52 protein-coding genes and 1 pseudogene are annotated in these 57671 nt (G+C 67.6%); 32 read left to right on the top strand and 21 right to left on the bottom strand.

Translation table 11 applies throughout. The features are described 5' to 3' along the window. The first annotated feature begins 316 nt into the window (after positions 1–316). On the top strand, positions 317–949 hold the full coding sequence (locus NE2_RS02320) for a transglycosylase SLT domain-containing protein (RefSeq protein WP_063023466.1): 633 nt from the start codon (positions 317–319) through the stop codon (positions 947–949). Between the two features lie 104 nt (positions 950–1053). Continuing rightward, the gene (locus NE2_RS02315; RefSeq protein WP_063017008.1) at positions 1054–2202 is read left to right on the top strand and encodes a cystathionine gamma-synthase; all 1149 of its coding nucleotides are present in this window, start codon (positions 1054–1056) and stop codon (positions 2200–2202) included. A 176-nt stretch (positions 2203–2378) separates the two neighbouring features. On the opposite strand, the gene greA is transcribed toward NE2_RS02315, so the two are convergent. After that, on the bottom strand, positions 2379–2873 hold the full coding sequence (greA, locus tag NE2_RS02310; protein WP_030518168.1) for a transcription elongation factor GreA: 495 nt from the start codon (positions 2871–2873) through the stop codon (positions 2379–2381). 275 nt (positions 2874–3148) lie between these two features. After that, the gene (locus NE2_RS02305) at positions 3149–3646 is read right to left on the bottom strand and encodes a DUF4307 domain-containing protein (RefSeq protein WP_030518167.1); all 498 of its coding nucleotides are present in this window, start codon (positions 3644–3646) and stop codon (positions 3149–3151) included. A 184-nt stretch (positions 3647–3830) separates the two neighbouring features. On the opposite strand from NE2_RS02305, the gene mca reads away from it, so the two are divergent. The 15 genes from mca (at position 3831) to NE2_RS02225 (ending at position 18488) form a co-directional block, all read left to right on the top strand. Continuing rightward, the gene (gene mca / locus NE2_RS02300; protein WP_063023790.1) at positions 3831–4763 is read left to right on the top strand and encodes a mycothiol conjugate amidase Mca; all 933 of its coding nucleotides are present in this window, start codon (positions 3831–3833) and stop codon (positions 4761–4763) included. Then, the gene (locus NE2_RS02295; RefSeq protein ID WP_228817185.1) at positions 4763–5128 is read left to right on the top strand and encodes a hypothetical protein; all 366 of its coding nucleotides are present in this window, start codon (positions 4763–4765) and stop codon (positions 5126–5128) included. The genes mca and NE2_RS02295 overlap by 1 nt, the downstream gene beginning before the upstream one ends. Positions 5129–5452: 324 nt before the next feature. Next, the gene (locus NE2_RS02290; RefSeq protein WP_063023462.1) at positions 5453–10906 is read left to right on the top strand and encodes an ATP-binding protein; all 5454 of its coding nucleotides are present in this window, start codon (positions 5453–5455) and stop codon (positions 10904–10906) included. Between the two features lie 108 nt (positions 10907–11014). Then, entirely contained in the window at positions 11015–11926 is a 912-nt protein-coding gene (locus NE2_RS02285; protein WP_063023460.1) for an alpha/beta hydrolase, read from the top strand. A gap of 898 nt (positions 11927–12824) precedes the next feature. Beyond that, positions 12825–13136, top strand: a complete 312-nt coding sequence (locus NE2_RS02275) for a hypothetical protein (RefSeq protein WP_218018547.1) — start codon at positions 12825–12827, stop codon at positions 13134–13136. 172 nt (positions 13137–13308) lie between these two features. Next, on the top strand, positions 13309–13917 hold the full coding sequence (locus tag NE2_RS02270; protein WP_063909247.1) for a hypothetical protein: 609 nt from the start codon (positions 13309–13311) through the stop codon (positions 13915–13917). 5 nt (positions 13918–13922) lie between these two features. After that, positions 13923–15035 carry an SRPBCC family protein gene (locus tag NE2_RS02265; RefSeq protein WP_063023789.1) on the top strand — a complete coding sequence of 371 codons (1113 nt, stop codon included), beginning with the start codon at positions 13923–13925 and terminating at the stop codon, positions 15033–15035. Continuing rightward, the gene (gvpJ, locus tag NE2_RS02260) at positions 15032–15445 is read left to right on the top strand and encodes a gas vesicle protein GvpJ (RefSeq protein WP_174553898.1); all 414 of its coding nucleotides are present in this window, start codon (positions 15032–15034) and stop codon (positions 15443–15445) included. The genes NE2_RS02265 and gvpJ overlap by 4 nt, the downstream gene beginning before the upstream one ends. Then, on the top strand, positions 15442–16206 hold the full coding sequence (locus tag NE2_RS02255; RefSeq protein ID WP_063023452.1) for a GvpL/GvpF family gas vesicle protein: 765 nt from the start codon (positions 15442–15444) through the stop codon (positions 16204–16206). The genes gvpJ and NE2_RS02255 overlap by 4 nt, the downstream gene beginning before the upstream one ends. Before the next feature lie 3 nt (positions 16207–16209). Next, complete coding sequence (locus NE2_RS02250; RefSeq protein ID WP_063016993.1) at positions 16210–16437, top strand: gas vesicle protein GvpG; 228 nt, start codon at positions 16210–16212, stop codon at positions 16435–16437. 28 nt (positions 16438–16465) lie between these two features. Beyond that, positions 16466–16789, top strand: coding sequence for a gas vesicle protein GvpO (locus NE2_RS02245; RefSeq protein WP_233429628.1), 324 nt, complete (start codon positions 16466–16468; stop codon positions 16787–16789). After that, positions 16786–17181: a gas vesicle protein gene (locus NE2_RS02240; protein WP_063023450.1), complete on the top strand. Its 396-nt coding sequence runs from the start codon at positions 16786–16788 to the stop codon at positions 17179–17181. Before NE2_RS02245 ends, NE2_RS02240 begins: the two co-directional genes overlap by 4 nt. Further along, complete coding sequence (locus NE2_RS02235; protein WP_063023448.1) at positions 17178–17966, top strand: GvpL/GvpF family gas vesicle protein; 789 nt, start codon at positions 17178–17180, stop codon at positions 17964–17966. The genes NE2_RS02240 and NE2_RS02235 overlap by 4 nt, the downstream gene beginning before the upstream one ends. Further along, the gene (locus tag NE2_RS02230; protein ID WP_063023446.1) at positions 17963–18199 is read left to right on the top strand and encodes a gas vesicle protein; all 237 of its coding nucleotides are present in this window, start codon (positions 17963–17965) and stop codon (positions 18197–18199) included. The genes NE2_RS02235 and NE2_RS02230 overlap by 4 nt, the downstream gene beginning before the upstream one ends. Then, positions 18192–18488, top strand: a complete 297-nt coding sequence (locus tag NE2_RS02225) for a gas vesicle protein K (protein ID WP_063023444.1) — start codon at positions 18192–18194, stop codon at positions 18486–18488. Before NE2_RS02230 ends, NE2_RS02225 begins: the two co-directional genes overlap by 8 nt. 244 nt (positions 18489–18732) lie before the next feature. Here NE2_RS02225 and NE2_RS02215 read toward each other — a convergent pair whose 3' ends face one another. Further along, entirely contained in the window at positions 18733–19332 is a 600-nt protein-coding gene (locus tag NE2_RS02215; protein WP_063023440.1) for an Ltp family lipoprotein, read from the bottom strand. A 263-nt stretch (positions 19333–19595) separates the two neighbouring features. Here NE2_RS02215 and NE2_RS02210 point away from each other — a divergent pair, with 263 nt between their 5' ends. After that, a complete protein-coding gene (locus NE2_RS02210; RefSeq protein ID WP_063023438.1) occupies positions 19596–21644 on the top strand; it encodes a hypothetical protein in 2049 nt (682 codons plus the stop codon). Between the two features lie 300 nt (positions 21645–21944). Here NE2_RS02210 and NE2_RS02205 read toward each other — a convergent pair whose 3' ends face one another. Both NE2_RS02205 and NE2_RS02195 read right to left on the bottom strand, forming a co-directional pair. Then, positions 21945–22640: a type I restriction-modification enzyme R subunit C-terminal domain-containing protein gene (locus NE2_RS02205; protein ID WP_084493702.1), complete on the bottom strand. Its 696-nt coding sequence runs from the start codon at positions 22638–22640 to the stop codon at positions 21945–21947. A gap of 247 nt (positions 22641–22887) precedes the next feature. Then, the gene (locus tag NE2_RS02195; protein WP_084493700.1) at positions 22888–23289 is read right to left on the bottom strand and encodes a putative quinol monooxygenase; all 402 of its coding nucleotides are present in this window, start codon (positions 23287–23289) and stop codon (positions 22888–22890) included. Between the two features lie 113 nt (positions 23290–23402). On the opposite strand from NE2_RS02195, the gene NE2_RS02190 reads away from it, so the two are divergent. Next, positions 23403–25481, top strand: a complete 2079-nt coding sequence (locus NE2_RS02190) for a thioredoxin domain-containing protein (RefSeq protein ID WP_063023432.1) — start codon at positions 23403–23405, stop codon at positions 25479–25481. A 33-nt stretch (positions 25482–25514) separates the two neighbouring features. Here the strand turns inward: NE2_RS02190 and NE2_RS02185 are convergent, their stop codons facing one another. Both NE2_RS02185 and trhA read right to left on the bottom strand, forming a co-directional pair. After that, complete coding sequence (locus tag NE2_RS02185) at positions 25515–27026, bottom strand: adenylate/guanylate cyclase domain-containing protein (protein ID WP_063023429.1); 1512 nt, start codon at positions 27024–27026, stop codon at positions 25515–25517. 105 nt (positions 27027–27131) lie between these two features. Further along, positions 27132–27755 carry a PAQR family membrane homeostasis protein TrhA gene (gene trhA / locus NE2_RS02180; protein WP_063023786.1) on the bottom strand — a complete coding sequence of 208 codons (624 nt, stop codon included), beginning with the start codon at positions 27753–27755 and terminating at the stop codon, positions 27132–27134. 304 nt (positions 27756–28059) lie between these two features. Between trhA and NE2_RS02175 the strand changes: the two genes are divergently transcribed. After that, positions 28060–28854, top strand: coding sequence for an isoprenyl transferase (locus NE2_RS02175; RefSeq protein ID WP_063016981.1), 795 nt, complete (start codon positions 28060–28062; stop codon positions 28852–28854). 93 nt (positions 28855–28947) lie between these two features. Continuing rightward, a complete protein-coding gene (locus tag NE2_RS02170; protein WP_228817187.1) occupies positions 28948–29544 on the top strand; it encodes a hypothetical protein in 597 nt (198 codons plus the stop codon). A 21-nt stretch (positions 29545–29565) separates the two neighbouring features. Here the strand turns inward: NE2_RS02170 and coaA are convergent, their stop codons facing one another. Next, on the bottom strand, positions 29566–30498 hold the full coding sequence (coaA, locus tag NE2_RS02165; RefSeq protein WP_062964691.1) for a type I pantothenate kinase: 933 nt from the start codon (positions 30496–30498) through the stop codon (positions 29566–29568). Between the two features lie 264 nt (positions 30499–30762). Here coaA and NE2_RS02160 point away from each other — a divergent pair, with 264 nt between their 5' ends. Both NE2_RS02160 and glyA read left to right on the top strand, forming a co-directional pair. Beyond that, positions 30763–31959, top strand: coding sequence for a hypothetical protein (locus NE2_RS02160; protein WP_063023427.1), 1197 nt, complete (start codon positions 30763–30765; stop codon positions 31957–31959). A gap of 558 nt (positions 31960–32517) precedes the next feature. Continuing rightward, positions 32518–33816, top strand: coding sequence for a serine hydroxymethyltransferase (gene glyA / locus NE2_RS02155; protein ID WP_063023782.1), 1299 nt, complete (start codon positions 32518–32520; stop codon positions 33814–33816). Between the two features lie 143 nt (positions 33817–33959). On the opposite strand, the gene NE2_RS02150 is transcribed toward glyA, so the two are convergent. Next, the gene (locus tag NE2_RS02150) at positions 33960–34232 is read right to left on the bottom strand and encodes a hypothetical protein (RefSeq protein WP_063023425.1); all 273 of its coding nucleotides are present in this window, start codon (positions 34230–34232) and stop codon (positions 33960–33962) included. A 302-nt stretch (positions 34233–34534) separates the two neighbouring features. Here NE2_RS02150 and phoH2 point away from each other — a divergent pair, with 302 nt between their 5' ends. The 3 genes from phoH2 (at position 34535) to NE2_RS02135 (ending at position 37657) form a co-directional block, all read left to right on the top strand. Further along, positions 34535–35914 carry an RNA 5'-3' helicase PhoH2 gene (phoH2, locus tag NE2_RS02145; protein WP_030518600.1) on the top strand — a complete coding sequence of 460 codons (1380 nt, stop codon included), beginning with the start codon at positions 34535–34537 and terminating at the stop codon, positions 35912–35914. A 207-nt stretch (positions 35915–36121) separates the two neighbouring features. Beyond that, entirely contained in the window at positions 36122–36679 is a 558-nt protein-coding gene (locus NE2_RS02140) for an LGFP repeat-containing protein (protein WP_063023423.1), read from the top strand. A 120-nt stretch (positions 36680–36799) separates the two neighbouring features. Further along, positions 36800–37657: an acyl-ACP desaturase gene (locus NE2_RS02135; protein ID WP_063023420.1), complete on the top strand. Its 858-nt coding sequence runs from the start codon at positions 36800–36802 to the stop codon at positions 37655–37657. A 100-nt stretch (positions 37658–37757) separates the two neighbouring features. Here the strand turns inward: NE2_RS02135 and NE2_RS02130 are convergent, their stop codons facing one another. Together NE2_RS02130 and NE2_RS02125 are read right to left on the bottom strand one after the other, a co-directional pair. Continuing rightward, complete coding sequence (locus tag NE2_RS02130; RefSeq protein ID WP_036505026.1) at positions 37758–38201, bottom strand: limonene-1,2-epoxide hydrolase family protein; 444 nt, start codon at positions 38199–38201, stop codon at positions 37758–37760. 80 nt (positions 38202–38281) lie between these two features. Continuing rightward, complete coding sequence (locus NE2_RS02125; RefSeq protein WP_063023419.1) at positions 38282–38995, bottom strand: TetR/AcrR family transcriptional regulator; 714 nt, start codon at positions 38993–38995, stop codon at positions 38282–38284. Between the two features lie 96 nt (positions 38996–39091). On the opposite strand from NE2_RS02125, the gene NE2_RS02120 reads away from it, so the two are divergent. Further along, a complete protein-coding gene (locus tag NE2_RS02120) occupies positions 39092–40276 on the top strand; it encodes an FAD-dependent monooxygenase (protein ID WP_063023417.1) in 1185 nt (394 codons plus the stop codon). 61 nt (positions 40277–40337) lie between these two features. On the opposite strand, the gene NE2_RS02115 is transcribed toward NE2_RS02120, so the two are convergent. The 3 genes and pseudogenes from NE2_RS02115 to NE2_RS37585 all read right to left on the bottom strand — a co-directional run. After that, positions 40338–41744 (bottom strand): class II fumarate hydratase, encoded by a 1407-nt coding sequence (locus tag NE2_RS02115; RefSeq protein WP_063016964.1) that lies wholly within the window; start codon positions 41742–41744, stop codon positions 40338–40340. A gap of 153 nt (positions 41745–41897) precedes the next feature. Continuing rightward, on the bottom strand, positions 41898–45368 hold the full coding sequence (locus NE2_RS34655; protein ID WP_233429626.1) for a beta strand repeat-containing protein: 3471 nt from the start codon (positions 45366–45368) through the stop codon (positions 41898–41900). A gap of 75 nt (positions 45369–45443) precedes the next feature. Beyond that, positions 45444–45623: pseudogene (locus NE2_RS37585) on the bottom strand (IPT/TIG domain-containing protein); the annotation flags it as partial. Between the two features lie 561 nt (positions 45624–46184). Between NE2_RS37585 and NE2_RS02105 the strand changes: the two are divergent. Then, complete coding sequence (locus NE2_RS02105; protein ID WP_146165244.1) at positions 46185–47180, top strand: hypothetical protein; 996 nt, start codon at positions 46185–46187, stop codon at positions 47178–47180. 111 nt (positions 47181–47291) lie between these two features. On the opposite strand, the gene glpX is transcribed toward NE2_RS02105, so the two are convergent. Beyond that, positions 47292–48338: a class II fructose-bisphosphatase gene (gene glpX, locus NE2_RS02100; RefSeq protein WP_063023412.1), complete on the bottom strand. Its 1047-nt coding sequence runs from the start codon at positions 48336–48338 to the stop codon at positions 47292–47294. A gap of 184 nt (positions 48339–48522) precedes the next feature. Between glpX and NE2_RS02095 the strand changes: the two genes are divergently transcribed. Next, positions 48523–49086: a DUF4245 domain-containing protein gene (locus tag NE2_RS02095; protein WP_063023780.1), complete on the top strand. Its 564-nt coding sequence runs from the start codon at positions 48523–48525 to the stop codon at positions 49084–49086. Between the two features lie 19 nt (positions 49087–49105). Here NE2_RS02095 and NE2_RS02090 read toward each other — a convergent pair whose 3' ends face one another. The 4 genes from NE2_RS02090 to NE2_RS02075 form a co-directional block, all read right to left on the bottom strand. Continuing rightward, positions 49106–49450: a VOC family protein gene (locus NE2_RS02090; protein WP_063023410.1), complete on the bottom strand. Its 345-nt coding sequence runs from the start codon at positions 49448–49450 to the stop codon at positions 49106–49108. A 2-nt stretch (positions 49451–49452) separates the two neighbouring features. Continuing rightward, entirely contained in the window at positions 49453–49680 is a 228-nt protein-coding gene (locus NE2_RS02085) for an exodeoxyribonuclease VII small subunit (protein WP_030518611.1), read from the bottom strand. Next, complete coding sequence (gene xseA, locus NE2_RS02080; RefSeq protein ID WP_218018549.1) at positions 49677–50924, bottom strand: exodeoxyribonuclease VII large subunit; 1248 nt, start codon at positions 50922–50924, stop codon at positions 49677–49679. The genes NE2_RS02085 and xseA overlap by 4 nt, the downstream gene beginning before the upstream one ends. A gap of 116 nt (positions 50925–51040) precedes the next feature. Continuing rightward, positions 51041–51817, bottom strand: a complete 777-nt coding sequence (locus NE2_RS02075) for a lipid droplet-associated protein (protein WP_063023408.1) — start codon at positions 51815–51817, stop codon at positions 51041–51043. 139 nt (positions 51818–51956) lie between these two features. On the opposite strand from NE2_RS02075, the gene NE2_RS02070 reads away from it, so the two are divergent. Beyond that, positions 51957–52964: a 4-hydroxy-3-methylbut-2-enyl diphosphate reductase gene (locus NE2_RS02070; protein WP_063023406.1), complete on the top strand. Its 1008-nt coding sequence runs from the start codon at positions 51957–51959 to the stop codon at positions 52962–52964. 384 nt (positions 52965–53348) lie between these two features. Here NE2_RS02070 and NE2_RS02065 read toward each other — a convergent pair whose 3' ends face one another. Together NE2_RS02065 and NE2_RS02060 are read right to left on the bottom strand one after the other, a co-directional pair. Further along, entirely contained in the window at positions 53349–54236 is an 888-nt protein-coding gene (locus tag NE2_RS02065) for a DUF6542 domain-containing protein (RefSeq protein WP_063023404.1), read from the bottom strand. A 58-nt stretch (positions 54237–54294) separates the two neighbouring features. Continuing rightward, positions 54295–55431 (bottom strand): DNA recombination protein RmuC, encoded by a 1137-nt coding sequence (locus NE2_RS02060; protein ID WP_063023402.1) that lies wholly within the window; start codon positions 55429–55431, stop codon positions 54295–54297. Between the two features lie 120 nt (positions 55432–55551). Here NE2_RS02060 and NE2_RS02055 point away from each other — a divergent pair, with 120 nt between their 5' ends. Then, the gene (locus NE2_RS02055; protein WP_063023400.1) at positions 55552–56724 is read left to right on the top strand and encodes an exonuclease SbcCD subunit D; all 1173 of its coding nucleotides are present in this window, start codon (positions 55552–55554) and stop codon (positions 56722–56724) included. A gap of 22 nt (positions 56725–56746) precedes the next feature. After that, positions 56747–57671 (top strand): AAA family ATPase (locus tag NE2_RS02050; RefSeq protein WP_167356692.1); only part of this gene is annotated, 925 nt, incomplete at its 3' end.

Here is a 57671-nt window from a genome sequence, read left to right as displayed (position 1 = left end):
ACACGCGTTATTTTTCTGTGATGCGCAGCACGTGCCCGTGAGGCATGGATTCCCAGGTCAGCGCTATATAGCAAGACGCAATCGATGCGAAACGCGAGTAGGCGCACCGTCTGTTCATTTCGAGTTCAGTTTACGTTTACCTACCGCAACCATCCTGTGACCTCGTTGGTTGTCAGACGCGAGTCTGAGTCAGTAGCCGGATCGTCATCCGAAAAAAGCATGCAGCACGCGAGGTGAGTCCCACAGGGGCCCGCCCTGGTCCAGTGCTGCCTGCCGCAGGCCACCGAGGCCGACACACAGTAGGGAAGAACATCGAATGTCGAAGACCACGACAAGCAGTAGAGCCAAGGCGGTCGCGCGTACCGCCGGATCAGCCACCCTGGCCCTCGCCGCTTTCGCCGCCATCACCTCCGCCGGTGGCCACAAGACCGACGATGTGAAGCCGGCCGCGTTGGCATCCACGCTGGTCGCCGCCGCCGAGAAGACTCAGCCTACCGCTGCCGCCGAGCCCATCGCCGCGGCCGCCCCGCCGCCGGCCGCACCCGCCGCCGCCATCCCGGCCCCGATGCCGGCTCCCGCGCCCGCCCCCGCGCCGGTTCCGCCGCCGCCCCCGCCGGCTCCGGTCTACCCGGACAACCTGGACGGCTGGATCCACAACGCTCTCGACATCATGGCCGCGCACGGCATCCCGGGCAGCTACGACGGCATCTATCGCAACATCATGCGGGAGTCCTCGGGTAACACCCAGGCCATCAACCTGTACGACTCCAACGCCGCCATGGGGATCCCGTCCAAGGGTCTGCTGCAGGTCATCGACCCGACCTTCGCGGCCTACCACGTCGACGGCACCTCCTGGGACATCTGGGATCCGGTCGCCAACATCGTGGCCGCCTGCAACTACGCAGCGCATCGCTACGGCTCGATGGACAACGTCAACTCGGCGTACTGAACCGCGGCGACCGCTTCCGAGCGGGCATGACCCCGCTCACATCGATCCCCGGCCGGGGGTTCCCGCCTCGAGCGCCGCGACGGCACGGATCTAGGCTGGTCGGCATGACCGACGATCAGCTGGGGTTCTCCACACGAGCCGTGCATGCCGGGTTCGATCCCGACCCGCAGACCGGTGCGGTGAACGTGCCGATCTACGCGAGCTCGACCTTCGCCCAGGATGGCGTGGGCGGGCTGCGTGGCGGCTACGAGTACGCCCGCACCGGTAACCCGACCCGCGCCGCGCTGGAAGCGAATCTGGCCGCGCTGGAATCCGGGAGTTACGGGCGGGCATTCTCCTCGGGGATGGCGGCTACCGACTGTGTGCTGCGGGCGACGCTGCGCCCGGGTGATCACCTGGTGATCCCGAACGACGCCTACGGCGGGACGTTCCGGCTCATCGACAAGGTGTTCACGCAGTGGGGTATCGAATACTCCGTGGCCCCGGTGTCGGATCCGGACGCGGTCGCCAACGCGTTGCGTCCCAACACCAAACTGGTGTGGCTGGAGACGCCGACCAACCCGCTGCTCAACGTCGGCGACATCTCGGCACTGGCCGACGTCGCGCACGGCGGCGGCGCGAAACTGGTGGTGGACAACACCTTCGCCTCGCCGTATCTGCAGCAGCCGCTGCTGCTCGGCGCGGACATCGTGCTGCATTCGACCACCAAATATCTGGGCGGTCATTCCGATGTGGTCGGCGGTGCGCTGATCACGAACGACGCCGAACTCGACGCCGCCTTCGCCTTCCTGCAGAACGGCGCCGGCGCGGTTCCGGGTCCCACCGACGCCTTCCTCACCATGCGCGGCATCAAAACTCTTGCGCTGCGGATGGATCGGCATTGCGACAACGCGGAGACCCTCGCCGGATTCCTCGCCGAGCACTCGGCCATCTCGCAGGTGATCTACCCCGGCCTGCCCGAACATCCCGGAAATCCGGTGGCGCAGAAGCAGATGCGCCGCTTCGGCGGCATGATCTCGGTGCGGCTGCGCGGCGGTAAGCAGGCCGCGCACGACTTCTGCGCGCGGACAAAGATTTTCACCCTCGCCGAATCGCTCGGTGGAGTGGAATCGCTGATCGAACACCCCGGTGCGATGACCCACGCCTCGACCGAGGGCTCCGAACTGGAGGTGCCCGCGGATCTGGTGCGACTGTCGGTCGGTATCGAGGACATCAGCGATCTGCTCGCCGATGTGGAGCGCGCGCTGGGCTGACACAGGGAAACGACGAACGGCCGCACCGGAATCGGTGCGGCCGTTCGTGTAGGTAGAGCTATGTCAGGTATCCGGCCGGGCTGCTGCCGACCCGGCCGAATCTGCCGAGGAGCGCGCGCAGCGCAGCCGCGGTGGTATCACCGCCGCTGCTCGCGTCCATCGACGACACCTTCCCGTCAGCTGTGGTACGGCTCCGCGCTGACCAGGGTCACCTTCATCATGTTGCCGTTGGGCAGGCGGTATTCGCGCGTCTCGCCGACCTTCGCGTCGATCAGGGCGCCGCCGAGCGGGGAGCTCGGCGAGTAGGTCTCCAGGTCCGACCGGCCCAGGCCCTCTTCGCGGGTCGCGATCAGGAAGGTCTCGGTATCGGTTTCGTCGCCGTCGTAGTAGACCTTGACCACCGAGCCCGGAAGCGCCACACCGGATTTGGTCGGCGCGACGCCGACCTTGGCGTTGTTCAGCAGCTCCTGCAGCTGACGGATGCGGGCCTCCTGCTGACCCTGCTCCTCGCGCGCGGCGTGGTAGCCGCCGTTCTCCTTCAGGTCGCCTTCTTCGCGGCGTTCGTTGATCTCGGCCGCGATGACCGGACGGTTGGCAATGAGCGCGTCGAGTTCGCTCTTGAGCCTCTCATGCGACTCCGGTGTGAGCCAGGTCACTTGCGTCTCAGTCATCTCGATCACTCCCTAGTAGTTGTTCCCGGCGTGCCGGGGTCCGTGATACCCGTCGCGCATGCGCGAGCACGTGTCCGCGCACAGCAACAGTCGACGGCTAGAGCGATCCGGGGGGATGTTCCTCGAACCCCGACGGTGCGCGGGCATTGTGTGCCCGGGAACCGGCAGCGCTGGCCGTCAATGCAGCAAACACGGCTCCGAGCGTTCGGAACCGTGTTCGCGCCATTCTAGCACGAATTGGATATGTGCAGGTAGAAGGCTTGAATGTGGGGGTGTCAGCCGGCCTTCAGGTAGGCCGGTACCTGATCGCTGCACCCATAGATATTGCCGTTGGCGGGCCGGGCGGTGGTCCGCACCGTGGTGGTGAGTTCGACGGTTCCGCTGTCCGAGCCGGGGATCAGCACCTCGCGGCGGCCGATCTCGCTGCCCTCGGTGTCCATGCCCCGTACCAGGCACACCACCGGCTGCTCCGGATGCTTGCGGGTCAGCTTGAAGTGCACGGTCAGCGTGGAATCGTCGACGACGTCGTAGCCGAGTTGGTCGGGCTCGATATCCTTGGGGCCGTACTGCCGATAACCCACATAGGCGACGATCAGCCCGAGTATCACCACCACGATGCCGAGTGCGATCGGAACCCAGCGGCGGTTGCGCACAGGACCGGTTCCGTAACGATTCGACACCCGATCGTTGCCCGCTCCCGTCGCCCCGGTCGCGGCGTCGGCGGTGCGCCCGTCCGGATCGGTCCGGTCGGACTGCGGTGCCGCCTCGCTCATGATGTGGTTGCTCCCGTGGTCGATCAGGGGGTAGGTCGGAACAAAAGACCGTCGGATGGAACTATAGGGAATGCAGTTCGGACACCCGCGTGCCGCTCGGGCACGGCGGACGGCTATGAGGTGAAACGGTGAGCAACGAGGTGAACGAGAAGTGAGCGGCAGCTTCGATCGGCCGCTGCGCCTCATGGCGGTGCACGCCCACCCCGACGACGAGTCGAGCAAGGGCGCCGCCACCACCGCGAAATATGCCGCGGAGGGTGACGACGTGCTGGTCGTGAGCCTGACCGGGGGTGAGCGCGGCTCCATCCTCAATCCGGCGATGGATGTGCCGGGCATTCTCGATCGCATCGACGATGTCCGCCGCGAGGAGATGGCGGCCGCCGCGAAGGCGCTGGGCGTGCAGCACCGCTGGCTGGGATTCGTGGATTCCGGTCTGCCCGAAGGAGATCCGCTGCCGCCGCTGCCCGAGGGCAGTTTCGCGCTGGTGCCGCTCGAGGAGGCCACCGAGGCCCTGGTGCGGGTGGTGCGCGAGTTCAGGCCGCACGTGATGACCACCTACGACGAGAACGGTGGCTATCCGCATCCGGACCACATCATGTGCCACAAGGTGTCGATGGCGGCCTTCGAGGCGGCCGGCGACCCCGAGCGCTTCCCCGACGCGGGCGAACCGTGGACGCCGCTGAAGCTCTACTACAACCACGGTTTCAGCCTGCAGCGGCTGGAGACCTTCGCCGACGAGTACGACCGGATCGGGGAGCCGTTCCCGATGCGCGACTGGATGGAACGCATCCGCAAGGCCGCCCAGGAACACGGCGATGTGATGTCGCGGGTGACCACGCAGATCGACTGCGGCAAGTATTTCCCGCAGCGTGACGAGGCCCTGCGCGCGCACGCCACACAGATCGACCCCAACGGCATGTTCTTCGCGATCCCGCTGGAGATGCAGCAGCGGTTGTGGCCGACCGAGGAATTCGAACTGGCCAGGACCCGGGTGCGCACCGCGATTCCGGAGACCGACCTGTTCGCCGGAATCCGGGACGCCGACGATGCGGAGGCAGATGACATGGTCGCCGACGATATGGTCGCCGACCGGGCGGTCGAGGGCACGGTTCGATGATGTCGATGTTGTTTGCGCACACCGCGCTGCTGGCCCAGAACACCACCACGAACCCGACCGGTCCGGAATTCGGCAAGGCGTCGCCGCTGGGTCTGGTGATTATCCTCGTGCTGCTGGCCGGCACGGTGCTGTTGATCCGCTCGATGAACAAGCACATCAAGAAGCTGCCCGCCGATTTCTCCCGCGAACATCCGGAACCGGACCAGGAAGCCGACGAGGGCACCGAACATGGTGTCGCCGGCGAAGGTGACGATGCGGCAGGTGGCGATCGGGCGGAGCAGCCGCGCGACGGCGCCGCCAACGGATCCGGCCGCGGCGATTCGGGTCCGTCCACCCCTCCGCCGGCCTCCGGTAAGGCCTCCTGAGATCCGCTGATTCGCCGCGCCGTCGCCGATTCGCCGCCCAATCGCAATCGGAGGCCGGCCACGGCCGCGGGCGGCGACGTCGATTGATGCTCTGATCTGCTTCGATGTTGCCCGGGTCATACGACCCGGCGCTCGCTCACGCATGTCTCGATACCGCGCTTCAGCGGGAATCGGCCGGACGACTCCTATGGGATCCCACACGATACGTGCGGGTAACCCTGCACGGCGTACACATTCGTGGAATAAAGGTGCACACTACGCGGAGCCGCGATACCTCGAATTCTGCCCATGCACCGGGCCTACGCTGTGGAAAGGAGTCGGCGAGTGTTCAGCCGCATCGCCATCGTGAACCGGGGTGAGGCCGCAATGCGCCTCATCCACGCCGTCCGAGATTTGGCCGCGGCGACCGCGCGACAGATCGAAACCGTCGCTCTGTACACCGATGTCGACCGGAACGCGACGTTCGTGCGCGAGGCCGATATCGCCTACGACCTCGGTCCGGCCTCCGCCCGCCCCTACCTGGACCTGAAGGCGCTGGAGAAGGCGCTGGTGGCGACCAAGGCCGACGCCGCCTGGGTCGGCTGGGGTTTCGTCGCCGAGGATCCCGCCTTCGCGGAACTGTGCGAGCACATCGGTATCACGTTCATCGGTCCGAGCCCGGACGCCATGCGCAAACTCGGCGACAAGATCGGCGCGAAGCTGATCGCCGAAGAGGTCGGGGTGCCGGTGGCGCCTTGGAGCCGCGGTGCGGTCGAGACGCTGGACGCCGCCATCGCGGCGGCCAAGGACATCGGCTATCCGCTGATGTTGAAGGCCACCGCCGGTGGTGGTGGCCGCGGTATCCGTGTCATCACCAACGAAGCCGAACTGGTCGACGCCTACGAGCGCACCAGCCAGGAAGCGGCCCGCGCCTTCGGCAGCGGTGTCGTCTTCCTGGAGCGGCTGGTCACCGGCGCCCGCCACGTCGAGGTTCAGGTGATCGCCGACGGTCAGGGCACCGCGTGGGCGCTGGGCGTGCGCGACTGCTCGGTGCAGCGGCGCAATCAGAAGGTCATCGAGGAGTCCGCCTCGCCGGTGCTGCGGCCCGAGCAGGTCGCCGATCTCAAGGCCTCGGCCGAGCGGCTCGCGGTGGCGGTCGGTTACCGCGGCGCGGCGACCGTCGAATTCCTCTACCACCCCGGAGACGAGCTGTTCGCCTTCCTGGAGGTCAACACCCGCTTGCAGGTCGAGCACCCGATCACCGAGTACACCACCGGGTTCGACCTGGTCCGGGCGCAGTTGCACGTGGCCTCCGGTGGACGGCTCGAGGGTGAGCCGCCGGCCGAACGCGGGCACGCCATCGAGGCCCGCCTCAACGCCGAAGACCCCGACCGCGACTTCGCCCCGGCGCCGGGGCGCATCGCCCTGCTGGATCTGCCGGCCGGCCCGGGTATCCGCGTCGACACCGGTGTCAGCGAGGGCGACACCATCCCCGCCGACTTCGACTCGATGATCGCCAAGATCATCGCCTACGGCCGCGATCGCGAAGAGGCCCTGGGCCGGCTGCGCCGCGCGGTCGGCGAGACCCGCGTGATCATCGAGGGCGGCGCGACCAACAAGAGCTTCGTCCTGGATCTGCTCGACCAGCCCGAGGTCATCGACGCCAGCGCCGACACCGGCTGGATCGACCGGGTGCGCGGCGAGGGCCGGCTGGTGGCCCAGCGGCACACCGCGGTCGCCTTGGCCGCCGCCGCCATCGACGCCTACGAGGAAGAGGAGCGGGCCGAGCGGCATCGGCTGCTGTCCACCGCCGCCGGTGGCCGCCCGCAGGTGCAGCACGAGAGCGGCCGCCCGCTGGATCTGAAGCTGCGTGGCGCGAGCTACCGCCTGCGGGTCGCGCGAGTCGGCGCGCATCGATTCCGGATCGGCATCGAGGCGGCCGGCGAGATCGCCACCGCGGACGTCGATCTCGAGCGTTTCGACCGCCACACCGGTCAGATCGTGGTCAACGGCACCCGGTATCGGCTGGTCACCGGCACGCACGGCCCCACCCACGTGGTGGATGTCGACGGCGTGACGCATCGGGTGAGCCGTGACGAAGGCGGTGTCGTGCGCTCGCCCGCGCCCGCGCTGGTCGTCGCCAAGCCGCTCGAGGTCGGCGACGAGGTCGAGGCGGGCGCGCCCGTGCTGGTCCTCGAGTCGATGAAGATGGAGACCGTGCTGCGGTCGCCGTTCAAGGCGCGCCTCAAGGAGTGCAGCGTCTCGGTCGGCTCACAGGTCGAGGCCGGCGCGCCGCTGCTGCGGCTGGAACCGATCGCCGACGACGATCAGGCCGACGAGGCCGCCGCGGTCGAGTCGGTCGAACTGGACCTGCCCACCGCGCCCACCGAGGTGCTGGCCCACGAGCGCACCGTGCGCGGCCAGGAGGATCTGCGCGGGCTGCTGCTCGGTTTCGACGTCGACCCGCACGACGGCGGCCGTGTCCTGACGGACTACCTGGCTGCGCGCCGCGCGGCGATCGCGGACAACCGCCGCCCGCTCGCCGAGGAACTGGAATTGATCGAGGTCTTCACCGATCTCGCCGAGCTGAGCCAGTTCTGGGGTGAGGACGCCGGTCACGGCCACGTCCACAGCGCCCGCGAATATTTCCACACCTATCTGCAGAGCCTCGACGTCGAGCGGGCCGGACTGCCGGAGTCTTACCGGGCCAAGCTGTCGAAGGCGCTCGCGCACTACGGCGTCACCGACCTGGAGCGCACCCCGGAACTCGAGGCCGCGGTCTTCCGGATCTTCCTCGCCCAGCAGCGCCCGTCCGACACGGTCACCGTCGTCACCACGCTGCTGCGCGAATGGCTGGGCGAGCCGGTGCCGGATCGGGTGCTGCAGGAACCGGTGGGCCTGGCGCTGGAGCGGCTGGTGGCCGCGACCCAGGTGCGCTTCCCGGTGATCGCCGACATCACCCGCGGTGTGGTCTACGCCTGGTACGGCCAGCCGCTGCTGCGCCGCAACCGCGCCCGCGTCTACACCACGGTCCGCAAGCATCTGAGCCATCTGGACGCGCATCCGGACGCCGCCGACCGCGCCGATCGCATCGCCGAGATGGTGCGCAGCACCGAACCGCTGGTTCGGCTGCTGGCCCAGCGGCTGGTGCGGGGCAACCCCGACAACACTGTCATGCTCGAGGTGCTGACCCGGCGGTATTACGGCAACAAGGGCCTGACCGACGTCCGCACCCAGGAGGTGGACGGCTGCACCTTCGTGGTCGCCGAACGCCGCGGTGTGAATCTGGTCTCCGCGGCGGTCAGTTTCGACTCGCTCGACACGGTGCTGAGCGGGCTCACCGAACTGGCCGGCGGCGCCGCCTCCATCGAGGCCGACATCTACCTCGGCTGGGAGAACCAGCCGGAGGACTTCGACGCGATGGCCGCCGCTCTGCAGGAGGTGCTCGGCGCCCGGTCGCTGCCCAACCAGGTGAATCGGATCACGGCCACCGTCGCGGGCAGCAACGGCGCGGTGATGCACCACCACTTCACCTTCCGCCCGTCGGCGACCGGTCTGGCCGAGGAGCGGTTGATCCGCGGCCTGCACCCCTATATCGCCGAGCGGATGCAGATGCGCCGCCTGCGCAAATTCGATCTCACCCGGCTGCCGTCCTCCGACGAGGAGGTCTACCTGTTCCGCGGTGTCGCGAAGGAGAACCCCGCCGACGAGCGGTTGATCGCCTTCGCGCAGGTGCGCGACCTGACCGCGCTGCGTGACCACGAGGGCCGGCTGCTGTCGCTGCCGACCGCCGAGAGCACGGTCGCGACCTGTGTCGACTCGATCCGCCGGGCACAGTCGCGGCGGCCGTCGGCCAAGCGCTTCCACACCAACCGGATCGTGCTCTACATCTGGCCGCCGCTGGATGTGACCCGCGCCGAGCTGGACACCATCGTCGGTCGCGTCGAACCGGCGACCGCGGGCGCCGGGCTGGAGGAGATCCTGCTCATCGCCCGCCAGCCCGACGCGCAGACCGGTGAGCTGGTCAAGCTCGTCGTGCGCATCCGGTTCGATGCCACCGGCGGCACCGAGGTCACCGTCGGCGAGCGCACCGACGATCCGGTCGAACCGCTCGACGAGTACCGCCAGAAGGTGTTGCGGGCCGCCGGCCGCGGCACCGTGTACCCGTACGAATTGACCGGTCTGCTCGGCACTTTCACCGAATACGACCTCGACGCCGAGCACACCCTCGTCCCCGTCGACCGGCCCAAGGGCCGCAACACCGCGGCGATGGTCGCCGGTGTGGTGAACACGCCGACCGACCGGCATCCGCAGGGCATCACGCGGGTGGTGCTGCTCGGCGATCCGACCAAGTCGCTGGGCGCGCTCTCGGAGCCGGAGTGCCGCCGGGTGATCGCGGCGCTGGATCTGGCCGAGCAGATGCAGGTGCCGCTCGAGTGGTACGCGCTGTCCTCCGGCGCCCGGATCTCGATGAAGTCCGGTACCGAGAACATGGACTGGGTGGCGGCGGCGCTCAAGCGCATCGTCGAATTCACGCAGGACGGCGGCGAGATCAACATCGTGGTCTCCGGCATCAACGTCGGCGCGCAGCCGTACTGGAACGCCGAGGCGACGATGCTCATGCACACCAAGGGCATCCTCGTGATGACCCCGGATTCGGCGATGGTGCTGACCGGTAAGCAGGCGCTGGACTTCTCCGGCGGTGTGTCGGCCGAGGACAACTTCGGCATCGGCGGCTACGACCGCGTGATGGGCCCCAACGGTCAGGCGCAGTACTGGGCGCCGAATCTGGCCGGAGCCCGCGATGTGCTGATGTCGCACTACGACCACACCTACATCGCTCCCGGTGAGCAGGGTCCGCGCCGCGCGCAGACCACCGACCCGATCGACCGCGACGTGTGCACGTTCCCGCACAACGTGCCGGACAGCGATTTCACGACCGTCGGCGAGATCTTCTCCGCGACCGCGAACCCGGATCGCAAGAAGCCCTTCGATATTCGCACCGTGATGCGGGCGCTGGCCGATCAGGACCACGCCGTGCTGGAGCGCTGGGCGGGTATGGCCGATGCGGAGACCGCCGTCGTGCAGGACGCGCATGTGGGTGGTATCCCGGTCTGCCTGCTGGGCATCGAATCGCGGGGTGTGCCGCGGCGCGGCTTCCCGTCCACCGACGGACCCGACACCTACACCGCGGGCACGCTGTTCCCGCGGTCGTCGAAGAAGGCGGCCCGCGCGATCAACGCGGCCAGCGGCAACCGCCCGCTGGTGGTGCTGGCGAATCTGTCCGGCTTCGACGGATCGCCGGAGTCGATGCGCAAGCTGCAGCTCGAATACGGTGCCGAAATCGGCCGCGCGATCGTGAACTTCCGCGGGCCCATCGTGTTCTGCGTGATCTCGCGCTACCACGGCGGTGCCTTCGTGGTGTTCTCGAAGGCGCTGAACCCGAATATGACCGTGCTCGCGCTGGAGGGTTCGTTCGCCTCGGTGCTCGGTGGCGCCCCGGCCGCGGCCGTGGTGTTCGCCGGTGACGTCAACACCCGCACCGCCTCGGATTCGCGGGTGCGCGAACTGGAGTCGCGGGTCGCGAACGCGTCGGGAACCGAGCGCGCGGAACTGTCCGCCGAACTCGACGAGGTCCGCTCGCAGGTGCGCGCGGAGAAGCTGGGCGAGGTCGCCGCCGAGTTCGACCGGGTGCACAACATCCACCGCGCCGTCGAGGTCGGCTCGGTCGACGCGGTGATCAGCGCTCGCGAGCTGCGGCCGCGCATCATCGAGGCGATCGAGGCGCGTCTCGGCTGATTTCACGCCCGTGACCGGCCGTCCGCGGCCGGTCACGGGTTCGGCCGCGTTGTGATGATCATGGCGGGGTAGTCCGTTGTCGTGACGGTAATCACGCGACTTCTCGTAATGGTGTGGACGGTCGTTGCCGGGGGTGCTTTCGCGGCGGGTTCGGCCGCGGCGGATCCGGCAGCGCATGTGGTGGGCGAACATCCGCTGGGTCCCGCGGCGGTCGAGATGGACGTCTATTCGCCATCGATGGACCGGGTGATCACGAACCGGGTGATCCGCGCGGCCGGTGGCGGACCGGCGCCCACGCTTTATCTGCTCACCGGCATCGGCGGCGGTGTGGACAACATCTCCTGGTGGGACGACACCGATGTGCGCGCGTTCTTCGCCGACAAGCGCGTCAATGTGGTGATGCCGATCGGCGGGCCCAACAGCATGTACACCGATTGGAACGCCGACGACCCGGTGATGGGCCGCAATCGCTGGCAGGCCTACCTCACCCGGGAACTGCCCGACGTGGTCGACGCCCAGCTGGGGACCACCGGCCGCAATGCGATCGCCGGGGTGTCGATGAGCGGGGCGTCGGCGGTGGACCTCGCGATCCAGGCGCCCGAGCGGTTCGCCGCGGTGGCCTCCTACAGCGGGTGCCCGTGGTCGAACGATCCGGCCGGGATCGCGATGGTGAGTGCCCAGGTCGTGCGGGGTGGTGGCAATCCGGGCAATATGTGGGGCCTGCCGGGAACCGGGGTGTGGCCCGTACACGATGCGTTCGCGCGGGCCGGCGCCCTGGCGGGCAAGGCCATCTATTTGTCGGCGGCGTCCGGCATCCCGGGCGGTATCGACCGGGGACTGCCGTTCCCACCGGTGGAGGCCGTCGCGAGTGCGTGTACCGCTGCTTTCGCCGGTCGGCTCGGACAGCTCGGCGTTCCGGCGGTGTTCGTGGACCGGCCCGAGGGCTCCCACACCTGGGGACTGTTCGAGGCGGACCTCCACGATTCCTGGCCCGTACTGGCCGGTGGTATCGGCGCCTGAGCGAGCGGCGCCGAAACCCGGCCGCGGACGTCTCGTCTCCCGTTGTCAACGGTTCCCATCGGTGGGAACGAACGCCGCCGAGATCAGCCGGTTCACGAGCGCCATACCACTGTCGCGATGAACGTTTTGGTGACGCTGCCCTGACGGAACCGCCCGTCCACTGGCGCCGGGGCTTTCGTAATCGTGTCTGCGGCCCCTGAGGTCCCGGACCACCGCCCTGTGGGTCCGTTCACCTGCGCGAGAACCGCCGTCGCTCGGTCGGGCACGCTGGATACCGCAGCCTGCGTCGAAGCCGAATCGACTTGTGGGAGAGCCGAATCGGCGCGCTCGTAGACGACACTGCTCGTCGAGGGGACGAACTTCAGGGCCAGAGTTCCGGCGACCGAGATCACTACGGCGGAGGCGGCGCTCACCAGGGCCACCCGCCGACGCCTGCGAGTCGGCCGGGACACCGCAGGGGCAGTGCCGGTGCTTTCGCGCGGGTCGTTCATTCCGGAAAGACTGTCGCACTGATCATCTCGCGATCATCCGGAAATACCCTCGAGTTGCGCAGGGTCGACCCTGATGCCCAGGCGGTGTCGACCCTGGGATCGGACGCGGGTGGTCGTGACCTTCGACGATCGGACTGCTCGCCGAAAACCGAACGGCGCGAAGAATTCTCAGACCGCTGCGGGCCGGAACCGCCGGTGGCAGATCTCGCAATCACAATCGAAATAGCCGAGTCCGGCATTGCCGTGGGCGCCACGTCGTTCGGCTTCTTCCAGATCCGCGAACCAAGGCCGCCGCCGCATCGGTACCGGTCGAATCTGCGCGCTGTCGTTCATGGCGACGGAGTACCCATTTCGGACAGTGCGTACGGTCACGGTTTCGGCGCGATGGTGTGGTGATACTGGAGGGGATGGCGAGCACAGATCCCGAACCGATCCGGGAAGCGCGGACGCCGATGGCGGGCGCCGGATGGTCGGCCGCCGACCGCGCGGCCTACCGTCGTTTCGTGCGCAACCAGCACCCCGACGTCGGCGGCGATCCGGCCGCGTTCCGGGAAGGTCTGGCTCGCTACGAGGCCGCCCGCCGGGCCGGTATCTCCGCATCCGAAGTCGACCCGACGGACCGATTCGACGGGCCGGTGCGGTTCGTCGCCACACCGCGTGGCTGGCGGCGGGCAGTGCGCGTGCTGCGTCCGCGCCGGCGTACCCGGCGCCTGCAGTGATCGATATGCCGGAAGTCGCTCCGGCTAATGGCCGACAGCAGCGATAGCTGGGTATACGCTGATGTAAGGCCATTCTGTGATGTGGCTTACTCCAAACATCGGGGTCTCATCGCTCGACCTATCCCGCGGCAGTGCGGTCGCGCCGGCGTGTCGAGCAAACGAGGAGAAGGCCATGAAAGGTGGCACAAGTATCGCGATAGGGGTGGGCATAGGTTACGTGCTGGGGCGCACGCGGAAGATGCGGTTCGCGCTGGGGGTGGCGGGGGCGATGATGGCGAAACGTTCGTCGGACATCCCCGGTGAGTTGCTGGAGCGGGGAACATCGCTGCTCAAATCGTCGGCGGATCTGACGCAGCTCACCGATACCGTTCGCGACGAATTGCTGGGCGCGGCCCGGTCCGCCGCCGTGACCGCCGCGAGCAATCAGCTCGACTCACTCAACACCCGGCTGCAGCAGGGCTCGTCCCTGTTGTCGGGCGACTCCCTATTGTCGGGCAAGGACCGCGAGCGAGCACCGGCAGCCGAGCCGGACGACGAAGGCGAGCCCGAGGTCCTGGACGTGGAGTCCTCCGACGAAGATCTCGAGGAAGTCGATTCCGGCGACCGGGAAGAAGACCGGGAGCCGCCCGCCCCGAGGGCACGCAAGGCGGCAGCCCCCCGCGCGCGGAAGACGACTTCTCGGACTTCCACTCGTAAATCCGCGGAACGCAAACCTGTTTCGGTCAGCCGACGCCGTAGCTCCGATACCGGCGAACCGCCCGTGCGCCGCACGAGGAGGTGAGATCGATGGCGAAAACGGCTCAGCAGGCCGGCCCGCTCCAGCAATCGGTGCAGAACCTCGCGGGGACGCTGGCCGAACGCGCGGTGGAAGGGCTCTCGGCCAGGGTCTCGAAAACCGCCGGCCGGTTGAACGACTATGCGGGTGGTGAAGGAAATCTGCTCGCGGCGGTGACCGGTGTCGACAAGCTTGCCGGCGGATCTTCCCCACTGCAGGCCGTGATGAGCGGAGGTATGAGCAAACTCAAGCACTCGGCCGGGCAGACGTTCGAATCGATCAAGAATTCGCTGACCGGGGGTGGTGGCAAAGGCGGCGGCGGAAAGAAGCTGAAGCTGACCAATATCGTCGAGGAGATCGACGTCGGCGTGCCGATCGATCTGGCCTACGACCAGTGGACGCAATTCGCGGACTTCCCGAAATTCACGAAGAAGCTCGAGCAGGTCGAGCAGGTCTCCGACGAGAAACTCAGCTGGACCGGCAAGGTGTTCTGGTCGAGGCGAACCTGGGAGTCCACGATCATCGAACAGGTTCCGTTCGAGCGCATCATCTGGCGTTCCAAGGGCGCCAAGGGCTATATCGACGGTGCCGTCGGCTTCTACGAGCTCACCCCGAACCTCACTCGCATCCTGGTGGTGCTCGAGTACCACCCGCAGGGAGTGTTCGAGAAGACCGCCAATATGTGGCGCGCCGCCGGGCGCCGATGCCGGTTGGAGCTCAAGCACTTTCAGCGTCATGTCATGACCGATGCGGTCCTGCACAGCGACGACATCGTCGGCTGGCACGGCGAGATCCGCGACGGCGAGGTCGTGGAAGACGACGAGACGGCGCGACAGCGCGAAGAGGAAGAGAACGCCGCCGAGGAAGACCACGCCGAGGAAGACCACGCCGAGGAAGACCATGACGAGGAAGACCACGACGAGGACAACGCCGACGAGGAAGCGTTCGACGACGAAGAACCGGATGAGGCAGAAGAAGACGAGGAAGACGAGCACGACGAGCAGGACCGGGATCGTAGCGATCGGGACGAGGAGGAAGAACCGGAGCCGCCTCGCCGCCGAACGGCCGCCCGCAAGAGCTCGGTCACTCGCCGCCCACGTGTGAGCGGAGGAGCAAGAAGATGACGATCGAACCCGCGGGAGGCGGCGGCGGAGGTGGAGCCGGCACGATGGCCCGGCCGAATTCGTCCAGCCTGGCCGATGTAATCGACACCATTCTCGACAAAGGCCTGGTGATCGACGCGTTCGCCCGGGTGTCGCTGGTGGGCATCGAATTGGTGACCATCGACGCGCGCGTCGTGGTCGCCAGTGTCGACACATATCTGCGGTTCGCCGAAGCGGTGAACCGGCTCGAGATCTCGACCAGTGAGCCGAAGGGCATCACCGACATCGTAGGCGACGTCACCGAAGGCGCGGCCAAGCACAAGACGAAGGGCGCACTCGACGCGGCCGGCCAGAAGGTCGCGGACTTTCTCGGCGACGTGCAGGAGAAGCGGCAGACGGTGCACCGGCCCTCCAAGCGAGAGGAGCGATGATGGCTGCCGATGCCACAGCCGTCTATGTCTACGGCATCGTGCCCGCCGACGTCGAGCCGCAGCCGCATGCCACCGGAGTCGGCGATCCACCGGGTGAGGTCGCGGTCGTGCGGCACGGCGACATCGCCGCGCTGGTCAGTCCGCTCTCCTCCGATCGGCCCCTGGGCACACCTCAGGACCTCACCGCCCACGAGAAACTGCTCGACGGGTCCGCGGTGGTGGCTCCCGTGTTGCCGCTGCGGTTCGGCGCGGTCATGACCGATACCGATGCGGTGGAAAGTGAACTGCTCGAGGCGAACGAGGACGAATTCCACGCGGCCCTGGTGGAACTCGAGGGACGGGTGCAGTTCGTCATCAGAGGCCGTTACGTCGAGGACGCGATTCTGCGCGAACTGCTCGACGAGAATGCCGACGCCGCCCGCCTCCGAGACGAGATCCGTGGGAAATCGGAGGATGCGACCCGCAACGAGCGAATCATGCTGGGCGAGATGATCAACCAAGCCATCGAGACGAAGCGAGCCGAGGACACCCGCACAGTGGCTTCCGAACTCGAGAAACTCGAGGCGATGGTGAACCTGCGCGACCCCACCCACGAAGAGGATGCCGTTCACCTCGCGGCACTGATCGAAACGGCCCGCCAGGACGAGCTGGAGGAGTTGTTGCGCCGGCTCATGTCGGACTGGGACGGCCGGGTGGAGTTGAGTCTGCTCGGGCCGATGGCGGCCTACGACTTCGTGACGAAGCGAGCACCGGAGGGGTGAGGCATGGGTCTGTTCTCTTCGATACTCCTGCTCCCCGCCGCGCCGGTTCGTGGCGTGATCTGGCTGAGTGAATTGATCCAGGAGCAGGTCGAACAGCAAATGCACGATCCCGTGCGGTTGCGGCGCGAGCTCGAGGACATCGACCGTGCCGCGGCCGCCGGCGAGCTGTCCGCGGAGGAGGCCGCGCAAGCGCAGCAAGAGATCCTGAATCGGATGACCGGTCCGAGGTAGGTCCGACCGACCGGAAGAAGTGACTCCCGTGGCCCGCGACACCATTTCCAACGATGCCCAGGCATCGGACGAACAACCGCCCCTGACCGCGGCGCAGGCCGCCGGGGTGGCGGTCGAATGTCTCGCGGAACTGACGTCGCACCCCCTCCAGGGCGTCACGAGCGTGGAGCCGACCGACGACGGCTGGCTGGTGGAGATCGAGGTGCTCGAGGATCGCCGGATCCCCTCGTCGGCGGACATCATGGCGCTCTATCAGGTGGAGATCGATTTCGACGAGAACCTGCTGGCCTACCGCAGAACCAAGCGCTACATCCGCGGCAGCACCGACATCGGCACGAGGGGGCAGCGATGACGGTGGTCGGAGGCGAGTCGTACCCGCCGCAGCCCTACGGGGGCGGGGGTGGGGGAGGGCACTCCACCAATCTCGCCGACATCCTGGAGCGAGTCCTCGACAAGGGGTTGGTGATCGCGGGCGATATCCAGGTGAATCTCCTCGACATCGAATTGCTCACCATCAAGTTGCGGCTGGTGGTCGCGTCCCTGGAGACGGCCAAGGCGGTGGGCATCGACTGGTGGGAGACCGATCCCTGGCTCAGCAGTAAGGCTCATACGCTGGAAAAGCAGGACAGCGACCTGGAAATCGAGAACCGGGAGTTGCGCGAGCGGATCGCCCAATTGGAGGCGGCGAACGAACGCCGGCAGCCTATCGAGCGTGGGCGCGAGTCGAGGAAAGAGCGATCGTGACGGGTCGTTGCCTGGTCTGGCTGTACGCGGTCGCGCCCCACAGCGACGAGGAGGCGGAAACCGCCGCGCCTACCGGAGTCGCGGGGGAGCCGGTGCGGACGATCGTTTCCAGCGATCTCACCGCGATCGTCGGCTCGGTGCCGCTGGACGTGTTCGGCGAGGAGCCGCTGCGCCGGAACTTCGAGGATCTGGACTGGCTGGAGGCGACCGCGCGGGCACACGACGCGGTCGTCTCGGCCGTGGTGCGCCGCGGCCCGGCCGTACCGTTGCGGCTGGCCACCGTCTTTCGCGACGACGAGCGGGTGCGCGAGCTGCTCGACGAACGGCGAGCGGATTTCGTCGCCGCGCTGGAATTGGTGAGCGGGCGCACCGAGTGGGGAGTGCGCGCGTACGGTGACCGCGCCACCCTCACCGCCGCCGTGGCCGAGGCCAAGGCCGACGCCGACGCGATGACGCCAGGCGCGGCGTATCTGGCGCGGCGGCGCGCGCAATTGTCCGCGCAGGAGACCGTCGAACGCGATGCGGCCGAGCGGGCGGCACAGGTGCACGCGCGGTTGCTGCGGCGGGCCGCGGCCGGACGTTGTCAGCCGCTGACCGATCCGGCGGTGAGCGGCCGGCGCGACTGGATGGTGCTCAACGGCACCTACCTCGTCGACGACGACCGGACCGAGGACTTCACGGCGACCGTGAACGCGCTCGGCGCCGAATTTCCCGGTATCCGGCTCGAACTCACCGGCCCGTGGCCACCGTATTCGTTCGCGGGCGTGCAACGCGAGCCGACATGACGCGCGCCGGCACGTCACCGCCCCATAGCGCCGTCGACACCGAGCGGCGTATCGCGCTGGTGGACCTCCTGGACCGGGTGCTGGCAGGCGGTGTCATCATCACCGGCGACATCCGACTCGCCATCGCCGATGTGGATCTGGTGCAGATCTCCCTGCGCGCCCTCATCTCCTCGATCAGCACCCTGTTTCCGCCGGCCTTGTCCGCGTCACCCGACAAGCACGGCGATGACTGAATTCGGCGGTATCCCACCGCGTATCGACACCGACCCGGAATCCGTCGAGCGCGGCTTGGTCACCCTCGTGCTCACTCTGGTGGAGTTGCTGCGTCAGCTGATGGAGCGCCAGGCGCTGCGCCGCGTGGACGCCGGCGACCTCACCGACACCCAGGTCGAACGCATCGGAACCACCCTGATGCTGCTCGAACAGCGCATGGAGGAATTGCGCGAACACTTCGGCCTCACCCCCGAAGACCTCAACATCGACCTCGGCCCACTCGGGCCATTACTGCCCCCGCCGGATTAGCGCCCATGAGCATCTAGCAGGATGAAAGCTCTGTGCCGCAGTGGATTCGGATCGGCGTGCCCTCCAGGGAGCTGGACGCGGGCGCGGGGCCGGTCAGCCGGACGGACAGCAGCGAGACCAGGGTTACCACGTCGACCGGGCACGCTGGGACGCTGGCACAGCCATCGGAGGTGCTGCCGTCCGATCCCCTTGCCGTCTGGCCGGACAGCAAGGTGGTGTGCACGACTATCGTCGTAAGAGTCTGTCAGTAAGCAGCATTGGCTCCGTACTCGGCCTGCTCATGGGTGAATCCGTCGTACACCAGCTGATCGATGAGTCCGGACCGCGAGAACGACGTGTAATCGAGATACTTCTTGGCACACCGCGCGGCCTGCTCGTTCCAGTCCGTGTTCAGGCTGTCCACCGCGAACGTCGCGTCCTCTGTGGAGTAACCGTCGTATTCGAGCTGCTTGATCAGACCGCTGCGGGAGAAGCCCGCGTACTCGAGGTACCGCTTGGCTGCGCGGGTGGCGTTGCGCTGACCGGAACTGGGCTGCTGCTGCTTGGCCGGGGAGAATGCGACCGCGATTGCGTGAGCGGGTGCCGCAGTGGTCACTACGGCAACGTCGGTTGTTGCCGACGCGTTGTCCCATGCAGGTGCGGCAGGCGCGGCGGCGATCGCAACTGTGGAACTACCGTTCGGTGAAGCCGCGCTGGTCTTTTCGATGTTTCCCCCGCCGAAAGCGGCGGCAAGGGCTGGAACCAGAACAATGGCACCGGCCACCCACCGCCACGTCTTCCGCTTCGTCGGCGCGGGCGCGGCCGACGGCAGGGTGGGCTGCTGGGCGGGGAACTGCTCGGTCATTTCGTGCTCCTGTCAAGATGGTGCGTCGTCGCCGACGCGCGTCCCGCGCATGCGAGAGCCATTCAGTATGGCGGGCAGCAACGACAGATTTCGGCCATTCGACCGACAATTGGGCACGTAGGATGATGGCTGCGGCGGGATCGCTACGGGCCGATGAACATCGATCGGTCCGCGTGTGGGTAGTCGGTGCGTCTGATGCCGATCGGCCGTGATTTTTTCGGACATCGCGTGGGTGGGACTTCGAGTCAGGAGACGAGGGCACGATGGCGCTGACAACGTCACTCGCCGGGCGGGTGCGCAATACCAGCCTCCCCAAGAGTCATTCGCTCTTGCCGCTGCTGGAGGCGATAGTGAACGGCTTGCAGGCGATCGATGCTCGCTTCAAGACGGACGTGTCGCGCGGTCGTCTGAGAGTCACGATTCAGCGCAGTGATCAAGGAGAGTTCGATCTTGGGCTGGGTAGTTCGGGGCGTGCGCTGAAGCCGATTGTCGGGTTCGTGGTCGAGGACAACGGCATCGGGTTCACACCGGAGAACGTGGCATCGTTCGAAACGTTGGACAGCGATCACAAGGCGAGTCTCGGTTGCCGCGGTGTCGGTAGGTTGTTGTGGCTCAAGGCTTTCGACAAGGTTTTCGTGCGCAGCACCTATGCGGTTCCGGGGAGCGATCGGACCGAGGATGTGGGATTCCGGTTCTCGGTGGAGCGTGGAGTCGAGCACGACGATGTGCCCATCGGATGTACGGAGGTCGGCAGCCGTGTACACCTCAGCGGGTTCGGAAGGCCCTTCGAACGCAGTGCGCCGAAGACTGTTGCCATCATTGCCCGGGAAGTGTTCGAACACTGCATCTGGTACTATCTACGCCCCGGCGGTGCGCCGGAGGTGTCGATAGCCGACGGTGACGAAACGATTCATCTCCGGGATCTCATGCGCGACTTCGCGCTTTCGGATTACGACCCGGTGCAGATCGAGGTGAAGGGCGAGAAGTTCGACCTGACGAGCCTGTGCCTGAAGTCCCCCAACCGGAATCTGAAACCACGGCTGAACTGGTGTGCGGCGAACCGCGTCGTGTTCGAGGACAACCTGACTGGCAAGGTAGCCGGTCTGCACGGGAGATTGAAGGACGACGCCGGAATCGAATTCACCTATGTCTGCTACCTGACCTCGAATTTCCTGGACAACAATGTGCGCTCCGACCGGACGGCGTTCGACATCGACACAGATCGACCGGACGGCACCCTCGGAGACGACATATGCCTGGACGACATCAGGTCGGCTGTTGTGTCCGAGGTCGAACGGATCCTGGCCGGTCCGCTGGCGACAGCCCACAGTGAAAGCAAGGTCCGGGTCGAGGAGTTCGTGAGCACTCGCGCGCCGCGATACCGGCCGGTCTTGGCGCGGCTACAGGAGCTTGGCGTCACGGTGGACCCCTCGATGAAGGACTCCGAGCTGGAGCAACTGCTGCACCGGAAATTGCAAGAGCTGGAAACGAATACCCTCGCGCAAGGCCAGCGACTCTTCGCGGAAACCGGTTCGACCGTGCCGGAGAACTACGACGAAGAATTGGCCAAGTGCCTGCAGACCATCGATGACATCAACAAGTCCGATCTCGCGGCGTACGTCGCACGCCGCAGGGTCATCCTCGATTTCCTGGACAGGTTCATCAAACTGAATGACGACGGGAAATATGTCCGCGAGGATGCCATCCATTCACTGCTGATGCCGATGCGGACCGACTCGAACGAGATCGGCACCGACGCCGCGAATCTGTGGATCATCGACGAGCGGCTCGCGTTCCACGACTACCTCGCATCCGACAAGACGTTGAAGGCCATGCCGATCACCGGCTCGGAGTCGACGAAGGAGCCGGACATCGTCTCCACCAGACGGATCGGTCCGGACGTCCCGGTACTCACCGCGAGCGGATCGACGATGCCGCTGTCGTCGATCGTTGTCGTCGAGATCAAACGGCCGATGCGCAACGACGCCGCAGAAGGTAAGGACCCGATCCATCAGTCGCTCGACTATGTGAAGCGGATCCGGAAGGGCGGAGTGACGACTGCTGCGGGCCGTCCCATTCCGAATTCGGAGAACTTGCCGGCTTTCTGCTACGTCATCGCCGATCTGACGGCGACGATGAAGGACAGGTGCGACAACGCGGGGCTGCAACCCACGCAGGACGGCATGGGCTACTTCGGTTACAACCCTGCAGCCCGTGCGTACGTCGAAGTCATTTCGTTCGACAAATTGTTGAACGCCGCGACCGAGCGCAACCGGGCCTTCTTCGACAAGCTGGGATTCCCGGCGACCTGACCGCACGAAACGACCGGCGCCATGGCGGTGCCGGTCTGCCCGCACGACCTCGATGGCGCGAACTCGGCTCGTGACGAGGCTGTCGGGGCGGCGGGACTCCGAGAAAGCCAGCTATGAGCAGCTGATCGCGGAGTTACGCGCCCAGATCCTCGCCGCGCAGCAAGCGGGCGCTGGGACGCCCGATACGCACGACTATGACGAGGCGCAGACTAGCCGTGACCTCATCGATCTCGTGCTCCGCAAATCCGGGTGGGCGCTGGATCAGAACGGATCGCCTCGAGCCCGTGACCCGCGAATCGGTCAGGCGGTCTGCGCGTCGAGGGGGATGGCCGTGGCGCGCAGGCGTGTGAGTACCTCCTGCATCGCGTCGAGGTCCTCGTCGGAGAACAACTCCTCGGGGCCGCGTGGGGCGATGCTGCTGAACGGCGAATCGTAGAGCGCGCCGACGTCGACGATGCCGTTTTTCGTAATCACCTTGATCAACAGTTTGATGAAGTCGAGTTGATTCGCGCAGAGGATGCGTCCCTCCTGGAACTTGTCGAAGGCGGCGATGGCGGCTTCTTCGTCGAGACCTGCGATCGCGCGCACGAACAGACCCAGCTGCCCGGCGTGTTCGGACTTGGCCTGCTCCACATCCTCGGCCGTGCCGAAACCCTCTGCGACGAAGATATTTTCCAGAGAAGCGATATCAGCCGTGGTGATCTGACCGTTGCGCCGCAGCTTCTGCACCGCGATCTGATCTGGGTGTTCGGCGAGGTAGGTGCGCACCTTCGCCTCGAACCGCGACTTTCCACGGATCGAAGTCGGTATAGACAGGGCTGCGCCGGGTCGGCTTGATGTTGGCGACCAACGCGCGCAGGCGGCGGCGCAGAGTCTTCGAGCATCGGCAGGGTGACATCCACCCACCAGGCGTCCGAGCACACACCCTCGGAGGAAGTCGTGATATTTCGAGACTGCCGGAATGTTCTGGAGGTCCGGGCTGAGCACGTTGGTCATTCCGGCCGGGACCTCGAAAGAGCGTGCGGGCCATCACTTCATCGACATTTCTCGGGCCTACCTGCTGCACGGCGACCGTCGCCAGGCCTTCGGCGCTCTGCAGAAAGCGAGGGCAATTACCCCGGCCCAAACTCGCTACAACCCGATGGTTCACGAGACGGTGCGGGCACTGGCACGCGCGGAGGCTCGCAGTGTGGACACCGTGCACGGGTTCTCTGTGTGGTGCGGAATTGCTGACCGGCTCTGATCAGTCCGGTAGCCCTTTCGTCGAACCGGGAGCCAGGAACTCGACGCGGAACGACTCGATATATTGACCGCGCTCTTCGAGGAAGTAGCGGGTGTGCGGCTGCTGCTCGTGTTCATCGAATGCCGCACGGTCACGATAGACCTCGTAGAAGACACGCGCCAACGGTTCGTCGGTAACCCTGTGAGTGGCATAAACGAGAGTGCCGGGCTCATGGTCGATGATCGCCGGGACGGTGTCGGCGACCAGCGCATCGAAAGCTGCTGCTTTCGTTTCGTTCTCCAGATTGAATTCACGACCAGCGCGAACGACATCAGGCTTTCTCGAACAGCGCGTGCGGACAGTCCGGAGGATAGCGCGCACGGCCGTGCGGCCCTCATGCCACGAGTAGGGGCCGCTTCCCATCTGGTGGACGATGGCTCGAGTGCGCGGCCCGGACCTGCTAGTCACGGAGCGTGCGGCTCAGCTGCCGCGTCAGCGGGTGTCGCGGTGTGTCGGTGCTGTGGGAGGGTGGAGCCATGAACCGCTTGGCCGACGCGACATCGCCCTACCTGCGCCAGCACGCCGACAACCCGGTCGACTGGCGGGAATGGGGTGCCGAGGCGCTGGCCGAGGCGCGGTCGCGCGATATCCCGATCCTGCTGTCGGTCGGTTACGCCTCGTGTCACTGGTGTCACGTGATGGCGCACGAATCGTTCTCCGATCCGGCCACCGCCGAACTGATGAACGCGAATTTCGTCTGCGTGAAGGTCGATCGCGAGGAACGGCCCGATATCGACGCGGTGTACATGTCCGCGACCGTGGCGATGACCGGGCAGGGCGGATGGCCGATGACGTGTTTCCTCACGCCGGCCGGGGAGCCGTTCTACTGCGGCACCTACTATCCGAAATCGCCGCGCGGCGGTATGCCCTCGTTCACCCAGCTGCTGACCGCGGTCGCCGATACCTGGACCAATCGCCGCGACGAGGTCGACCAGGCCGCCGGTCAGGTGGCGCAGGCGCTGCGGGACCAGGGCGCCGGGCTGCCCGCGAGCGAGTTGACCGTCACGCCCGAGCTGCTCGCGCACGCGGTCGCCACGGTGCTGCGCGATGTCGACGAGCGCTACGCCGGATTCGGCGGGGCACCGAAATTCCCGCCCTCGGCGCTGCTGGAGGGCCTGCTGCGCCATTACGAGCGCACCGGGGAAGACGCTGCGCGACAAGCGGTTTCGGCGACCTGTGCGGCCATGGCGCGCGGGGGGATCTACGATCAGCTGCGCGGTGGCTTCGCGCGTTACTCGGTCGATGCCGCCTGGGTGGTTCCGCATTTCGAGAAGATGCTCTACGACAATGCGCAACTGCTGCGCGCCTACGCGCATCTGGCGCGGCTGGAGGCGAGCGGTGAACCGGGCACGGGCGACTCACTGCCGCAGCGGATCACCGAGGAAATCGCGGCCTTCCTGCTCACCGATCTGCTGACCGCCGAGGGCGGGTTCGCCTCGGCCTTCGACGCCGACACCCATGTGGAACCCGGGGCGCCCGGAATCGAGGGTGCCACCTACGTGTGGACGCCGCAGCAGCTCACGGAAGCCCTCGGTCCCGAGGACGGCCCGTGGGCCGCAACGATTTTCGGCGTGACGCCCGAGGGCACGTTCGAACACGGCACCTCCGTGCTCACCCGGTACACCGATCCCGGCGCCGGACCGGGCGAGGATCCCGCCGACGCCCACCGCTTCGACGACATCCGGCAGCGGCTGCGCGCGGTGCGAGACCGACGGCCGCAACCCGAGCGCGACGACAAGGTGGTCACCGCCTGGAACGGCATCGCGATCACCGCCCTCGCCGAGGCCGGTGCCGCACACGACCGGCCGGAATGGGTCGACGCCGCGGCGCGGTGCGCGCGGTACCTGCTGGATCGGCACCTCGTCGACGGCCGTTTGATGCGCGCCTCACTGGGCGGCGCGACCGGTAACGCGCCCGCCGTCCTCGAGGACTACGCGTGGCTCGCGACCGGCCTACTGGCCCTGCACCAGGCCACCGGCGAACTGTCCTGGCTCGACCGGGCGCAGCAGCTGATCGACGTCGCCACCACCCTTTTCGAGGACCCGGCACAACCGGGCAGTTGGTTCGACACGGCCGTCGACGCCGAGAAACTCGTCGCCCGCCCGCGCGATCCACTCGACGGGGCGACCCCGGCCGGGGCCTCCACCTTCGCCGAAACCCTGCTCACCGCCTCCGCCCTGAGCGCCCCGGACCGCGCGGCCCGCTATCGCACGCTGGCCGATGCCACCCTCGACGCAGGCGCCATCATCCTGGCCCGTGCGCCGCGCTCCGGCGGCCAGTGGCTCAGCGTCGCCGAGGCGGCACTGGCCGGGCCGATCCAGATCGCGATCTCGCAATCGACCGATGCCGCGGCGACGGCCGAATTGCTGCGTACCGCACGCCGATTCGCCCCCGGCGGCGCGGTGGTCGTCGCGGGGCAATCCGATTCGATCCCATTGCTTACGGACCGTCCCGCCCGGGGCGGCGCCCCCGCGGCCTATGTCTGCCGCGGCTCCGTGTGCGATCTACCGGTATCCGAACCGCAACAGGTGCGCACCGCGCTCGTAGGCTCCTGACGCCACCGCGGTGGTCGCTGCCGAGAGCCGCCCTCACTCCTCGACCGGAGCGTTCGCGCCCGGTCCTACCGGTTTGCGATCGGTCCAGCACGCCGTCGGCTCCCGGCGGCCGCGCAGCTGGATCTTGTCGTAGAGCACCCAGCGGGAACGTTCGGATTCGGTCGCCGCGTCGATCACGGCCTGGCTGGCCAGGATCCGGCGGGGGACCTCCTTGGCCTCGGTGGTGAGCCGGGAGGCCTCGTTGACGGCGTCGCCGATCACGGTGAATTCCAGCCGGGTGTCGGTGCCCACGTCGCCGGCGAAGACGCTGCCGCGCGCCAGGCCGATGCCGATATCGAATTCGCCGCCGAGGGCCACCTCGTCGCGGATGCGCCGTGCGGCGCGCAGGGCGGGAGTCGCGTTGTCGCCCAGAGCGATCGGGGCGCCGAAGATGCACAGCGCCGCATCGCCCTCGAATTTGTTCACCAGCCCGCCGTTGTCCTCGGTCGCCGAGACGACCACGGCCAGTAGGCGATTGAGCTGATCGACGAATTCGCGCGGCGCGAGTTCGGTCGACATCTCGACCGATCCGGTCACGTCCACGAACAGCGCGGTCACCACCCGCACATCGCCGGTCAGGTCGACGCCGCCGGCCAGTGCGCGTTCGGCCACCTCGTTGCCGACGTGGCGGCCGAAGACGTCGCGCATGCGTTCGCGTTCGGACAGATTCTCGGCCAGCTCGTTCACCGACAGTTCCAGGCGCCCGATCTCACTGGCGCTGGTGATCGGCACCCGCGCGGACAGTTCGCCGCGCGCGATCCGGTCCAGCGCCCGCCGCAGCGTCCCCAGCGGCGCCGCCACCGACCGGGCCAGCGTGGCGGTGGTCAGCGCCCCGACCAGCAGGCCGACCAGCGACATGTACAGCGCGGTCCGCACCCGATCGGTGGCGTCGGCCACCGGATCGCCGAGGACGGTGATCAACATCAGCAGCGGCATCGCCCCGGCCACCGCCCAGGAGATGACCAGCCGGTTGAGCACCGTGGCACTCCAGTGCGAGGTACCGCCGAGCACCCGCGCGATCACCGGGATCGTCGGCCGGATGAGCCGGTCCACCACCAGGAAGGTGAAACCCGCGGATTCCAGCCCGCCCAGGAAGAACATCGCCCCGATCGCCCACAGGGCCCGCGTGGGCACCACCTGGGCGAACAGTGCCGTTGCGATGGCGACACCCGGTATCCAGATGGCCAGCGCCCGCACGGTGATGGCGATGGGCAATCTCAGTAGTCGCTCGGCCTCCGGCCGGGTGGGCCGGCGGGTCTGATCGATCCAGCTGAAGTAGTACACCCGGTCGCGCACGGCCAGCACGATGCCGGCCAGTGCGCCGAGCACCGGATAGATCGCGGTCTGGGCCACGGCACTGAGCCAGTCCTCGCCGAGGTTGCCGAGAAATCCGCTCAACCACAATTCGACGACGATGACCGCGAGGCCGCCCAGATTGCAGACCATCACCACCGTCGAAAGGCCCCAGCGCGCACGCAGGGCCCAGAGCACGAGTCGACTGGTCATAGCCCCTGGCAGTGGTCTGGTTCGGTATTACCGGTTTCGGACGTATAGCACGAACGAGCATAGAACCCGCCCGTACGGCCGCGGCAGGTTACCGGTGATCTTGCCCTACGAGAATACGACCAACCAGATCGCGACGTAATGACACAGGGCGGCGAGAACCGTTGCCGCATGGAAGAATTCGTGGTGACCGAAGACCTCCGGCCACGGATTCGGCCATTTCACGGCGTAAAGGATCGCCCCGGCGCTGTAGGCGATACCGCCGATGAGTAGCAGCACCATCGGTGTGACGCCCACATTGTGGGTCAGTGTCGCCGCGACCGGCACGATGGCCCAGCCGAGTAACAGATACAGCGGCACCCCGACCCACCGTGGCGCGGTCGGCCACAGCACTTTCAGCGCCACCCCGGCCACGGCCCCGGCCCAGACCACGCTCAGCAGGGTGACCCCGGTGCGGCCGGGCAGTCCCAGCAGGGCGAACGGTGTGTAGCTGCCGGCGATGAACAGGAAGATCATCGAATGGTCGGCGCGCTTCATCCGCGTCCGGGTGCGCACGGACTGCCAGGTCACCCGGTGGTAGATCGCGCTGATGCCGAAGATGCCGCAGACGGTCACGCCGTAGACCAGCGTCGACCAGCCCGCGGTGGCGGACACGGTCGCCGCGGACGCGACCAGCACGGCCACGGCGATCGCTGCGACGGCGACCGCGTAGGTGTGGATCCAGCCGCGCATCCGCGGCTTGACGGCCAGAGTGCGCAGCCCCTCCTTGGCCGGATGCTCGAGCGAGGACACCTCCCCGGGGGCCGGATTTGCCGAGCTCACCGATTCGGTCACTGGTTCCCTCCTGAGTAACCTACGGTTGCGTAGGTTAGTTCTCCAGCCACTGTACCGGCAGTAGGCTCCGCGTGCCGGACGCCGCCGCGATAGGGTCGATCGGAACCGGGGAACTGATTCGTGGTGTCCGCTGCCATCCCTGCGCAGCAGAAATTGGCGGAGAACTCGGGCGGCACGCGAGAGGTGGATAAGGTTGGCAGCCGTGAAGCTTGCTAGTCGGGTGCTCAGCGGTAAGGTGCGCAACCTGCCCTATCGCATCTACGAGGCGCAGCTGTCGAAACAGCTGGCAGGCAAACAGCATCCGCGTCACGTCGCGGTCGTCTGTGACGGAAATCGCCGCTGGGCGCGGGAGAACGGCTTCACCGACGTCACCCACGGCCACCGGGTCGGTGCGCTGAAGATCGCCGAACTGGTCGGCTGGTGCGAGGCCGAGGGCATCGAGATGGTGACGGTGTATCTGCTCTCGACCGAGAATCTCAGCCGCTCCGCCGACGAACTGGAAACCCTGTTCGAGGTGATCACCGATGTGGTCGAGGAACTGTCCGCGCCGGAGAACAACTGGGGTGTGCGCATCGTCGGGTCGCTGAAGGGCCTGCCCGAGGACGTCGCCCGCCGCATGCAGAAGGCGGCCGACGAAACGCACGGTCGCGGCGGTGTGCATGTGAACGTGGCCATCGGCTACGGCGGCCGGCAGGAGATCGCCGACGCGGTGCGCTCGCTGGTGCGGCAGGAGATCGCGGCCGGGGAGACCGGTGAAGATCTGGTGCAGTCGATCACGGTCAACGCCATCGGCCAGCATCTCTACACCTCCGGTCAGCCCGATCCGGACCTGGTCATCCGCACCTCGGGAGAGCAGCGGCTCTCGGGCTTCCTGCTGTGGCAGAGCGCCTACTCCGAGATCTGGTTCACCGAGGCCTACTGGCCGGAGTTCCGCCGCGTCGACTTCCTGCGCGCGCTGCGCGACTACGCGGCGCGGCATCGCCGTTACGGAGTGTGAGCGGGCGGGCCGCAGATAACGGCCCGGCGCAGGATGTATTGCATTGCAAGATCATCCCCCGATCCGGCGCCGCGCACGCGTACCGTCGCGAACATGAGCGAGATGCGCGGCGGTGCGACCGAGGTGGCCGGAACGACGGTGCCCTACGTCACCTATGCCGAATTCGGCCGGCGATTCGTAACCTACGCCGCCTCCGAACAGCGGATTGCCGCTGTTTTCGCCCAATTGGCAGGCAGCGCATTCGATTTCGGCCCGATCGGGGTCGGCCCGGCGCATCTGGCGAAGGCCTCGGCGCAGGTGCAACTCGGTGATCCGGTGTTGAAGCGCTCGGTCGGCGAGGTCGTCGGTTTCGAGCTCGCCATCCCGCTCGATATCGATCTGCTGCTGGATCTCGCCGTCGATCGTCACCGCTTCGAGGTCACCGGTTTCGTCCACGTCCACCTGACGGTCCGCACGGCGGCGCCGCTGCGGATCGTCATCGACATCGCCGAACCGCACCCCGGCGACGTGCGGATCAATGTGGCCACCGCGACCCGGCGCGGCCAACTGCTGCGGCTGCTGGCCAGCGTCGATCACGAGATCCGCCGGTTCGTCGCCCGCTATGTGGCCGGCGAGATTCGTAAACCGCATATCGCGGCTGTCCGCGATATCGATGTCGCCGCCCGGCTCGACGCGGCCTGGCCGGCTTGACGCGTGTAGTGCGAAACCGAATCAGAGCTTGCGCAGCCGGATCCGGTTGATGCTGTGGTCGGAATCCTTGCGCAGCACCAGGGTTGCGCGTGGCCGCGTCGGCAGGATGTTCTCCACCAGATTGGGCCGGTTGGTGGCGTTCCAGATCTCCTGGGCGGCGATGGTCGCCTCGGAATCACTGAACTTCGCGTAGTGGTGGAAATGCGACTGCGGGTCCGCGAACGCCGTTTTCCGAAGGGAGAGAAAGCGATCGACATACCACCGCTCGATATTCTCGATGCGCGCGTCGACGTAGATCGAGAAGTCGAACAGGTCCGAAACCATCAGCCGCGGCCCGGTCTGCAGGACGTTGAGCCCTTCCATGATGAGGATATCGGGCTGGCGCACGCAGTGGAACTGGTCCGGCAGAATGTCGTAGGCGATATGCGAATACATCGGTGCGCACACCTCGGGCGCACCGGATTTGACCTCGGTGACGAAGCGCAGCAGCTTGCGCCGGTCGTAGCTTTCCGGAAAACCCTTGCGGTGCATGATGCCGCGCCGGGTGAGCTCCGCGGTGGGATAGAGGAATCCGTCGGTGGTCACCAGATCGACGCGCGGATGGTGATCCCAGCGCGCCAGCAGCGCCTGCAATACGCGGGCAGTGGTCGATTTACCGACCGCCACACTGCCGGCGATGCCGATGACGAACGGCACCTGATGATCCGGATGCGTTTCCCCGAGGAAGGTCGCGGTGGCGGCGAACAGCCGCTGTCGGGCGGCGACCTGGAGATGGATCAATCGGGCCAGCGGCAGATAGACCTCGGCGACTTCTTCGAGATCGATCTGCTCGCCGAGACCGCGCAGGCCGATCAGTTCTTCCTCGGTGAGGATCAGCGGAGTCGATTTACGCAGGGTGCGCCATTGTTTGCGATCGAATTCGACATACGGACTCGGCTCGCTCATCCGTGCCACCTACGCACACTCCCGGTCCGAAGTTCCCCCGCCGGGCGGGCGCGCCACCACCCGTAACGACGTCACCGATGAACCTGTGCCGTGCCCGGCGCGGTGAAATGCGCTCGACAGTCCTCGCATAGGCGAATTCTCCTCGGGGTGGGCACCGCACCGAACGCGGGGTGCTATTACTCGCCGGTAACCCTGGGTGACATTTCTCTCTCGACCGACGGGTTTCGGTCGCCGACGAGGCCGGGAACGGGGAAGCGGCTATCGTCGGATGTCATGGCTGCGCATCCGCTCGTCACCGAATATCTGCGCCTGGGACTGGCATTCGACCGATTGGAACCCGGCTTCGTCGACGCCTACACCGGCGATCCCGCGTTGCGCCGGGCCGTGGAGTCGGCGCCCGCGCCGCAGCCGCGCGAACTGGCCGACCGGGCAGCGGCCCTGCGCAAGGAACTGCCCGAGGCCGGGCTGAGCGAGCAGCGCACCGAATTCCTGGAGGCGCATCTGCGCGCGCTGGAATGCTCGGGACGCAAGTTCGCCGGCGACGACATCTCCTTCATCGAGGAGGTGCGGTCCTATTTCGACGTCGATATCGCCCTCGGTGACGTCGAGGACTATCGGGAGGCGCACCGGCAGCTCGACGAGGTGCTGGCCGGTGACGGCTCGCTGCTGGATCGGATGACCGCGCATCGGCGCGCCGACGAGATTCCGCCGCACCGCCTCACCGAATGTGTGCAGGCGTTCTCGGGCGCACTGCGCGAGTTGGTGCGCGAACGCTATCCGCTGCCGGATCACGAGCAGGTGGAATACGAGATCGTCGGCGACAAACCGTGGTCGGGATTCAATTACTACCTCGGCAATTTCCGGTCCCGGGTCGCGATCAATTCCGATCTCAAACAACATATGGCGCAGCTGCCGGCGCTGATCGCGCACGAGGCCTATCCCGGTCACCACACCGAACACTGCCGCAAGGAGGCCGGGCTGGTCGCCGCCGGACAGGACGAGCAGACGCTGTTCGTGGTGAACACGCCGCAATGCCTGATGGCCGAGGGGCTGGCGGATCTGGCGCTGAAATCGATCATCGGCCCGGACTGGGGAATCTGGGCGCAGGAGATCTACGCCGACCTCGGCCTGCGATTCGACGGCGAACGCGCACAACGACTGTCGAGCGCCTCGGCGAAACTGCTGGCGGTCCGCCAGGACGCGGCGCTGTTGCTGCACGATCGCGGCCGCAGTGCCGACGAGGTCGCCGAATTCCTGCAGCGCTGGAGTCTGACCACACCCGAGCGCGCGCGGCAGTCCCTGCGTTTTCTGTCCTCGCCGCTGTGGCGGGCCTACATCAGCACCTATGTGGAGGGGTATCGCCTGTTGGGCGGGTGGCTGGATCGCGCGGTCGACACCGACGATCGGGTGGCGCGCTTCGGCCGGCTTCTCGACGAGCCGCTGACGCCGGCGGCGCTACGCAGGATGTGAGGACGCGCCGTAGCGAGAATCGGGGAATATCCGGCCCCGGACATTCGGTGGCGATGTCCGTACGCGGAAATAGTTAGCACCGCAAACAATGGCGACCGTGATCGGTATCGCAATATCCGGTTCGGGGCTATCGAGCAATTCGCCGGAAATCTGATATCGAACACCGACCGGATCCGCGCCCCGACTCGCGAACCCGGCCGAAGGGTGTCGGTGCTACTACGCGCCCCAGCCCGCGCACCCGGCGTTGCCGCCGGAGGAGATGGTGCAGGCGGACTTCAGGATGGCGAAAAGCATGTCCTGAATCGAGTTACCGGTACCCGCGGTGAAAAACAGCATGTGAACCCCTGATGTGATCGAATGAGTCGATGACGCTGTCACAGTCGTCGACAGCGCGGCGAATGTTACGCCTTTTTTACACAGTGGGCAGCCCCATTTTATGGGGCCACAACGGGCTGGTGTGCAGTCGCTATTGCGCCTCGGCGGGTATCGAGGTCGCCGCGCCCGGCACCGGTGCGGGGCACGACGGAGCGGCCGGGGGCCACCACATAGACTGTGCGCGTGACCCAGACGACCGCCCCCTCTGTCAACACCCAGTCGCTCGCCGATCTCGATCCCGAGCTCGCCGCCGCGATGGCGGGCGAACTCGCCCGTGAGCGCGACACCCTCGAGATGATCGCCTCCGAGAACTTCGTGCCGCGCGCGGTGCTGCAGGCGCAGGGCAGCGTGCTGACCAACAAATACGCCGAGGGTTATCCCGGTCGCCGCTACTACGGCGGTTGCGAGCACGTCGACGTGGTGGAGAACCTCGCGCGCGAGCGGGTCAAAGATTTGTTCGGCGCCGAATTCGCCAACGTGCAGCCGCATTCGGGCGCACAGGCCAACGCCGCGGTGCTGATGTCGCTGATGAATCCGGGCGAGAAACTGCTCGGCCTGGATCTGGCGCACGGTGGTCACCTCACCCACGGCATGCGGCTCAACTTCTCCGGCAAGCTCTACGAGGTGCACGCCTACGGGGTGAGCAAGGAAGACCACCGCGTCGACATGGACGAGCTGCGCAAGCAGGCGCGCGAGGTCCGGCCGAAGGTGATCGTGGCCGGCTGGTCGGCCTACCCGCGTCACCTGGACTTCGCGGCGTTCCGCGAGATCGCCGACGAGGTGGGCGCCTACCTCTGGGTCGATATGGCGCATTTCGCCGGTCTGGTCGCCGCCGGTCTGCACCCCTCGCCGGTGCCGCACGCGGATGTGGTGTCCTCGACCGTGCACAAGACCCTGGGTGGACCGCGTTCGGGTCTGATCCTGGCCAAGCAGGAGTACGCGAAGAAGCTCAACAGCGCCGTCTTCCCGGGCCAGCAGGGCGGTCCGCTCATGCACGTGATCGCCGCGAAGGCCGCCGCCTTCAAGATCGCCGGCACCGAGGAGTTCAAGCAGCGCCAGGAACGCACCCTGTCGGGCGCCAAGATCCTGGCCGAGCGTCTGACCGCCGCCGATGTCGCCGGTAACGGCGTCACCGTGCTGACCGGCGGCACCGATGTGCACTTGGTGCTGGTGGATCTGCGCAACTCGCAGATGGACGGCCAACAGGGCGAGGATCTGCTGCACGAGGTCGGAATCACGGTGAACCGCAACGCCGTTCCGTTCGACCCCCGTCCGCCGATGGTCACCTCCGGCCTGCGCATCGGCACCGCCGCGCTGGCCACCCGCGGCTTCGGCGACACCGAATTCGCCGAGGTGTCCGACATCATCGCCACCGCGCTGGCGGGCAATGCCGATCTCGCCGCCCTGCGCGCGCGAGTGTCCAAGCTGGCCCAGGACTTCCCGCTCTACGACGGCCTGGAGGACTGGAAGCTGCTCGGCTGAGCCGTACCGCAGTGCGATCGACCCCGGTAGCCCGGATCGGGCCGCCGGGGTCGATCTGTGAGTGCCCTTGTCCGCCCGGGCATCTCGCTTCCCGACGGCGCACGGCGAGCCTTCGCGACGTGCGCCGGTCGGTCCGGCGGCGCTCAGTCGCGGGTGCTCAGGTATTCGATGTACAAGGGCCGCAAGGCCTCGGCGATCTCGCCCTCACCGGAGTGCATGTAGTCGTCGAGCATCGGCAGCACATACTTGATGTCCGCCTCGCTCTCACCGATGTTCCCGGTGGCGGCCTCCGCCGCCGGAATCTGCTCCAGCAGCCGCCACAGGAACTTGACGTCGCCGTGCCGGACGGCGTGCTTGACCGCTCGGTCGTGCAGTTCCTTCGACGACAGCTTCTCCAGCTCTGCCACATCGCTCATGTAGCGACTCTAGCGGGTTCGGCCGGGTGGCCGGGCAACTCCGTAGCTGACCGATAGCTACCGGTCGGCGTTCACTACCTATTCATCGACACGCCTGTCATCTCGGGAGCCGGAATCGCGAAATCGCAGTACCGTCGAAGTGCGAGCCGCGTCGGTGTGGCTCGTCCGGGAGGTTCTGATCGTGGCTGAGCAACTCAGTACGAGAGGGCCGGTACCCGGCCCTCGGGTCATTTGACCCCAGGGCGGACCGGCCCAGCGAGAACGTCCGTGCGGGTATGGCACGGACAACAAAGGAGCCCACCGTGACTGATGCACGCTCCGTCATCGCTCCCTCGAAAGCCCGCTCCGACAAGAGCGGAGGCTCCGGAAAGGGAGCCGGCACCTCGCCCCGCAAATCCTTCGTGATCGACACCTCCGTGTTGTTGTCCGACCCCTGGGCCATGACGCGTTTCGGTGAACATCACGTGGTGTTACCGCTGGTGGTCATCAGCGAACTGGAGGCCAAACGGCACCATCACGAACTCGGCTGGTTCGCCCGCGAAGCCCTGCGCAATCTCGACGATCTGCGTTTGGAATTCGGCCGGTTGGACCTGCAGGTCCCGATCGGCACCGAGGGCGGCACGCTGCAGGTGGAGTTGAATCACACCGACCCGGAGGTACTTCCGGTCGGGTTCCGCACCGACACCAACGATTCCCGCATCCTCGCCTGCGCGCTCAACCTCGCCGCCGAGGGGCAGCGAGTAGTGCTGGTGTCCAAGGACATTCCGCTGCGGGTGAAGGCGGGCGCGGTGGGCCTGCCCGCCGAGGAATACCACGCCCAGGACGTGGTGATCTCCGGCTGGACCGGAATGACCGAGCTCGAGGTCGGCGCCGAGTGCGTCGACCGGCTCTACGCCGATTCGGTCATCGATCTGGACGAGGCCCGGGACCTGCCCTGCCACACCGGGATTCGGCTGCTCGGCGCCAAGGGCAGCGCGCTGGCGCGGGTGACCGCGGACAAGCGGGTGCAGCTGGTCCGCGGCGATCGGGAGGCCTTCGGCCTGCACGGCCGCTCGGCCGAACAGCGCATCGCCCTCGATCTGCTGCTGGACGAGAGTGTGGGCATCGTCTCGCTGGGCGGTAAGGCCGGCACCGGCAAATCGGCGCTGGCGCTCACAGCGGGCCTGGAAGCGGTGCTGGAACGGCGTTCTCAGCGCAAGGTGGTGGTCTTCCGGCCGCTGTACGCGGTGGGCGGCCAGGAGCTGGGCTATCTGCCCGGCAGTGAGAGCGAGAAGATGGGCCCGTGGGCCCAGGCGGTCTTCGACACCCTCGACGGCCTGGCGAGCCCGGAGGTGATGGAGGAGGTGCTCGCCCGCGGCATGCTGGAGGTCTTGCCGCTCACCCACATTCGCGGCCGGTCGCTGCACGATTCGTTCGTGATCGTGGACGAGGCGCAGTCGCTGGAACGCAATGTGCTGCTCACCGTGCTCAGCCGGTTGGGCAGCGGCTCGCGGGTGGTGCTCACCCACGACGTCGCTCAGCGCGACAACCTGCGGGTGGGCCGCCACGACGGTGTCGCGGCGGTGATCGAAAAGCTCAAGGGCCACCCGCTTTTCGCTCACGTCACGCTGACTCGCAGCGAGCGCTCGCCGATCGCCGCGCTGGTCACCGAGATGCTGGAGGAATACGGGCCCAACGCCTGACGGCGGCCGGCCGAGCGAAAACCCCGAGGCGGTAGCGGACCTGTTCCGCTACCGCCTCGGCGGCAAAAGGTGTGTCCCAGCAAACATTCGGAATATGGTTCAGCTCACACATTGGCGGGTATGTTTCCGCAAGAACCCTGCTCGACGTGATTGTCGATGTTTCAGATAGGTTCGCCGGATCATTGCCGAGCGCCGGCCTGTGGGTCGGTGGCCTTCGCCGGGACGGCGCTGCTGTTCACCGCCGCCTGCAGTAACGACAACAACGACAACAACAGCTCGGGGACCACCACGACCCATGCCGGTGCTGCCGAGACCACCGGCGCGATGGCTACCGGGACCATGGCTTCGGGCACCATGACGCCGGGCGAGACGCCGCCGGGCACTGCCGCGGCCACGGAAACCGAGATCGCGGCCCAGAACGGCCAGGAGATCGCGGTCTCCGGCCACATCCTCACCAAGTACACCGACATGGGCGGTGTGCAGAGCCCGCTCGGCGAGCCCACCGGCGCCTCGGTCCAGGGGCCCAACGGTGGTTCCTGTCAGGAGTTCACCGGCGGTGCGATCTGCTGGAGCGAGCAGACCGACGCCCACGTGGTGTGGGGCGATATCCGCACGGCCTGGGAGAGCAACGGCGGCGTGAACGGCAAGCTCGGCTATCCGACCAGCGACGAGAAGGACAACCCGACCGGTAAGGAGAGCGACTTCACCGGCGGCACGATCACCTGGAACTCCGCCGATCGGCAGACCACGGTAACCACCAAGTAGGCGACTCGCGCGGCGCGGCAGCGACGGATCGTCACGGTCTCGCGGGCCGCGCCGCTGTGTATCGCACGGCGTCCGCGCGTAATTCCCCCGCTCGGCCCGGACAGCCGGTACCTTGTCGGGGTGCAAACTCAGTTGACCGATCGTGAGCTGCTGGAATCGCTCGCGCATGCGGTGGAAGACAATCTCCGGCGCCACACCGAGCTGGCGCAGGTCTGGCAGCCGCACGAGTACGTGCCCTTCAGTGACGGACGCAATTTCGGCTTCCTCGGTGGTGTCGACTGGGATCCGGAACAGGCCACCCTGGGCGAGGTTGCCACGGTTGCGCTCACCGTGAGCGTGCTGATCGCCGACAATTTGCCGTCGTACCATCGCGAGCTCGGCAAGTATCTGCGCACCGGGCCGTGGTGGCGCTGGGTCGGCCGGTGGACGGCCGAGGAGAACCGCCACGAGATCCTCATCCGCAACTATCTGATGGTGACGCGGGCGGTGGATCCGGTCGAACTCGAGCGCGCGCGGATGGAACATATGACCACCGGCTTCCGCCGACCGTCGCTGCATCTGCTCGATGTGCTGGCGCTGTGCGCCTTCGAGGAGTCCGCCTCGGCCGTGCGGCATCGCAATATCGCCGCGCTGCAGGAGAATTCGATGGTGACCGCGATCGCGGACCGGATCGCGCTCGACGACGAATTGCAGTCGGAGTTCTTCGGCAATCTGGTCGCCGCGGCGCTGGACCTGGTGCCGGATCAGACCATGCGGGCGATCGCCGATCGGATCGCCGAGTTCCGGGTTCCCGAACTCACCCTGCGCGACGGCCGCAACAGTACCGACGTCCTGGCCGAGGCCGGCATCTACGAACCGAAGCGCGCCGGCGAGCTGGTTTTCGCGCCCCTGCTGGAACGCTGGAACATCTTCTCGCGCACCGACTTCGGCCCCACCGGTGAGGCGGCGCGGGCGGAGATCGCCCACCTGCGCGGCTGATGTCGCGACGGTCGTGGTGTGCCGGTGCGCGCACCGCGACCTCGGGCACCGGCCGGTGCGGATCCTCGGTCCGTACCGGGCGCTGCTCGGCTGCGCGTGCTCAGCGCCGGCGGACCAGGTTCCAGATCCCCGCCGCGGTCCCGCGCAGGAAGTTCTCCCAGCTGAAGTGGTCGTGCCACAGGGTGATCCGGCCGTCGACGAGTTCGAACGTGCCGCATACCCAGAACCCGATTTCCAGCGGGCCCATGCGCAGGTAGTCGGTGCGCTCGGTCAGCACCGTCTCGCCCTCGACCGCGGGCGCGCCGTCGGTTTCCGCGGCGATGTGGTGCATATCGGCGCGGAAACCGAACGCATCGCGACTGAGCCCACGCAGCACCGCGCCGACCCGATGGATGCCCCGGATATCGGGCAGCGAGGTGTTCTTCCAGACGATGTCGGGATCCAGCAGATCCAGCGCCTCGTTCACCGCGCTCATTTCCATCGCGGCGAAGAACTCGCGCACCGTGGTCACGGCGTTCTGTTGTAGCTCCGGTAATTCGGCCATAGTCCGACTGTAGGCGTGCGAAGGCGCGGACGGGGGATGATCGGGGTCGTTTCGGCTCGTCGTCCGCTGTTCGCCGCGGTTCAGCCGCGCCGCCGGGCGATCAGCGCGGCCACTCCGTCGAGAATGCGCTCGATGCCGTAGCTCAGGGCCGCGTTGCGATCGTCGGCGGGGGTGTCGGCGAACGCCGCCACGACCTCGGGATAGCGGTCCGCATGAGCGGCCAGCACCGCGCCGACCTGCCGGGTCATCTCGCTTTCGGCCTGTTCGGGGCCGGTCGCGGCGGTCTGCTGCACCAGGCTGCGGACGTGGCCGTTGAGCAGCACCACCGTGTCGAGGCGTTCGGAGCCCCGTAGACCGGTTCCCGCCAGCGGGGCCAGTGCGGCCTCCATCCAGCCCAGTTCGTTCGGGCCGAGCGGCCGCGCGCCCGTGGTGAGTTCGATGGTCCACGGATGCGCCCGATAGCGCTCGTACATCGTGTAGGACCACTGCCGCAGCGCCTCGCGCCAGGGTTCGGGGTCGGATTCGGCGGCCTCGACCTGCGGCGGCTGTCCCATACCGTAGTCCAGCATCAACGCGGTGAGCTCGGCTTTTCCCGGCACATAGCGATACAGCGCCATTTTGGCGCAGCCCAGCCGCTCGGCGAGCCGCTGCATCGATACCGCGGCCATCCCGTCGGCATCGGCCAGCGCGATGGCCTCGGCCACGATGCGCTCCAACGACAGCGACGGCTTGGGGCCACGCCGGGGGCGCTGCGAAGTACCCCACAGCAGTTCGTGGGCAGTCGGTCCGGTCATGACGCCATCCTCTCCGAATCCGGGCTTGACGGAAAACTGCGTCCAACATACGCTAATTAGCGTCCGACAGACACAGTCACTGATCGAGGGGTCCTCATGCGGAATACGACAGTTCTCATCTCCGGTGCGAGCATCGCCGGCCCGGCGCTGGCCTACTGGCTGCAGCGCTACGGCTTCGCCGTCACCGTCGTCGAGCGGGCGCCGGAATTGCGGGCCGGTGGTCAGGCCGTCGACTTCAAGGGCGCGACCCACCGCACGGTGCTCGAGCGGATGGGCGTCTGGGAGGAGATCCACCGTCGGCAGACCGGCAAGACCGATATGGTCCTCACCGACGCCGAGGGCCGCGAATTGGCCGTCATGTCAGGCGATTTCACCGGTGGTGATGTCGAGATCCTGCGCGGGGATCTGGCCGAGATCTTCTACGAGCGCACCGCGGACCGCTGCGAATATCTGTTCGGCGATTCCGTCACCGCGCTGCGGGAGACCGCTACCGGCGTCGAGGTGGAATTCGAGAACGCGCCCGCCCGCACCTTCGACCTGGTGGTCGGATGCGACGGTATCCACTCCCGGGTGCGCGCCTTGGCCTTCGGCCCCGAGACCGACTACGTCAAGCACCTCGGCTACTACTACTGCACCGCCGGTGCGGCCGGCTGGGGCCACGATCCGAACGGGCCGCGGCAGCGCAACCGCTCGCTGGCCTACAGCGAACCCGGACGGCTCGCGGTCCGCGGCGGTAACAAGGCCGCGCACATGTACATGTTCGCCGCCGATCGGCTCAGCTACGACCGGCGCGACGAAGCGGCGCAGCGGCGGGTGCTGGCCGAGGCCTTCGCTGGAGCCGGGGGACCGGTCCCGGCGATGATGGCCGAACTGTCCGGACTCGACTCCTTCTACCTGGACTCGATCGGGCAGGTGCGGATGAAGGGCCGCTACACCGCGGGCCGGATCGCGCTGGTCGGCGACTCCGCGTACGGAAATACGCTGGGCGGCTTCGGAACCGGGCTCGCGGTGGTCGGCGCCTATGTGCTCGCCGGTGAGCTGGCGCTGGCCGACGGCGACCACACCGCGGCCTTCGCGCGGTACGACGAACTGATGAAGCGCTACGCCAAGATCGCGGGCAACAGCAACGCCGGCCGCTTCCTCGCGCCGCGCACCGCCCGCGGGATTCGGATGCGCAACTGGTTCCTCGGCTCGCGCATGTTCGACCTGATGCTGAAGTACAGCGACAATGCCGCCAACGACATCGAATTGCGCGACTATCCGGCGCTGGTGGCGGCCTGAAGCGCACTTCCGGATCCGACCTCCCGGCGCGCCCCGGCGGCCGGATCCGGAGACCGTGTGATCAGTCCTGTTCCTCGACCTTCGCCATCGACAGCACGTCCAGCCGGCGATCGAGCTCCTCTTCCGACAGCTTCTCGCCGATCAATCCGCGATCGACGACCGTCTCGCGAATCGTCTTGTTCTCGCGCAGTGCCTGTTTGGCCACGGCGGCCGCTTCCTCGTAGCCGATGGCCGAGTTCAGCGGTGTGACGATGGACGGCGAGGACTCCGCGAGCCGGCGCAACCGTTCGGTATCGGCGGTGAGGCCGGCCACGCACTTGTCGGCGAAGAGGCGAGACACGTTGGCCAGCAACCGAATCGACTCCAGCACGTTGCGGGCCATCATCGGAATGTAGACGTTCAGTTCGAAAGCGCCGTTGCCGCCGCCCCACGCCACCGCGGCATCGTTGCCGATCACCTGGGCGGCGACCTGCGTAACCGCTTCCGGCAGCACCGGATTCACCTTGCCGGGCATGATCGAGGAGCCCGGCTGCAGATCCGGCAGCTGGATCTCCGCGAGCCCGGTGAGCGGTCCGGACCCCATCCAGCGGATATCGTTGGCGATCTTGGTGAGGCTGATGGCGATGGTGCGCAGCGAACCGGAGATCTCGACCAGACCGTCCCGGGCGGCCTGGGCCTCGAAGTGGTTGCGGGCCTCGGACAGTTCGTCCAGCCCGGTCGTCTTGCGCAGTTCCGCAACGACTTTCGCGCCGAAGCCGGCGGGCGCGTTGAGTCCGGTGCCGACGGCGGTGCCGCCGATGGGCAATTCACCGAGCCGCGGCAGCGCGGCGACCAGGCGTTCGGTACCGGCCTCGACCTGGCGGGTGTAGCCGCTGAACTCCTGGCCGAGCGTCACCGGGACGGCGTCCATCAGGTGGGTGCGGCCGGACTTCACCACGGTTCGCCATTCGGTGGCCTTGTCCAGCAGTCGCAGCCGCAGATGATCCAGCGCCGGAAGCAGTTCCTTCACCACGGCCTCGGTGGCGGCCAGATGCGTCGCGGTGGGGAAGGTGTCGTTGGACGACTGGGACATGTTCACGTCGTCGTTGGGGTGCACGGTGATGCCGCGGGCGGCGGCCAGGCTCGCGATCACCTCGTTGGCGTTCATGTTCGAGCTGGTGCCGGAGCCGGTCTGGAAGACGTCGATGGGGAACTGGTCGTCGTGGCGGCCCTCGGCGATCTCGTTCGCGGCGGCGATGATCGCCTCGGCCTTCACACCGTCGAGCAGCCCCAGATCCCGGTTCACCGTCGCACACGCGGCCTTCAGCAGGCCGAGGGCGCGGATCTGAGCGCGTTCGAGGCCGCGGCCGCTGATCGGGAAGTTCTCCACCGCCCGCTGCGTCTGCGCCCGCCACAGCGCGTTCACCGGAACGCGGACCTCGCCCATGGTGTCGTGTTCGATGCGGTACTGCGTCTGGTCGTCGGTCATAACTCGACACTAAGCCGGTTGGCGGAGCGAGTGGGCTGCCACGCCTGAGGCTTTTCGCACAGGAATCGGCGGAATACCGGCGGTTCGGTCGGATCGCGGCGCGGCCGGGCCGCCGGCAGGCAATGCCCGCCGACGGCCCTGCCGCACTCGCTGTCAGATGTAGACGTAGGCGACGCCGTTACTGGTGCCTCCCGGGGTCGTGGCCGTGATCTGCACTGTCCCGGCCGTCCCCGCCGGTGCGACGGCGGTGATCTGAATGGCGGAGTCGACGGTAAACGAGGTAGCCGGTGTGCCGCCGAAATCCACTGCGGTCGTGCCGGTCAGATCCGTCCCCGCGAGAACGACGGTGGTCCCCCCGGCGGCGGGGCCGACGTTGGGTACCGCCGCGAGCAGGGTCGGTACGGCGATATAGGTGTAGGCAGTGCCGTTACTGGTACCTCCCGAGGTGGTGGCGGTGATCTGCACTGTCCCGGCTGTTCCTGCCGGTGCGAGGGCGGTGATCTGGGTGGCGGAGTCGACGGTGAACGAGGTGGCCGGTGTTCCACCGAAATCCACTGCCGTGGCGCCGATGAGGTTGGTTCCGGTGAGGACGACGGTGGTGCCGCCGGTGACCGATCCGACGTTGGGTACCGCCGCGACCAGGGTGGGCACCGCGATGTAAGTGAACGCGACGCCGTTGCTGGTTCCGCCGGCGGTGGTGACGGTGATCTGCACGGTCCCCGCCGTTCCCGCGGGTGCGAGGGCGGTGATCTGGGTGGCGGAGTCGACAGTGAACGAGGTGGCGGGTGTGCCACCGAAGCTCACCGCGGTCGCGCCCGACAGATCCGTCCCGGTCAACACCACCGTGGTTCCGCCGGTCACCGGACCCACGGTGGGTACCGCCGCGATCAGCGTCGGTACCGCGATGTAGGTGTATGCGACACCGTTGCTGGTCCCGCCGGCGGTCGTGACGGTGACCTGCACGGTCCCCGCCGTTCCCGCGGGTGCGACCGCGGTGATCTGAGTGGCGGAGTCGACAGTGAACGAGGTGGCCGGTGTGCCACCGAAACTCACCGCCGTGGCGCCGGTGAGGTTGGTTCCGGTGAGGACGACGGTGGTGCCGCCGGTGACCGATCCGACGTTGGGTACCGCCGCGACCAGGGTGGGCACCGCGATGTAGGTGTATGCGACGCCGTTGCTGGTTCCGCCGGCGGTGGTGACGGTGATCTGCACGGTCCCCGCCGTTCCCGCAGGTGCGAGGGCGGTGATCTGGGTGGCGGAGTCGACGGTGAACGACGTGGCCGGGGTAGCACCGAAGCTCACCGCGGTGGTGCCGGTGAGGTTCGTTCCGGTGAGGACGACGGTGGTCCCGCCCGTCACCGGACCCACGTTGGGTACCGCCGCGACCAGGGTGGGCACCGCGATGTAGGTGTATGCGACGCCGTTGCTGGTTCCGCCGGCGGTGGTAACGGTGATCTGCACGGTCCCCGCCGTTCCCGCGGGTGCGACCGCAGTGATCTGGGTGGCGGAGTCGACAGTGAACGAGGTGGCCGGTGTGCCGCCGAAACTCACTGCCGTCGCGCCGGTGAGGTTGGTTCCGGTGAGGACGACGGTGGTGCCGCCGGTGACCGATCCGACGTTGGGTACCGCCGCGACCAGGGTGGGCACCGCGACATACGTGTAGACGACACCGTTGCTGGTCCCGCCCGCGGTCGTGACGGTGACCTGCACCGCCCCGGCAGCCCCCGCCGGCGCGACCGCGGTGATCTGGGTCGCGGAGTCGACGGTGAACGAGGTAGCCGGTGTCCCACCGAAACTCACTGCCGTGGTGCCAGTGAGGTTGGTCCCGGTGAGGACGACGGTGGTGCCGCCGGTCACCGATCCCGCCGGGGGAGTGATGCCGGCCAGGGTGGGTACCGCGACGTAGGTGAACGCGACGCCGTTGCTCGTGCCGCCCGCGGTGGTGACGGTGATCTGCACGGTCCCGGCCGTTCCTGCCGGTGCGACGGCGGTGATTTGAGTGGCGGAGTCGACGGTGAACGAGGCCGCGGGTGTGCCGCCGAAATTCACTGCCGTGGTACCGGTGAGGTTCGTTCCGGTGAGGACGACGGTGGTTCCGCCGGTTACCGGGCCCACGTTCGGCACAGCTGTGATCAAGGTGGGCACGGCGATGTAGGTGTAGGCGACGCCGTTGCTCGTACCGCCCGGTGTCGTGACGGTGACTTGTACGGTTCCCGCCGCTTCTGCGGGGGCGACGGCGGTGATCTGGGTGGCGGAGTCGACGGTGAACGAGGTGGCCGGTGTGCCACCGAAACTGACACTGGTGGCGCCGGTCAGGTTGGTTCCGGTGAGGACGACGGTGGTTCCGCCGGTCACCGATCCGGCGTTGGGCACGATCGCGGTCAACGTGGGCACCAGGAGATACGTGTAGGCGACGCCGTTGCTGGTTCCGCCTGCGGTGGTGACGGTGACGAGGACCGTGCCGGCCGCGTGGGCGGGGGCGACGGCGGTGATCTGGGTGGCGGAGTCGACGGTGAAGGACGTGGCCGGTGTGCCACCGAAACTGACACTCGTGGCGCCGGTCAGATCGGTCCCGGTGAGAACGACCGTCGTTCCGCCGGCGATCGGCCCCGAACTGGGAGCGATCGTGGTGAGGACCGGTACGGCGACGTAGGTGTAGGCGACGCCGTTGCTGGTTCCGCCTGGGGTGGTGACGGTGACGAGGACCGTGCCGGCCGCGTGGGCGGGGGCGACGGCGGTGATCTGGGTGGCGGAGTTGACGGTGAACGAGGTGGCCGGTGTGCCACCGAAACTGACACTGGTGGCGCCGGTCAGGTTGGTTCCGGTGAGGACGACGGTGGTGCCGCCGGTCACCGATCCGACGTTGGGCACGATCGCGGTCAAGGTGGGCACTGCTACGTAGGTGAACGGGACGCCGTTGCTGGTTCCGCCTGGGGTGGTGACGGTGACGAGGACCGTGCCGGCCGCGTGGGCGGGGGCGACGGCGGTGATCTGGGTGGCGGAGTTGACGGTGAACGAGGTGGCCGGTGTGCCACCGAAACTGACACTGGTGGCGCCGGTCAGGTTGGTTCCGGTCAGGACGACGGTGGTGCCGCCGGTCACCGATCCCGCGGTGGGAGTGACGGTGGTCAGGGTGGGCACTGCGGCGTAGGTGTAGGCGACCCCATTGCTGGTGCCGCCCGAACCGGTGACGGTGACCTGCACCGTGCCGGCCGCATGAGCGGGCGCGACGGCAGTGATCTGCGTTGGCGAATTCACGGTGAAAGTTGTTGCGGTAGTGCCGAACCGGACGGTCAACGGACCGGTGAACCCGGTGCCGGTGATCGTGACGTTGTTCCCACCGGAGGTGGGGCCGGCGGTCGGGGAAATGGAGGTGATGGTCGGAACGACCACATAGACGTAGGTCACCGGGTTGCTGGTGCCGCCCGGCCCGGTAACCGTCACGGAGACGATTCCGGTGCCCGCCGGGGCGACAGCGGTGATCTGAGTGTCGGAATCGACAGTGAACGAGGTCGCCGGAGTAGCACCGAAATTGACTGCCGTGACTCCGGTGAGGCCCGACCCCGTGAGGGTGACCGTCGTGCCGCCCGAGGTCGATCCCTGGCTGGGGCTGATGCTGTTCAACGCGGGAACGGCGAGGTAGGTATACGGCAATCCGTTGCTGGTGCCCGCCGACGTGGTAACGGTGACCTGTACGGTACCGACGGATCCGGAAGGCGCGATCGCGGTGATCTGCGTCGGCGAATCGATCGTGAAAGTCGTTGCGGTAGCGCCGAATCGCACGGTCGTGGGGCCGGTGAACCCGGTACCGGTGATCGTGACGCTGGTTCCTCCGGTCGCAGGCCCGGACGTCGGCGAGAGTGAGGTGATGGTAGGCATGGCATTTGCCTCCTGACTGCTGTGATGGGCAGCGCGGATAGCTGCCCGGGTTGCTCTGCGTTTCCGCTACTTCAATTAACGTCCGTGAAACACGTTGTGGGACGCTCTGCCCGGTTCGTTTTCGTCCGTTTTCGGCCTTTCCGTCCTGTTCCAAGATCAGCAAGCACCTTGTCCCGCAGCGTGTTTCGGCGTCGATGCGGCCGTGCTCCGAGGGGGAGAACGATCGAGGGCCGTGGCAGTTGTGGAAAACGGACGAAAACGGATCGGAGATCCGTTGCTGCCCAACGGTGTTAGGGGGCCTAATGGAAAGCGGGCCACAGATCGAGTAAGGCGACCACCCGGTATGCGGACACGCGGATCATCGCGTTCGCCGTGGCCGGAAAAAGGTCGCGCAGCTCATCGTGGTCGTGATGGGCGGGATCGGTAACGGAATTTCCTGCACCTGTGCCGGCGCTGTACCGGCTTCCAGCCGGTTGCCGCACGCGTCGGCGGCCCCGCGTGAGGTGCGGTCGTCGATCGAGCCGCCGCGGGGGCGGTGGTTTCAGGGGTAAGGGGGTTTCCTTGGCTACCGTTCTGAAGATGCTGCTGGCGCAACAGCATCTCACCAGCCATGCGGATTTCCTGGCCGCGTACGACACCTGCGCCGCGCGCCTCGATCCACCCATTCCTCCCGGGTACGGGCCGGCGAAGACCCAGTACTACCAGTGGCTTTCGGGCAAGATGGTCGGGCTCCCCCGGGACTACCACTGCCGGGTGCTGGCTGAGATGTTTCCCGGCTGGACGGTTCAGAACCTGTTTCGGACGGCAGACGAGGCCGCGCCGACCGGCAGGGGAGTGCTCGAAACCGGTCTTCCCGCCACCGATATCGAACTGGAGTCGTTCCTCGGAAGCGAAATGCTCACCACCGGAATCACTCTCGTCTACCCGGCCCTGGAGCTACCCCTGCGATCGGTGCCGGCGCACCGGGCGGTCGATACGTCCGACCTGTGCGCATTCGAGGGGCAACTCCGCGCGTTCGCGGCGGATCATCGCTCGAATGTGCTGGCGGCATTGCCGGAGCGGGAGGTTCGCGGCCTGCTGTACGTGTTGTCCATGCTCCAGCGCCGGACCGGGCTCTCGGCCGATGTCCGAAGCGACCGGGAGGTTGTCGCGCACGACGACCGGCCCTACATCGCCTTCGGGCTGACCGGAAACGCTTGCACACGGAGGTATCTCGACACCGCCGACCGGCCGCTGTTCACCCTCGACGACAGCCCCGCCGGATCGGAGCAACTGACGTTGACCGACGGAAGCCGATTCGGCCCGAGCGGAGGACACAGCATCGGCATCATCGCGCGAGTGCGGCCGAGCCCGGCGCTGCGCCCCACCCGATACCGGATTTTCTGCGCGGGCTTGGGACCGAGAGGTACCACCGGGGCGAGCTGGTACCTCGCCAACTCGTGGAGTCTTTTGCAGCGCCGAGTAAGTGACCACGAGTTCGTCGCCGTCGTCGACATCGGGGACGACAGCGACGAGACTGCCCGCCTCGAGTATCTGCTGATCGAATCGGCGCAGTGAGGCGCGAGTCGGCACTGCGCTCCCACCCCGGAGCGCGTGTCGAGGCAGATCCCTGTCGACGGGGTTAGGCCAAGAGGCCGAAACCCCGCCGGAGCGAAGCGGAGGCCGATATTACGGCAGCGGCGGGATCGCGGTCTCGTCGCCGACGAAGTCGACCGAGGCGTACTCGTGCAACTTGGTCAGGCGATGGTAGGCGTCGATGATGCGCACGGTGCCGGACTTGGAGCGCATCACGATCGACTGGGTCGAGGCGCCGCCGCTGTAGTACCGCACACCGCGCAGCAGGTCGCCGTCGGTGACGCCGGTGGCGGAGAAGAAGACGTTCTCACCCGAGACCAGGTCCTCGGTGGTCAGGATGCGGTCGAGGTCGTGACCGGCATCGAGCGCCTTCTGCTTCTCGGCGTCGTCGGTGGGGGCCAGCTTGCCCTGCAGCGCACCGCCCATACAGCGCAGCGCGGCCGCGGCGATGATGCCCTCGGGGGTGCCGCCGATGCCGACCAGCATGTCGGTGCCCGAATCGGGACGGGCGCAGGCGATGGCGCCGGCCACATCGCCGTCGGAGATCAGGCGGATGCGCGCGCCCGCGTCACGGACCTCCTGGATGTGGCGAGCGTGGCGGGGCCGGTCCAGCACACAGACGGTGAGGTCGGAAACCAGCGAATTCTTGGCCTTCGCCACCCGGCGCAGATTCTCCGCGATCGGAACGGAGAGATCGATGACGTCGGCCGCCTCCGGGCCGACCGCGATCTTCTCCATGTAGAACACCGCCGAGGGGTCGAACATGGCGCCGCGTTCGGCCACGGCCAGCACCGAGATGGCACCCGGCGAACCCTTGGACATCAGTGTGGTGCCGTCGATCGGGTCGACCGCGAAGTCGACCTCCGGACCGGTCCCGTCGCCCACGGCCTCGCCGTTGTAGAGCATCGGGGCCTCGTCCTTCTCGCCCTCGCCGATCACGACGGTGCCGCGCATGGAGACGGTGGCCACCAGTTGCCGCATCGCGTCGACAGCCGCACCGTCGCCGCCCTCCTTGTCACCGCGGCCGACCCAGCGGCCCGCGGCCATCGCACCGGCCTCGGTCACCCGGACCAACTCCAGTGCGAGGTTGCGGTCCGGGGCCTCGCGGCGGCGACTGGTTGCGGGTGTGGGTGCCGTCATGACGGTGCCTCCTCGAGTTGTGTATTGCTGCATGAATTGTCGCAGAACGGTCGGATCCGCCATTCAGGTACTGCTGTTCCACTTCGTGGGAGGAGCGTCCGCGCCGGTGAAGGCGGCTGTGATGTCGGCCTCGTGGCCGGAGGGCGAGGCTCGGCGGCTTCGGCCGCGTGTGGATACTTGGGACGTGTCGCAGAAACCACGCATCCTCAACGACTACCGGGATCTGATCTGGTCGCTGATCCCGCTGGTACTGATCTGCGTGGTGCTGGCCGCGGTGGCCAGTCAGTGCAGCTTCTCCGCGCACGGGCCCACGCCCGGTCAGGTGCCGAATTTCGATGTCCAGTCGGCATTGCACGACGACGCGAAGGCGCTGCCCTTCCCGATCCGCGACCCCGCGGTTCCGGCGGACTGGAAGGCCAATTCCGGTAGTCGCGACACTGTGACCGGGACCGGTGGCGGCACCGTCAGCACCGTCGGTTTCATCACCTCCAACGGCACCTACCTGCAGCTGAGCCAGAGCAATGCGAGCGAGAGCGCGCTGGCTGCCCACATCGTCGACACCCGCAGTCCTTCCGGGTCCCGGATGGTGGGCAACCAGAAGTGGACCGTCTACCACGTGCAGGGCAGTGAATCGGCCTGGATCTCCGACTTCGGGCAGAGCCGCGTGCTACTCAAGGGCGCCGCGAACGAGACGGCCTATCTGACGCTCGCGCAGGCCGTCGACGCGGCCGCCCCGCTGCAGCCCTGAGGATCGCCGCCCCCGTGGCTCAGCGGTGGCTCACGACGTTGACCACCGTGCCGTCCGGATCGCGGACGAAGAATCGCCGCACACCCCACGGCTCGTCGCGCAGCGCGTAGACCACCTCGGCTCCGGCGGCGACCATCGTCTCGTGCGCGGCGTCCACATCGGCGACCTCGACGCTGATATCCGGCTGCGGCTCATCGGCGTTCGCGCCGATCAGCAGGATCTGCGCGGTCGGATTGCTCGGTGAGGCCAAGCCGACCGCCCAGCCGAGATCCATCACCTCGTCCAGGCCCATCGCCCGATAGAAGGCGCGGGCCCGCGCCATATCGGCGACCCGCAGATCCGGGACGACACGACGGACGTCCATGTTCAGTCCTGCTCTGCGCCGCGCCGCGACAGGGCGTCCTCGACGCGGCGGCGGGCTCCGGCGAGATGTTCCTCGCAGCGGTTGGCCAGCGCCTCACCGCGTTCCCACAGGGCCAGCGAATCGTCGAGGTCCATTCCGCCCTGTTCGAGCATCTTCACGACGTTGACCAGCTCGTCGCGGGCGCGTTCGTAGCCGAAGGTCGCGATTTCGGCGACGTCGCTCTCGGTCATGACGACTCCTCCTGTTCGGATGGCGGTGCCGGCCGGTCCGTAACCCGCTGAGCCGGCAGGGGATTCGCGAGGGTCCGACTGCCCAGGGCCGCGGCGCTGATCGCGCCGTCGGCGACCCGGATACGCAACTGCGTGCCCGGCGGGGAGTCGGCGACGGTGCGCACGACATGGCGTTCGGTACCGGTAACCCGTTGTACGACAGCGTATCCGCGGGCCAGGGTGGCGGCCGGGCCCACCGCGGTGAGCTTGTCGCGCAGATGCCGCGCGGTGGTGGCCTGGGTGGTGAGGCAGTGCTCGACCGCGCGGTGGGCCGCGGTGCGCAGCCGTTCGATCTCGTCGTGGCGCTGCTCCAGAATCCGCAGCGGATCGGCCAGTACCGGGCGCGACCGCAGCTGCTGCAACGCGCGCGCCTCGCGATCGACCCAGCCGCGCAGGGCGGCGGCCGAGCGGGCGCGCAGTTCCCGGACACCGGCGAGTTCGGCCGCGGCGTCGGGGACCAGGGTTTTGGCCGCATCGGTCGGGGTGGCCGCGCGCAGATCCGCGACGTAGTCCGAGAGCGGATTGTCCGGCTCGTGCCCGATCGCGCTGACGATCGGGGTGGTCGCGGAAACGATGGCGCGGCACAGGGTTTCGTCGGAGAACGGCAGCAGATCCTCGACACTGCCACCGCCGCGCGCCAAGACGATCACCTCGACCTCAGGGTGATCGTCGAGCTCGGCCAGCGCGTCGAGTATCTGCGGCACCGCGGTGGGGCCCTGTACGGCGGTGTTGCGGATCTCGAAACGCACCGCGGGCCAGCGCTGCTGGGCCACGGTCACCACATCGTGTTCGGCGGCACTGGCGCGGCCGGTGATCAGGCCGATCACCTTGGGCAGGAACGGCATCGGCCGCTTCAGCCGCGGATCGAACAAACCCTCGGCCGCCAGCAGCGCCTTCAGCCGTTCGATGCGGGCCAGCAGTTCGCCGATACCGACGGGTCGAATCTCGGTGACGCGCAACGAGATCGTGCCCCGGCCGGTGAAGTACGACAGTTTGCCGTAGACCACCACCCGGCTGCCCTCCTGCAGCGGGACGGCCGAGGCGCGCAGCAGTTGCGGATCACAGGTGATCGACAGCGACATGTCGGCGGCGGTATCGCGCAGCACCAGGAATGCGGTGCGGGTTCCGGGCCGCAGATTGATCTGGGTGATCTGTCCCTCCACCCAGACGCTGCCCAGTCGATCGATCCACTGCGCGACCTTCATCGCGATGGTGCGAACCGGCCACGGCTGTTCGGCCGAGTTGGCGGGGCGGGCAGCAGAACGCGCCGGTTCCCCGGAGGCTCGGGCCCCGGCGGCCGGCGCGTCGGCGTGTGAGTCGGTCACTTGGCCTGCACGGTGGCGATCCGGTTCGTCAGCATGGTCACGAACGGCGCCCGGTCGAGGGTCTGCTGCTCGTAGGCCAGCAGGTCGGCCAATTCCTCGACGCTGAGCATGCGCAGCCGGGCCCGCAGCTGAGCCAGCGTCATGTTCGCGTAGTCGTACCGCCCGGCGACCTCTGGTTCGATCACACCGCGCGATTGCGCCGGTGTGGACGCCGCGGCGCCGGCGTTGCCCGTTCCGGTGGTGTCCGTGTCCTCGCCGGTCGCCTCGGTGGCCCCCGCGTCGGCCGCCTCGGCGGCGGTGCTCTCCGCCGCGTCCGTTTCCGCGGCGGCCGCTTCGGTAGTGTCCGATTCCGCAGTGTGAGATGCGGCATAGCCGTTGGTCGCCGAGGGGGTGATCGAGGCCGTCGGTTCCGGGACGCCTTCGGCCGGGTCGGATTCGGCGAACAGATCGAAGCGGCTGAGCCGTGCGGCGAAATCGCTGTCGCTCCGCGCAGCGAAATCGCCGCTGCCGAACGGTTGCTCGTCGTCGAGATCCTCGTCGAAGGTGGCCCATTCCGGCTGCTCCACCGGGCGATTGGCCAATCTGTCGAAGACCTCGTCACCCTTGAGGGCGAGGCTGGTCACGAACTGCTGCAGATGCATCGAGGTCTGCAGCAACTGGCTGATCGCGGTGATCGGCAGATGGATTGCCACAGTGGGTAACCGGCGAGTTTCCTCGAGGGCGTAGACGGCGGCCCCAGCGGCGACCCGGGCCAGGTAGGGAGGTCGGAACATGTCCCTAGCCTGCCCGAAACGGCCGGTGATGCAAAGAACAGAGTTCACGTGTTCCATTCTCGCGCGTCCCGCCACACCGCCGCACCCGCTGCGCGCGGGCGGGACTTTCCCCGTCGGCCGGCGCACGTAAGCTGTGGACATGTCCTCGGCTATCCCCCTGAATGTCGGAATCGCCCGGTCGGCCGATGCGGCCGGCGTCGGCGCGGGCAAGCGGGTGCTGCTCGCGGAACCACGCGGCTACTGCGCGGGTGTGGACCGGGCGGTGGAAACCGTGGAACGCACCCTCGAGAAGCACGGTGCGCCGATCTACGTGCGCAAGGAGATCGTGCACAACCGCCACGTGGTGGAAACCCTGCGCGAGCGCGGCGTGGTCTTCGTCGACGAGACGGACGAGGTGCCCGAGGGTGCGGTGGTGGTCTTCTCCGCGCACGGTGTGTCGCCGGCGGTGCACGAGTCCGCGGCGGCTCGCAACCTGCACACCATCGACGCGACCTGCCCGCTGGTGACGAAGGTGCACCAGGAGGCCAAGCGCTTCGCCCGCGACGACTTCGACATCCTGCTCATCGGCCACGAGGGTCACGAGGAGGTCGAGGGCACCGCCGGTGAGGCGCCCGACCACGTGCAGCTGGTCGACGGCCCCGACGCGGTCGACGGCGTCGAGGTGCGCGACGAGAACAAGGTGATCTGGCTGTCGCAGACCACGCTCTCGGTGGACGAGACCATGGAGACGGTGCAGCGGCTGCGCAAGCGCTTCCCGAATCTGCAGGACCCGCCCAGCGACGACATCTGCTACGCCACCCAGAACCGCCAGGTCGCGGTGAAGGCGATGGCACCGGAATGCGATCTGGTGATCGTCGTCGGCTCCCGCAACTCCTCCAACTCCAAGCGGCTGGTCGAGGTCGCCCTGAACGCGGGCGCCCGCGCGTCCTACCTGGTCGATTTCGCCCGCGAGGTCGACCCGGCCTGGTTCGAGGGCGTGACGACGGTCGGCGTCACCTCCGGTGCCTCGGTGCCCGAGATCCTGGTGCGCGGCGTACTCGACCTGCTCGCCGAACACGGCTACGGCGAGGTCCAGCCCGTCACCACCGCGAACGAAACCCTGGTCTTCGCCCTGCCGCGCGAACTGCGCACCACCGGCCGCCGCTGAGCGAGCGGGGGTCCTCCGAGGCCCTCGGCAACGCCAGGGTCCGTGCCATTGTCCGGCGACGCTCGCGTGTCGGTCGCGATGAGCGATTCGCTCGCGTGTCGGTCGCGATGGCCATTCGCTCGCGTGGTGGTCGCGATGTCGGTTCGCTCGCGGGACGGTCGGCGCCGTCCGACGATACGCCGCCGTTCACGTCCGGGACGTGTCGCTCAGCTGTGCGGGGGCTCGTCGATGCCACTGCTTCCCGACCTCGAACGACGTTGGGAGCGTGCTGTTTTGCGGCATCGGTAACGGCGCGCGCCATCGAGACGATGAGTGGGCGTGGGGAATTCGGGGATGACCGCTGCGGGCGCAGCCGTAACCGGTTCGGCGCCCGCGACGTTCGGCTCAGCGGTCGCGGTAGCGGACGTTCGGCCGAGGATGCGGGGGCACATCACTCGGCGGCTGCGGCCGGCCACGACGGGGCTGCGGTTCGGCGACTCGCGTGCGTTCGGCGGTCCGGGTGCGCTCACCCGTGCGGGGATAGGCCGCGGCGGCGGAGACGCGCGGCGGGCGTTCGGCCACCTTGCCGCCCGCGCGGCGCGCCGCGCGGGCGGGTTCCGGCTCCGCGCTCCGCTTGGCCGCCCCGGACCCGCGAGCGGTCGAATCGCCACGCTTGGGAGTCTTGGCGGCCTTGGTGGCCTCCGCCCCACGCTTCTGACCCCGGGAACTACGCCGCAGGGTGTCCTCGGCGCCGCCGGCTTCGCTCCGCGTGCGACGCGCCCGGCCGGCGGCCGAGCGCGGATTCCAGCTGTCGCTGCCGCGCGTGCGTTCCCGGCCGGGGCGCGCGGTGGTGTCGGCATTGCGGTACAGCCACACTCGCAGGGCGCCCACACCCAGCACCAGGACCGTCGCCAGTGCCATGGTCGGGAATCTGTTCACCAGCGGAATCGCCAGATTCAGCAGAATGTCCTTCACCGAAGTCGAGCTGTGCCCGATCAGCTGCTGATAGGCCAGTGGGACGGCGATGAACAGCAGTAGCGGCGGAGTCACCATGGTGGTGAACAGGCCGCGATAGCGCACCACGCATGCCGCGATCACACATCCGATGATGTAGAACGCGGCGAACACATGGGTCAGCTCCTTGCCGCTGTTTCCGGAGTCGATGAAGAATCCGATGAAAGTGCACGCCACCGCGATCAATACCGCGGCGCCGGCGGGGATGCCGGGCACCGACGGGACGATCGAGAGGTGCGAGGCGGGTACATCGGATCGCTCGCGTTGGGTAGCTGCCACGTGAAGCACACTATCTGCCGCGGCCGGAACGTGTGTCGAGGCCGGGCTGCTGCCGGAGTTACTCGTTGGTGTCCGAGAAGCCTACCGCGCGCGGCCACGACTGGACGGGAGCAATTGCCGGTACGGCGCGATCGCCGATATCGAGTTCGTGCAGCCGGCGCGCGGTGACCATCACGCGGGATTCGATCGAGGCCACTGTGTGGTTGAAAGCGTCGACGGCCTTACCGAGTTGGGTGCCGAGCTTGTCGAGATGGCTGCCCGTGGTGGACAGCCGGTTGTACAGCTCCCGGCCCAATTGCTGAACGGTTGCCATATCTCGGGAAAGTGCTTCCTGCCGCCAGCCGAACGCGACGGTGCGCAGTAATGCGATCAGGGTCGTCGGTGTAGCGAGGATCACGTTGCGGCCGAAGGCGTACTCGAGAAGACCGGCATCGGCGGTCAGCGCGGCGTCGAGGAACGGATCGCCGGGGATGAACAGGACCACGAATTCCGGGCTGGGATCGAAGGCCTCCCAATAGGCCTTGCCGGCCAGCTGGTCGACATGCGCCCGCAGGTGTTTGGCGTGCCGGGCCAGATGCTCGGTGCGCCGACGCGGATCTGTCTCCCCGGTGGCGTCCAGATAGGCCGTCAACGGCACCTTGGCGTCGACCACCAGTTGGCGGTCACCGGCCAGCCGGACCACCAGGTCGGGGCGGATCAGACCGTCGCGGCCGCTCGCGGTGACCTGCGTGTCGAAGTCGCAGTGTTTGGCCATGCCCGCCAGTTCGACGACCCGCTCGAGTTGTATTTCACCCCAGCGCCCGCGCACCTGCGGCGCCCGCAGAGCCGACACCAGCTCACCGGTCTGCGTGGACAACTGCTGGGAGATCCGCTGCATCCCCGCGACCTGTTCGCGCAGCCCGGAGTAGGCGTTGATGCGATTGTGCTCGACCTGCTGGATGTGCTGGTTCAGACTGCCCAGCGCCTCGCGTAGCGGCTCGACCAGCGTGCCGATGGCCTGCGAATTGTGCCGTGCCGCATCGGCGCTCGCGGCGCTGAGCGAGTGCCGCAGCAGCTGTTCGTTCTCCCGCAGCGCCGCGAGTTGAGCTTCGGCCGCGGCCGCCCGCTGTCCCGCCCGGGCGGCATGCCCCAGCCACCCGAGGCCGGCCCCCGCGCAGAACACCAACAACAACGCGAACAGCATCGATGCGGTCATGAGCCCGATAGTGCCCTATCCCACCGACAAGTTCGCGAATCCCGGCAATTCCCCAGCACCACTCGTCGACACGCCGGAGCGATTCAACCTTGTCGGTGAGATGGCTTAGCCTCTTGCCACATGCGGATGCTGCATACCTCGGACTGGCACATCGGGCGCACCTTTCACGGTGTCGACCTGCTGGCCGATCAGGCGCGTGCGCTGGAGGCGGTGGCGGAGCTGGTGACCGCGCAGCAGGTCGACGTGGTCGTGGTACCGGGTGACGTCTACGACCGGTCGATTCCGAGCGCGGACGCGATAGCGGTGTGCAACAAGGGCTTCGAGGCCATTCGCGCCGCGGGGGCGACGATCGTCGCGACCTCGGGTAATCACGATTCGCCGACGCGACTGGGCGCCCTGGGCAGCTTCGCCGCGGCGGGCGGACTGCATCTGCGCACGTCGGTGGCGGAGGTGGACCGGCCGGTGATGCTCGCCGACGAGCACGGACCGATCGCCTGCTACGGCATCCCGTATCTGGAACCCGAAATCACCCGCGCGGAACTGGATGTGCCGCAGGCGCGTTCGCACGCCGAGATCCTGGACGCCGCGCTGGGCCGTATCCGTGCGGACCGGCAACGCCGCGGCGATCCGCGAACCGTGGTGCTGGCACACGCCTTCGTGGTCGGTGCCGAGGCGACCGGTTCGGAACGTTCGATCGCCGTGGGCGGGGTGGAGACCGTGCCGCTCAGCGCGTTCGAGGGCATCGACTACGTGGCGCTGGGTCACCTGCATTCGCCGCAGACGTTGTCGGAGTCGGTCCGATATTCCGGCTCGCCGCTGCCGTATTCGTTCGCGGAGCGTTCGCATCGCAAGGCGGTGTGGATCGTCGATCTGGACGCCGACGGGCTGGCATCGGTGCAGCGGCACGAACTTCCGGTGATACGGGGCCTGCGTCAGCTGACCGGCGTGCTGGACGAGCTGCTGTCCGCGGCCGAATATGCCGAGGCCGAGGACGATTACGTCTCGGCGGTGCTCACCGATCACGCGCGCCCGGTCGATGCGCTGCGCCGGCTACGCGAACGCTTCCCGCATGCGGTGCATGTGGAATGGACCCGCCCGGAGGCGAATTCGCAATTGCGCTACCGCGAGCGGGTACACGGCCGCCGCGACAGCGAGATCGCGCACAGCTTTCTCAGCGATGTGCGCGGTGAACCGACGGCGGGGGAGATGGCGCTGATCGAGCAGGCACTGTCCGCGGCTCGGCGCGAACCGGTCTCCGAAGTGGTGGCGGCCTCGGCGGAGTTGTCGGCATGACCGGCGCCCGGGCGGGTGGCGCATGAGGCTGCATCGGCTGGAGCTCACGGCTTTCGGGCCGTTCGCCGAGACGGCGCGGGTCGACTTCGACGAGCTCGGCGCCGACGGGCTGTTCTTGTTGCACGGTCATACCGGCGCCGGGAAGACGACGGTGCTCGACGCGATCGCCTTCGCGCTCTACGGCCGAGTGCCGGGAGCCCGCGGCGAGAGCAAACGCCTGCATTCCGACCACGCCGATCCGCAGACCGCGCCCCGGGTGGTGCTGGAGGCGACGCTCGGCGGCCGCCGGTTGCGCCTGACCAGGTCGCCGGAGTTCGAGCGGCCGAAGAAGCGCGGCACCGGTATGCGGACCGAACAGGCCGCGGCGACACTGGAGTGGCTCGACGGGCGCGGGCAACATCTGTCGCGCATCCCCGATATCGGCGACGAGGTGAGCCGGCTGCTGGGGATGAGCGCCGATCAGTTCTTCCAGGTCGTGCTGCTTCCGCAGGGCGATTTCGCGCGGTTCCTGCGCTCGGACAACGAAGATCGGGAGAAGCTGCTCGAGCGGCTGTTCGACACCGAACGCTTCGGCACGGCCGAACAATGGCTGGCGCAGCGGCGACGCGAGAGCGCCGCGCAACTGGACAACCACCGCCAGAGCGTCGACCGCCTGATCGCTCAGGTCGCGATCACCGCCGGCCTGGGCGCCACCGAAGCCGTCGGGCCGCTCGAGGCCGTGGAATGGTCACAGCAGCTCCTCGCGCAGGCTCGCGCCGAGGCCGAGCGCTCCGCGACGGATTTGACTCGCTGTCAAGAGGATTCGGCCCAGCGGCACACTGCTGCCGAGGAACACCGCCGGGTCCAGGAGCGTCGCGAACGCGCCGCGATCGCCCGCCGCCAACTCGACGACTACGCCGCCTGCGCGCCTCACCGCGATCGCGTCCAGGCAGATCTGGACCGCGCCC

The organism is Nocardia elegans NBRC 108235, from assembly GCF_001612845.1.
Classification (GTDB): Bacteria; Actinomycetota; Actinomycetes; order Mycobacteriales; family Mycobacteriaceae; genus Nocardia; species Nocardia nova.
This window is presented reverse-complemented; position numbering and strand designations above follow the sequence as displayed.

Excerpts from the sequence above, each read along its gene's own strand:
- NE2_RS02320 (WP_063023466.1), top strand. The coding sequence starts at position 317 with ATGTCGAAGACCACGACAAGCAGTAGAGCCAAGGCGGTCGCGCGTACC.
- NE2_RS02315 (WP_063017008.1), top strand. The coding sequence starts at position 1,054 with ATGACCGACGATCAGCTGGGGTTCTCCACACGAGCCGTGCATGCCGGG.
- greA (WP_030518168.1), bottom strand. The coding sequence starts at position 2,873 with ATGACTGAGACGCAAGTGACCTGGCTCACACCGGAGTCGCATGAGAGG.
- NE2_RS02305 (WP_030518167.1), bottom strand. The coding sequence starts at position 3,646 with ATGAGCGAGGCGGCACCGCAGTCCGACCGGACCGATCCGGACGGGCGC.
- mca (WP_063023790.1), top strand. The coding sequence starts at position 3,831 with ATGGCGGTGCACGCCCACCCCGACGACGAGTCGAGCAAGGGCGCCGCC.
- NE2_RS02295 (WP_228817185.1), top strand. The coding sequence starts at position 4,763 with ATGTCGATGTTGTTTGCGCACACCGCGCTGCTGGCCCAGAACACCACC.
- NE2_RS02285 (WP_063023460.1), top strand. The coding sequence starts at position 11,015 with ATGGTGTGGACGGTCGTTGCCGGGGGTGCTTTCGCGGCGGGTTCGGCC.
- NE2_RS02275 (WP_218018547.1), top strand. The coding sequence starts at position 12,825 with ATGGCGAGCACAGATCCCGAACCGATCCGGGAAGCGCGGACGCCGATG.
- NE2_RS02270 (WP_063909247.1), top strand. The coding sequence starts at position 13,309 with ATGAAAGGTGGCACAAGTATCGCGATAGGGGTGGGCATAGGTTACGTG.
- NE2_RS02265 (WP_063023789.1), top strand. The coding sequence starts at position 13,923 with ATGGCGAAAACGGCTCAGCAGGCCGGCCCGCTCCAGCAATCGGTGCAG.
- gvpJ (WP_174553898.1), top strand. The coding sequence starts at position 15,032 with ATGACGATCGAACCCGCGGGAGGCGGCGGCGGAGGTGGAGCCGGCACG.
- NE2_RS02255 (WP_063023452.1), top strand. The coding sequence starts at position 15,442 with ATGATGGCTGCCGATGCCACAGCCGTCTATGTCTACGGCATCGTGCCC.
- NE2_RS02250 (WP_063016993.1), top strand. The coding sequence starts at position 16,210 with ATGGGTCTGTTCTCTTCGATACTCCTGCTCCCCGCCGCGCCGGTTCGT.
- NE2_RS02240 (WP_063023450.1), top strand. The coding sequence starts at position 16,786 with ATGACGGTGGTCGGAGGCGAGTCGTACCCGCCGCAGCCCTACGGGGGC.
- NE2_RS02230 (WP_063023446.1), top strand. The coding sequence starts at position 17,963 with ATGACGCGCGCCGGCACGTCACCGCCCCATAGCGCCGTCGACACCGAG.
- NE2_RS02225 (WP_063023444.1), top strand. The coding sequence starts at position 18,192 with ATGACTGAATTCGGCGGTATCCCACCGCGTATCGACACCGACCCGGAA.
- NE2_RS02215 (WP_063023440.1), bottom strand. The coding sequence starts at position 19,332 with ATGACCGAGCAGTTCCCCGCCCAGCAGCCCACCCTGCCGTCGGCCGCG.
- NE2_RS02210 (WP_063023438.1), top strand. The coding sequence starts at position 19,596 with ATGGCGCTGACAACGTCACTCGCCGGGCGGGTGCGCAATACCAGCCTC.
- NE2_RS02205 (WP_084493702.1), bottom strand. The coding sequence starts at position 22,640 with ATGACCAACGTGCTCAGCCCGGACCTCCAGAACATTCCGGCAGTCTCG.
- NE2_RS02195 (WP_084493700.1), bottom strand. The coding sequence starts at position 23,289 with ATGGGAAGCGGCCCCTACTCGTGGCATGAGGGCCGCACGGCCGTGCGC.
- NE2_RS02190 (WP_063023432.1), top strand. The coding sequence starts at position 23,403 with ATGAACCGCTTGGCCGACGCGACATCGCCCTACCTGCGCCAGCACGCC.
- NE2_RS02185 (WP_063023429.1), bottom strand. The coding sequence starts at position 27,026 with ATGACCAGTCGACTCGTGCTCTGGGCCCTGCGTGCGCGCTGGGGCCTT.
- trhA (WP_063023786.1), bottom strand. The coding sequence starts at position 27,755 with ATGCGCGGCTGGATCCACACCTACGCGGTCGCCGTCGCAGCGATCGCC.
- NE2_RS02170 (WP_228817187.1), top strand. The coding sequence starts at position 28,948 with ATGAGCGAGATGCGCGGCGGTGCGACCGAGGTGGCCGGAACGACGGTG.
- NE2_RS02160 (WP_063023427.1), top strand. The coding sequence starts at position 30,763 with ATGGCTGCGCATCCGCTCGTCACCGAATATCTGCGCCTGGGACTGGCA.
- NE2_RS02150 (WP_063023425.1), bottom strand. The coding sequence starts at position 34,232 with ATGAGCGATGTGGCAGAGCTGGAGAAGCTGTCGTCGAAGGAACTGCAC.
- NE2_RS02130 (WP_036505026.1), bottom strand. The coding sequence starts at position 38,201 with ATGGCCGAATTACCGGAGCTACAACAGAACGCCGTGACCACGGTGCGC.
- NE2_RS02125 (WP_063023419.1), bottom strand. The coding sequence starts at position 38,995 with ATGACCGGACCGACTGCCCACGAACTGCTGTGGGGTACTTCGCAGCGC.
- NE2_RS02120 (WP_063023417.1), top strand. The coding sequence starts at position 39,092 with ATGCGGAATACGACAGTTCTCATCTCCGGTGCGAGCATCGCCGGCCCG.
- NE2_RS02115 (WP_063016964.1), bottom strand. The coding sequence starts at position 41,744 with ATGACCGACGACCAGACGCAGTACCGCATCGAACACGACACCATGGGC.
- glpX (WP_063023412.1), bottom strand. The coding sequence starts at position 48,338 with ATGACGGCACCCACACCCGCAACCAGTCGCCGCCGCGAGGCCCCGGAC.
- NE2_RS02090 (WP_063023410.1), bottom strand. The coding sequence starts at position 49,450 with ATGGACGTCCGTCGTGTCGTCCCGGATCTGCGGGTCGCCGATATGGCG.
- NE2_RS02085 (WP_030518611.1), bottom strand. The coding sequence starts at position 49,680 with ATGACCGAGAGCGACGTCGCCGAAATCGCGACCTTCGGCTACGAACGC.
- xseA (WP_218018549.1), bottom strand. The coding sequence starts at position 50,924 with ATGAAGGTCGCGCAGTGGATCGATCGACTGGGCAGCGTCTGGGTGGAG.
- NE2_RS02075 (WP_063023408.1), bottom strand. The coding sequence starts at position 51,817 with ATGTTCCGACCTCCCTACCTGGCCCGGGTCGCCGCTGGGGCCGCCGTC.
- NE2_RS02070 (WP_063023406.1), top strand. The coding sequence starts at position 51,957 with ATGTCCTCGGCTATCCCCCTGAATGTCGGAATCGCCCGGTCGGCCGAT.
- NE2_RS02060 (WP_063023402.1), bottom strand. The coding sequence starts at position 55,431 with ATGACCGCATCGATGCTGTTCGCGTTGTTGTTGGTGTTCTGCGCGGGG.
- NE2_RS02055 (WP_063023400.1), top strand. The coding sequence starts at position 55,552 with ATGCGGATGCTGCATACCTCGGACTGGCACATCGGGCGCACCTTTCAC.